This is a genomic window from Streptococcus suis (assembly GCF_002960445.1).
Lineage (GTDB): Bacteria > Bacillota > Bacilli > Lactobacillales > Streptococcaceae > Streptococcus > Streptococcus hyiners.
In genome coordinates, this window is record NZ_POJD01000142.1 from 344,920 (window position 1) to 402,590 (window position 57,671).

At 43.2% G+C, this 57,671-nt stretch carries 58 protein-coding genes and 1 pseudogene (2 of these 59 only partly in view); 9 read left to right on the forward strand and 50 right to left on the reverse strand.

What is annotated here, in order from left to right:
* Positions 1 to 227 carry the 3' end of a hypothetical protein gene (locus C1G53_RS05570; RefSeq protein WP_105117986.1) on the forward strand. Its footprint begins 649 nt before the window's first position, so 227 of the gene's 876 nt are visible here — the last part of the coding sequence; its start codon lies off the left edge, out of view; it ends in the stop codon at positions 225 to 227.
* An 87-nt stretch (positions 228 to 314) separates the two neighbouring features.
* Here C1G53_RS05570 and aguB read toward each other — a convergent pair whose 3' ends face one another.
* The 9 genes from aguB to dnaG all read right to left on the reverse strand — a co-directional run bounded on the left by aguB (position 315) and on the right by dnaG (position 11,457).
* Entirely contained in the window at positions 315 to 1,190 is an 876-nt protein-coding gene (gene aguB / locus C1G53_RS05575) for an N-carbamoylputrescine amidase (RefSeq protein ID WP_105117987.1), read from the reverse strand.
* Between the two features lie 106 nt (positions 1,191 to 1,296).
* Entirely contained in the window at positions 1,297 to 2,400 is a 1,104-nt protein-coding gene (aguA, locus tag C1G53_RS05580; protein ID WP_105117988.1) for an agmatine deiminase, read from the reverse strand.
* Positions 2,397 to 3,524, reverse strand: a complete 1,128-nt coding sequence (nspC, locus tag C1G53_RS05585; protein WP_105117989.1) for a carboxynorspermidine decarboxylase — start codon at positions 3,522 to 3,524, stop codon at positions 2,397 to 2,399. Before nspC ends, aguA begins: the two co-directional genes overlap by 4 nt.
* Entirely contained in the window at positions 3,525 to 4,784 is a 1,260-nt protein-coding gene (locus C1G53_RS05590; RefSeq protein ID WP_105117990.1) for a saccharopine dehydrogenase family protein, read from the reverse strand.
* Positions 4,784 to 5,641, reverse strand: coding sequence for a polyamine aminopropyltransferase (speE, locus tag C1G53_RS05595; protein WP_105117991.1), 858 nt, complete (start codon positions 5,639 to 5,641; stop codon positions 4,784 to 4,786). The genes C1G53_RS05590 and speE overlap by 1 nt, the downstream gene beginning before the upstream one ends.
* 2 nt (positions 5,642 to 5,643) lie before the next feature.
* Positions 5,644 to 7,092 carry an aminotransferase class I/II-fold pyridoxal phosphate-dependent enzyme gene (locus C1G53_RS05600; RefSeq protein WP_105117992.1) on the reverse strand — a complete coding sequence of 483 codons (1,449 nt, stop codon included), beginning with the start codon at positions 7,090 to 7,092 and terminating at the stop codon, positions 5,644 to 5,646.
* A 518-nt stretch (positions 7,093 to 7,610) separates the two neighbouring features.
* Positions 7,611 to 7,934, reverse strand: a complete 324-nt coding sequence (locus tag C1G53_RS05605; protein ID WP_024379411.1) for a metal-sulfur cluster assembly factor — start codon at positions 7,932 to 7,934, stop codon at positions 7,611 to 7,613.
* A gap of 614 nt (positions 7,935 to 8,548) precedes the next feature.
* Positions 8,549 to 9,667, reverse strand: coding sequence for an RNA polymerase sigma factor RpoD (rpoD, locus tag C1G53_RS05610; RefSeq protein ID WP_105117993.1), 1,119 nt, complete (start codon positions 9,665 to 9,667; stop codon positions 8,549 to 8,551).
* 2 nt (positions 9,668 to 9,669) lie between these two features.
* Positions 9,670 to 11,457, reverse strand: a complete 1,788-nt coding sequence (gene dnaG / locus C1G53_RS05615; RefSeq protein WP_105117994.1) for a DNA primase — start codon at positions 11,455 to 11,457, stop codon at positions 9,670 to 9,672.
* Between the two features lie 183 nt (positions 11,458 to 11,640).
* Here dnaG and mscL point away from each other — a divergent pair, with 183 nt between their 5' ends.
* The gene (gene mscL, locus C1G53_RS05620; RefSeq protein ID WP_105108426.1) at positions 11,641 to 12,000 is read left to right on the forward strand and encodes a large conductance mechanosensitive channel protein MscL; all 360 of its coding nucleotides are present in this window, start codon (positions 11,641 to 11,643) and stop codon (positions 11,998 to 12,000) included.
* An 87-nt stretch (positions 12,001 to 12,087) separates the two neighbouring features.
* Here mscL and galE read toward each other — a convergent pair whose 3' ends face one another.
* The 7 genes from galE to hemW form a co-directional block, all read right to left on the reverse strand.
* Positions 12,088 to 13,101, reverse strand: coding sequence for a UDP-glucose 4-epimerase GalE (galE, locus tag C1G53_RS05625; RefSeq protein ID WP_105117995.1), 1,014 nt, complete (start codon positions 13,099 to 13,101; stop codon positions 12,088 to 12,090).
* 99 nt (positions 13,102 to 13,200) lie between these two features.
* Entirely contained in the window at positions 13,201 to 13,377 is a 177-nt protein-coding gene (rpsU, locus tag C1G53_RS05630; protein ID WP_000048054.1) for a 30S ribosomal protein S21, read from the reverse strand.
* Between the two features lie 83 nt (positions 13,378 to 13,460).
* Positions 13,461 to 14,075, reverse strand: coding sequence for a TIGR01906 family membrane protein (locus C1G53_RS05635; RefSeq protein ID WP_105117996.1), 615 nt, complete (start codon positions 14,073 to 14,075; stop codon positions 13,461 to 13,463).
* The gene (locus C1G53_RS05640; protein WP_105117997.1) at positions 14,065 to 14,838 is read right to left on the reverse strand and encodes a TIGR01457 family HAD-type hydrolase; all 774 of its coding nucleotides are present in this window, start codon (positions 14,836 to 14,838) and stop codon (positions 14,065 to 14,067) included. Before C1G53_RS05640 ends, C1G53_RS05635 begins: the two co-directional genes overlap by 11 nt.
* Positions 14,839 to 14,847: 9 nt before the next feature.
* On the reverse strand, positions 14,848 to 15,465 hold the full coding sequence (locus tag C1G53_RS05645) for an NUDIX hydrolase N-terminal domain-containing protein (protein ID WP_105117998.1): 618 nt from the start codon (positions 15,463 to 15,465) through the stop codon (positions 14,848 to 14,850).
* A complete protein-coding gene (locus C1G53_RS05650; protein ID WP_105117999.1) occupies positions 15,452 to 16,192 on the reverse strand; it encodes an acyl-ACP thioesterase domain-containing protein in 741 nt (246 codons plus the stop codon). The genes C1G53_RS05645 and C1G53_RS05650 overlap by 14 nt, the downstream gene beginning before the upstream one ends.
* 12 nt (positions 16,193 to 16,204) lie before the next feature.
* Positions 16,205 to 17,341, reverse strand: a complete 1,137-nt coding sequence (gene hemW, locus C1G53_RS05655) for a radical SAM family heme chaperone HemW (RefSeq protein WP_105118000.1) — start codon at positions 17,339 to 17,341, stop codon at positions 16,205 to 16,207.
* 96 nt (positions 17,342 to 17,437) lie between these two features.
* Between hemW and C1G53_RS05660 the strand changes: the two genes are divergently transcribed.
* Positions 17,438 to 18,016 carry a VanZ family protein gene (locus tag C1G53_RS05660; RefSeq protein WP_105118001.1) on the forward strand — a complete coding sequence of 193 codons (579 nt, stop codon included), beginning with the start codon at positions 17,438 to 17,440 and terminating at the stop codon, positions 18,014 to 18,016.
* Positions 18,017 to 18,046: 30 nt separating this feature from the next.
* Here the strand turns inward: C1G53_RS05660 and C1G53_RS05665 are convergent, their stop codons facing one another.
* The 10 genes and pseudogenes from C1G53_RS05665 to rnc form a co-directional block, all read right to left on the reverse strand.
* Positions 18,047 to 20,314 carry a glycogen/starch/alpha-glucan phosphorylase gene (locus tag C1G53_RS05665; RefSeq protein ID WP_105118002.1) on the reverse strand — a complete coding sequence of 756 codons (2,268 nt, stop codon included), beginning with the start codon at positions 20,312 to 20,314 and terminating at the stop codon, positions 18,047 to 18,049.
* Positions 20,315 to 20,496: 182 nt separating this feature from the next.
* A pseudogene (locus C1G53_RS13320) lies at positions 20,497 to 20,803 on the reverse strand (HIRAN domain-containing protein).
* A gap of 110 nt (positions 20,804 to 20,913) precedes the next feature.
* Positions 20,914 to 21,627 (reverse strand): purine-nucleoside phosphorylase, encoded by a 714-nt coding sequence (gene deoD / locus C1G53_RS05675; RefSeq protein WP_105118003.1) that lies wholly within the window; start codon positions 21,625 to 21,627, stop codon positions 20,914 to 20,916.
* Positions 21,628 to 21,648: 21 nt separating this feature from the next.
* The gene (locus C1G53_RS13080; protein WP_161941379.1) at positions 21,649 to 21,810 is read right to left on the reverse strand and encodes a hypothetical protein; all 162 of its coding nucleotides are present in this window, start codon (positions 21,808 to 21,810) and stop codon (positions 21,649 to 21,651) included.
* A gap of 25 nt (positions 21,811 to 21,835) precedes the next feature.
* A complete protein-coding gene (locus tag C1G53_RS05680; RefSeq protein ID WP_105118004.1) occupies positions 21,836 to 22,645 on the reverse strand; it encodes a purine-nucleoside phosphorylase in 810 nt (269 codons plus the stop codon).
* An 11-nt stretch (positions 22,646 to 22,656) separates the two neighbouring features.
* Positions 22,657 to 23,013 carry an arsenate reductase family protein gene (locus C1G53_RS05685; protein ID WP_105118005.1) on the reverse strand — a complete coding sequence of 119 codons (357 nt, stop codon included), beginning with the start codon at positions 23,011 to 23,013 and terminating at the stop codon, positions 22,657 to 22,659.
* Positions 23,013 to 24,224 carry a phosphopentomutase gene (locus C1G53_RS05690; protein WP_105118006.1) on the reverse strand — a complete coding sequence of 404 codons (1,212 nt, stop codon included), beginning with the start codon at positions 24,222 to 24,224 and terminating at the stop codon, positions 23,013 to 23,015. Before C1G53_RS05690 ends, C1G53_RS05685 begins: the two co-directional genes overlap by 1 nt.
* Before the next feature lie 131 nt (positions 24,225 to 24,355).
* Positions 24,356 to 25,030: a ribose-5-phosphate isomerase RpiA gene (gene rpiA / locus C1G53_RS05695; RefSeq protein ID WP_105118007.1), complete on the reverse strand. Its 675-nt coding sequence runs from the start codon at positions 25,028 to 25,030 to the stop codon at positions 24,356 to 24,358.
* A 98-nt stretch (positions 25,031 to 25,128) separates the two neighbouring features.
* Positions 25,129 to 28,662, reverse strand: coding sequence for a chromosome segregation protein SMC (gene smc / locus C1G53_RS05700; protein ID WP_105118008.1), 3,534 nt, complete (start codon positions 28,660 to 28,662; stop codon positions 25,129 to 25,131).
* 2 nt (positions 28,663 to 28,664) lie between these two features.
* The gene (rnc, locus tag C1G53_RS05705) at positions 28,665 to 29,351 is read right to left on the reverse strand and encodes a ribonuclease III (RefSeq protein WP_105118009.1); all 687 of its coding nucleotides are present in this window, start codon (positions 29,349 to 29,351) and stop codon (positions 28,665 to 28,667) included.
* A 196-nt stretch (positions 29,352 to 29,547) separates the two neighbouring features.
* On the opposite strand from rnc, the gene C1G53_RS05710 reads away from it, so the two are divergent.
* On the forward strand, positions 29,548 to 30,537 hold the full coding sequence (locus C1G53_RS05710; RefSeq protein ID WP_105118010.1) for an acyltransferase family protein: 990 nt from the start codon (positions 29,548 to 29,550) through the stop codon (positions 30,535 to 30,537).
* Positions 30,538 to 30,781: 244 nt separating this feature from the next.
* Here the strand turns inward: C1G53_RS05710 and C1G53_RS05715 are convergent, their stop codons facing one another.
* Entirely contained in the window at positions 30,782 to 31,822 is a 1,041-nt protein-coding gene (locus C1G53_RS05715; protein WP_105118011.1) for an ArsR/SmtB family transcription factor, read from the reverse strand.
* Positions 31,823 to 31,833: 11 nt separating this feature from the next.
* On the reverse strand, positions 31,834 to 33,102 hold the full coding sequence (locus C1G53_RS05720; protein ID WP_105118012.1) for an MFS transporter: 1,269 nt from the start codon (positions 33,100 to 33,102) through the stop codon (positions 31,834 to 31,836).
* Between the two features lie 270 nt (positions 33,103 to 33,372).
* Here C1G53_RS05720 and C1G53_RS05725 point away from each other — a divergent pair, with 270 nt between their 5' ends.
* Entirely contained in the window at positions 33,373 to 34,860 is a 1,488-nt protein-coding gene (locus tag C1G53_RS05725) for a DUF1846 domain-containing protein (RefSeq protein ID WP_105118013.1), read from the forward strand.
* 89 nt (positions 34,861 to 34,949) lie between these two features.
* On the opposite strand, the gene ptsP is transcribed toward C1G53_RS05725, so the two are convergent.
* Positions 34,950 to 36,683 (reverse strand): phosphoenolpyruvate--protein phosphotransferase, encoded by a 1,734-nt coding sequence (gene ptsP, locus C1G53_RS05730; protein ID WP_105118014.1) that lies wholly within the window; start codon positions 36,681 to 36,683, stop codon positions 34,950 to 34,952.
* Between the two features lie 4 nt (positions 36,684 to 36,687).
* On the reverse strand, positions 36,688 to 36,951 hold the full coding sequence (locus C1G53_RS05735; RefSeq protein WP_002936050.1) for a phosphocarrier protein HPr: 264 nt from the start codon (positions 36,949 to 36,951) through the stop codon (positions 36,688 to 36,690).
* A 319-nt stretch (positions 36,952 to 37,270) separates the two neighbouring features.
* On the opposite strand from C1G53_RS05735, the gene nrdH reads away from it, so the two are divergent.
* From nrdH to nrdF, 3 genes are all read left to right on the forward strand, one after another.
* Complete coding sequence (gene nrdH / locus C1G53_RS05740) at positions 37,271 to 37,489, forward strand: glutaredoxin-like protein NrdH (protein WP_105118015.1); 219 nt, start codon at positions 37,271 to 37,273, stop codon at positions 37,487 to 37,489.
* 41 nt (positions 37,490 to 37,530) lie between these two features.
* Positions 37,531 to 39,690, forward strand: a complete 2,160-nt coding sequence (nrdE, locus tag C1G53_RS05745) for a class 1b ribonucleoside-diphosphate reductase subunit alpha (protein ID WP_105118016.1) — start codon at positions 37,531 to 37,533, stop codon at positions 39,688 to 39,690.
* A gap of 697 nt (positions 39,691 to 40,387) precedes the next feature.
* The gene (nrdF, locus tag C1G53_RS05750) at positions 40,388 to 41,347 is read left to right on the forward strand and encodes a class 1b ribonucleoside-diphosphate reductase subunit beta (RefSeq protein ID WP_029188555.1); all 960 of its coding nucleotides are present in this window, start codon (positions 40,388 to 40,390) and stop codon (positions 41,345 to 41,347) included.
* 33 nt (positions 41,348 to 41,380) lie between these two features.
* On the opposite strand, the gene C1G53_RS05755 is transcribed toward nrdF, so the two are convergent.
* From C1G53_RS05755 to C1G53_RS05850, 20 genes are all read right to left on the reverse strand, one after another.
* Positions 41,381 to 42,055, reverse strand: coding sequence for a CPBP family intramembrane glutamic endopeptidase (locus tag C1G53_RS05755; protein WP_105118017.1), 675 nt, complete (start codon positions 42,053 to 42,055; stop codon positions 41,381 to 41,383).
* A gap of 13 nt (positions 42,056 to 42,068) precedes the next feature.
* The gene (locus C1G53_RS13325; RefSeq protein WP_238139109.1) at positions 42,069 to 42,266 is read right to left on the reverse strand and encodes an aspartyl-tRNA synthetase; all 198 of its coding nucleotides are present in this window, start codon (positions 42,264 to 42,266) and stop codon (positions 42,069 to 42,071) included.
* Between the two features lie 138 nt (positions 42,267 to 42,404).
* On the reverse strand, positions 42,405 to 43,094 hold the full coding sequence (locus C1G53_RS05765; RefSeq protein WP_105118124.1) for a CPBP family intramembrane glutamic endopeptidase: 690 nt from the start codon (positions 43,092 to 43,094) through the stop codon (positions 42,405 to 42,407).
* Positions 43,095 to 43,119: 25 nt separating this feature from the next.
* Entirely contained in the window at positions 43,120 to 43,305 is a 186-nt protein-coding gene (locus C1G53_RS05770) for a hypothetical protein (RefSeq protein WP_105118019.1), read from the reverse strand.
* A gap of 19 nt (positions 43,306 to 43,324) precedes the next feature.
* Positions 43,325 to 43,834 carry a DUF3278 domain-containing protein gene (locus C1G53_RS05775; RefSeq protein WP_105118020.1) on the reverse strand — a complete coding sequence of 170 codons (510 nt, stop codon included), beginning with the start codon at positions 43,832 to 43,834 and terminating at the stop codon, positions 43,325 to 43,327.
* Positions 43,835 to 43,865: 31 nt separating this feature from the next.
* Entirely contained in the window at positions 43,866 to 44,603 is a 738-nt protein-coding gene (locus C1G53_RS05780) for a DUF3169 family protein (protein WP_105118021.1), read from the reverse strand.
* Positions 44,600 to 44,815: a helix-turn-helix transcriptional regulator gene (locus C1G53_RS05785; protein ID WP_004299042.1), complete on the reverse strand. Its 216-nt coding sequence runs from the start codon at positions 44,813 to 44,815 to the stop codon at positions 44,600 to 44,602. The genes C1G53_RS05780 and C1G53_RS05785 overlap by 4 nt, the downstream gene beginning before the upstream one ends.
* A 12-nt stretch (positions 44,816 to 44,827) precedes the next feature.
* Positions 44,828 to 45,394 (reverse strand): DUF3267 domain-containing protein, encoded by a 567-nt coding sequence (locus C1G53_RS05790; RefSeq protein WP_105118022.1) that lies wholly within the window; start codon positions 45,392 to 45,394, stop codon positions 44,828 to 44,830.
* Between the two features lie 161 nt (positions 45,395 to 45,555).
* A complete protein-coding gene (locus C1G53_RS05795; protein ID WP_105118023.1) occupies positions 45,556 to 45,750 on the reverse strand; it encodes a hypothetical protein in 195 nt (64 codons plus the stop codon).
* Positions 45,734 to 45,955, reverse strand: a complete 222-nt coding sequence (locus C1G53_RS05800) for a hypothetical protein (protein WP_105118024.1) — start codon at positions 45,953 to 45,955, stop codon at positions 45,734 to 45,736. Before C1G53_RS05800 ends, C1G53_RS05795 begins: the two co-directional genes overlap by 17 nt.
* A 29-nt stretch (positions 45,956 to 45,984) precedes the next feature.
* Positions 45,985 to 46,188 (reverse strand): hypothetical protein, encoded by a 204-nt coding sequence (locus C1G53_RS05805; protein ID WP_044677494.1) that lies wholly within the window; start codon positions 46,186 to 46,188, stop codon positions 45,985 to 45,987.
* A 212-nt stretch (positions 46,189 to 46,400) separates the two neighbouring features.
* Positions 46,401 to 49,019 carry an alanine--tRNA ligase gene (alaS, locus tag C1G53_RS05810; protein WP_105118025.1) on the reverse strand — a complete coding sequence of 873 codons (2,619 nt, stop codon included), beginning with the start codon at positions 49,017 to 49,019 and terminating at the stop codon, positions 46,401 to 46,403.
* A gap of 214 nt (positions 49,020 to 49,233) precedes the next feature.
* Positions 49,234 to 49,719, reverse strand: a complete 486-nt coding sequence (locus C1G53_RS05815; protein WP_105118026.1) for an LURP-one-related/scramblase family protein — start codon at positions 49,717 to 49,719, stop codon at positions 49,234 to 49,236.
* Positions 49,720 to 49,920: 201 nt separating this feature from the next.
* Complete coding sequence (gene prsA / locus C1G53_RS05820) at positions 49,921 to 50,928, reverse strand: peptidylprolyl isomerase PrsA (RefSeq protein ID WP_105118027.1); 1,008 nt, start codon at positions 50,926 to 50,928, stop codon at positions 49,921 to 49,923.
* Between the two features lie 62 nt (positions 50,929 to 50,990).
* Positions 50,991 to 51,710 (reverse strand): O-methyltransferase, encoded by a 720-nt coding sequence (locus C1G53_RS05825; protein WP_105118125.1) that lies wholly within the window; start codon positions 51,708 to 51,710, stop codon positions 50,991 to 50,993.
* Positions 51,711 to 51,785: 75 nt separating this feature from the next.
* Positions 51,786 to 52,334, reverse strand: coding sequence for a DUF6630 family protein (locus C1G53_RS05830; RefSeq protein WP_105118028.1), 549 nt, complete (start codon positions 52,332 to 52,334; stop codon positions 51,786 to 51,788).
* 25 nt (positions 52,335 to 52,359) lie between these two features.
* Entirely contained in the window at positions 52,360 to 52,803 is a 444-nt protein-coding gene (locus C1G53_RS05835; RefSeq protein WP_105118029.1) for a hypothetical protein, read from the reverse strand.
* A gap of 1 nt (position 52,804) precedes the next feature.
* Positions 52,805 to 54,607: an oligoendopeptidase F gene (gene pepF / locus C1G53_RS05840; protein ID WP_105118030.1), complete on the reverse strand. Its 1,803-nt coding sequence runs from the start codon at positions 54,605 to 54,607 to the stop codon at positions 52,805 to 52,807.
* Between the two features lie 72 nt (positions 54,608 to 54,679).
* The gene (locus tag C1G53_RS05845) at positions 54,680 to 55,306 is read right to left on the reverse strand and encodes a hypothetical protein (protein ID WP_153046662.1); all 627 of its coding nucleotides are present in this window, start codon (positions 55,304 to 55,306) and stop codon (positions 54,680 to 54,682) included.
* Between the two features lie 31 nt (positions 55,307 to 55,337).
* Positions 55,338 to 56,294 carry a competence protein CoiA gene (locus C1G53_RS05850; RefSeq protein WP_105118032.1) on the reverse strand — a complete coding sequence of 319 codons (957 nt, stop codon included), beginning with the start codon at positions 56,292 to 56,294 and terminating at the stop codon, positions 55,338 to 55,340.
* Between the two features lie 149 nt (positions 56,295 to 56,443).
* Between C1G53_RS05850 and C1G53_RS05855 the strand changes: the two genes are divergently transcribed.
* Positions 56,444 to 57,671, forward strand: the 5' end (the start) of a protein-coding gene (locus C1G53_RS05855; RefSeq protein WP_105118033.1) for an AAA family ATPase. The gene runs 1,727 nt beyond the window's last position; 1,228 of the gene's 2,955 nt are visible here — the first part of the coding sequence; the start codon lies at positions 56,444 to 56,446; its stop codon lies off the right edge, out of view.

The following is a 57,671-nucleotide window of genomic DNA, read 5'->3' on the forward strand; positions in this document are numbered from 1 at the left end:
ATAACGATATTCTCGATGGCTATCTCAAAATCAAGGAGAATCCCAAAAATTTCTATTCAGCAGAGGAACGCTTGGCTCAATCAAAGCTTGCACTTGAAAAATTCGATGCTGATTTAGATGAAACCTTACGAAAACTCAATGAACGGCAGTTGAATGAATTTGAGATTAGTCTAAGAATGATGGGAAAAGATGCGAACGGGGAAGACCTTTTAGCAGAGAAATACTAATTTAATAGGCAAGACCTGAATAAAAGGTCTTGCCTATTTTTTCTATAAGATTTACCTATAAAGCCCTCTACTAGAACTTTTTGAACACTATTGACAAATAGACCTGTACATGTGCGGTCTACGATCTCTGAAAAGCCCCCAGTCCAAGCGCTCACGCGCACCCTTTTCCAAATCATAAGTAGCTAGCAAGACTGCTTCTTCCTCCCGTCCCGCTTTTTCAATCAATTCACCTGTTTCATCCGTCATAAAAGATGAACCATAAAAACGCAGGCTAGAAGACTGTCCTCCATTTTCTGCAGAAGGCTGTACTTCTTCCAAGCCAATCCGATTGGCTGCAATGACTGGTGTGATGTTGGCAGCCGCATGGCCCTGCATAGTCCGCTGCCAATGTCCTTGGCTATCTGTATCCAAAATCGGCTCCGAACCGATAGCTGTTGGATAAAAGAGCAATTCCGCCCCATTCAAAGCTAGGCAGCGGGCGGTTTCTGGAAACCATTGATCCCAGCATATTCCGATACCAATCTTGGCATAACGAGTTTCCCAGACTTTAAATCCAGTATTGCCCGGTGTGAAGTAAAACTTCTCCTGGTAATAATGGTCGTCAGGAATGTGGGTCTTGCGGTAAACTCCCAAAACTGTCCCATCCGCATCAATAACTGCAATCGAGTTATACAGGCTATTGCCATCCTTTTCATAAAAAGAAACGGGCAAAACCACCTGCAATTCCTTAGCAATTGGAATAAAGTGTTGAACAGCATCATTTTCCTCTACAGACTTGGCGTAGTTGTAATAATCATACTGGCGTTCCTGACAAAAATAAGGACGCTCAAAGAGTTCAGGCAGGAGAATAATCTGCGCGCCCTGCCCAGCAGCCTGTCTGACCAAACGCTCTGCGGTCGCCAGATTTTCCCAAAGGTCCTGACTACACTGCATCTGAACAGCTGCTACAGTAACATTTCTCATATTATTTATCCTTTTCATAAATTCTTTATGGGAGATAGAATGTTCCTGAGATAAGGAAAGACGGTACAGGCTATACTAGAGTATGCCAAACCGACTTGACGCAATATCAGGGACATTTAGCCCCATAAAGAGGAATTTGCTGGGTAATACAATGAACATTCCCACCCCCAAGCAGGATGTCACGGGCGGGTATGCCGACGACTTTTCTGGTAGGAAAAAGCTGCGCGAGGAGCTCAAGTGCCTGCGCATCATGCTCATCAGCAAACTGGGGCACCAGAACCGCACCGTTGCTGACGTAGAAATTCACATAGGAAGCCGCCAAACGTTCGCCAGCTGTCCGTACTTCTTCCCCCGCTTCATAGACATAGCCTGGCAAGTCCTCTTCTGTTATTAGAATAGGATGTTTGGGAATAGGCAGTTTGTGAACGGTCAACTTTCTACCCTTGGCATCCACTTGCTTTTCCAAGTAGTCCAAATCAGCTTTGGACATGGCATATTGGGGATCTGACTCATCATCTGTCCAGGCTAAAACTATCTCGGCTGGACCAACAAAGGCTGCAACATTGTCCACGTGTTCATTGGTTTCATCATTGTAGATACCATAAGGCAGCCAGAGGACCTTTTCAGCTCCAAGAGTATCTAGAAGCACTTGCTCAATCTGATCCTTGGTCAAATGGGGATTACGTCCTGGGCTCAGTAAACAGGATTCGGTCACCAAGATGGTTCCCTCCCCATCGCTATGGATAGCTCCGCCTTCTAGGACAAAGGGATGGGCATCATAGATTGGCAGACCGATGGCCTGACTAAATCGACTAGCCACCTGATCATCTGCCTCATAGTCCTGATAAAGACCATCATAGCTTCCGCCCCAAGCATTAAAAGCCCAATCGACAGACAAAGCTCTGCCATTTTCATGGATCAAAACCGTCGGACCTGTGTCACGCGCCCATGCGTCGTTGGTAGGAATGTCCAGATAGGTTACGTCATCACCCAGCATAGACTGTGCCTCCTCACGGTGTGCCTCATCGACCAAGAGATAGACCTGCTCGCTTTCAGTAATGGTTTTAATGACCTGGCTGAAGGCCTTTTTCGCCCCCTGACCATCAAAGGGCCAGGATCCTGGGCGAGTCGGCCACACCATGAGTGTACCATGATGGGGCTCATACTCAGCTGGCATACGGTAACCCGCTGCTTTTGGACTTTCTATCATGACAACCTCCCTTTGAAATCTTCATAACCAAATTCCTTGATAATACGGCAGTCGCCAGCCTCGTCCATGATGGCTAGGCTAGGTAACCCAATGCCGTTAAAGGTATTGTTTTTAACGAAAGAATAGATGGCCATATCTTCAAAATAGAGCTTGTCACCAATCTCCACAGGCTTTTCAAAGGAATAATCGCCGATGATGTCACCCGTCAGACAGGTATTGGAAGACAGTCTGTATGTATAGACTTTTTCACCTGCCTCAAAGCCATAGCGAAGCGGTGGGCGATAAGGCATTTCTAAGACATCCGGCATATGGCAGGTAGCCGAAGCATCTAACACAAGCGTTTCAATGCCATTTTCAACAATATCCAGAACCTCTGTCACCAGATAGCCTGCATTAAGAGCAATGGCTTCTCCTGGCTCGATATAGACTTCCAGCCCATAAGTTTCCTGCATGTGCTGGATAGAGGAAATCAGCAAATCTACATCATAGTCTTCTCTGGTCACATGATGGCCTCCGCCCATATTGAGCCATTTAATACGGTGGAGGTAAGGGCCAAATTTAGCCTCGACAGCTTCCAAGGTGGTTTTCAAATCATCTGAATTTTGTTCGCAGAGAGTATGGAAATGCAGGCCATCCACCAAGTCTAGCAGGTCTTCTGAAAACTGACTGATACGAACACCAAAGCGAGAGCCTGTTGCACAGGGATCGTAAAGTGCATGCTCGTCTTGTGTGGAGCATTCGGGATTGATCCGCAGACCAATGCTTACTCCTGCTGCTCTGCATTTGTCAGCGTGCTTACGGAGTTGGCGCTTTGAGTTAAAGACGATATGGTCTGCAATTTCCAAAATATCATCCAAATCTGCATCCTTAAAGGCGGGGGCAAAGACATGGACTTCGCCACCAAATTCCTCACGACCAAGTTTAGCTTCATAAAGTCCTGAAGCAGTTGTGCCAGCCAAATATTGGCTAATTAGTGGATAGGTGGCATACATGGAGAAAGCTTTTTGAGCCAAGAGTACCTTACAGCCTGTACGGTCTTGGACAGACTTGAGAATTTCTAAATTGTTGACCAGCTTGGCTTCATCAATGACATAGGCTGGTGTTGGAACTTGTTCAATTCTCATCTAGTCCACCAAAACAGGATTTTCTACTACTTGCCATGGCAAGCCATATTGGTTGAGCAAGTCCATAAATGGATCTGGATCCAATTCCTCCAAGTTGTAAACGCCTGGCTTCTTCCAAGTTCCGTCCATGACAAGCTTGGTTCCAATCATAGCTGGCACGCCAGTTGTGTAGGAAATAGCCTGTGAACCAACTTCCTTATAGCACTCTTGGTGGTCACATACATTGTAGATGTAAATAGTCTTCTCTACACCGTCCTTGATACCTGTGAAAATACAGCCGATGTTGGTTTTCCCAACTGTACGTGGACCAAGGCTGGCTGGGTCTGGTAATAATGCCTTGAGGAATTGGATTGGCACCACTTCTTGTCCGTTGAAATTGATTGGGTCTGTCCGCAAAAGACCAACATTTTCCAAGCACTTCATGTGGGTCAAGTAGGATTGACCGAAAGTCATAAAGAAGCGGATGCGTTTGACACCTGGAATATTCTTAGCCAGCGACTCGATTTCTTCGTGATGGAGGAGGTACATGTCTTTTTGACCCACTTCTGGGAAATCGTACTCTCGCTTGATAGACATAGCTTCCACTTCCACCCATTTGCCATTTTCCCAGTAGGAGCCTGGTGCTGAAACCTCACGCAAGTTGATTTCAGGGTTGAAGTTGGTGGCAAATGGATAGCCATGATCCCCACCGTTACAGTCTAGGATGTCGATGTAATGAATTTCATCGAAATAATGCTTGAGTGCGTAGGCTGAAAATACGCTGGTCACCCCTGGATCAAATCCGGATCCCAAAAGAGCTGTCAGGCCTGCTTTTTCAAAACGCTCCTTATAAGCCCACTGCCATGAGTAGTCAAAGTAGGCTGTGAAGCCCTCTTCTGCACATCGTTTTTCGTAGATAGCCCGCCATTCTGGGTCTTCGGTGTCCTCGCACTCGTAGTTGGCGGTGTCGATGTAGTCCACGCCTGTCGCCAAGCAAGCATCCATGATGGTCAAGTCTTGGTAGGGAAGGGCCACATTCAAGACTGCCTTTGGCTGGTAGCTTTCAATCAAGGTAATCACTTCTTCTACCTTATCCGCATCCACTTGGGCAGTTTCAATTTTTACGGAAGTTTTTCCTTCTAAGGCAGCCTTCAAATCATCACACTTGGACTTGGTACGGCTGGCAATCATGACTTCCTTGAAGGTATCTTCTGCCTGGCAAACCTTGCTGATGGCAACCTGGGCAACTCCGCCACAACCAATCACTAATAAACGACTCATTATTTTTTCTCCTCTTCTTCTAAAATATCTTCGACATAACGGGGCAAGAGAAATGCTCCAATATGCAAGTTTGCGGTATAGTATTCTGTGAAAAGCTGACGCGCCTTCCATTTTTCCTTATCAAAATCTTCAATGGGATGGTATTTTTTAGAGGCAAAGCCAAATAACCAATAACCCGCCGCAGATGTCGGAATATGGGCCTGATAAACACGGCTAATAGGGAAAGACTGGGTCGCCTTTCTATGCATAGAACGAAAGGCAGACTCATCTTCGTCATAGAATGGCGAACCATGTTGGTAAACCATGATCCCATCTTCCTTCAAAGCCCGATAGGCATTACCGTAAAATTCCTTGGTAAAGAGCCCTTCCGTGTGTCCAAATGGATCTGTCGCATCATTGATGATGATATCATATTCGTTTTCACAGTTGCGCAAGAAACGCAGACCATCCTGTAAATAAACCTCGACCCGCTCATCTTCTAAACCCGATGCATAGTCTGGGAAATATTCTCGACAGACCTCAACCAAAAGTTCATCTGGCTCTACAACGTCAATACGTTCAATTTCAGGATACATACTGAGAACTTGAGCAACCCCACCATCTCCACCACCTAAAATCAAGATTTTCTTAGGATTGGGATGGACGGCCATGGGCACATGGACAGCCATCTCATTGTAGACAAAGTCATCTGCATCCGAGAATAAAACACGACCATTAAGGGTTAATATTTTTCCAAAGGCTGGCGAGTCCAACACAGCGATGTCCTGAAATTCACTCTTGCCAGCATAAAGTTGTTGACTGGTGCGAATGGACAATTTTACATCAGGTGTTTGAACTTCTGAAAACCACATTTCCATGACTAGCCCTCCTTAATGACATTGATGTAGTTGACATCTGGATCTTCGGTACCTTGAACAGAACAACCACGCTCCTTGGCAAAGATGATGTAGTCAACAATTTCTTGGGTCACTCGTTCACCTGGAGCTAAAAGCGGGATACCAGGCGGATAGCACATGACAAATTCCCCACAGACCTGACCAACTGCTTCTTGCAGGGAACGGCTTTCGCGCTCTGCATAAAAAGCCTGCTGCGGTGACAATACCAGCTGCGGCTGGATGTATTCTCCCGAAATCAAATCCGAACCATCTCGTGAGTAAAGACGCTTGATGTCAGCCAGTGCCCCTACCAGTCGCTCGATGTCCTGCAGGCGGTCACCGATGGAAATATAGGCCAAGATATTGCCAATATCCCCAAATTCAATCTGGATGTCGTACTCATCCCGCAACAAATCATAGACTTCAATCCCTGTCAGACCAATGCCCTGCGTATAGATGGAGAGCTTGGTGACATCGAAATCATGCACCGTTTTACCATCGATCAATTCCTTGGAATAGGCATAGTAGCCACCGATAGCGTTGATTTCACGGCGAGCATACTCAGACATTTCAATGACCTTTTCAAAAGATTCTTTGCCACGAAGGGCCAGATTTCTCCGTGAAATATCCAAACTAGCCAGCAAGAGATAGGAAGCGGATGTCGACTGGGTCAGATTGATAATCTGGCGGACATACTCCACATTCATATCAGGACCGACCAATAGGAGCGAGCTCTGGGTCAGACTGCCACCTGATTTGTGCATGGAAACAGCTGCCATATCAGCTCCCACATCCATAGCCGCCTCTGGCAATTTTTCCGAAAAATGCAAATGCGCACCATGAGCCTCGTCCACCAAAACTTTCATGCCCGCTGCGTGAGCTTTCTCAGTCAAGGTACGCAGGTCTGAGCAGATACCATAGTAGGTCGGATTGTTGATCAAGACAGCAACCGCGTCAGGATGCTCATAAATCGCCCGTTCAAAAGCTTCATTTTCCAATGCAAGAGCAATACCAATCCGTGGCTCCACACTCATATCCACATAGACTGGTATAGCTCCGCATAGGACCAAAGCATTGAGGGCAGACTTGTGGACATTGCGAGGTAAAATGATTTTATCACCCGCCTTACAGGTCGCCAAAATCATGGTCTGGACAGAAGAGGTTGTCCCTCCAACCATGAGAAAGGCATGGCTGGCACCAAAGGCTTCTGCCGCCAATTCTTCGGCCTCTCGGATAATGGACACAGGATGCCCTAAGTTATCCAAGGGTTTCATGGAATTGACATCAATCCCCACGCATTTTTCTCCTAACAGTTCGACCAACTCTGGATTACCCCGTCCCCGCTTATGTCCAGGCACATCAAAGGGAACAATCCTTTTTCGGCGTAACTGTACCAATCCCTGATAAATAGGGGCTTGGTGTTGATTTTTCATATTGAAAAACTCCTTTGCTTGATGGACTCCTACCCTTTTTTAAAAAAGCAAAAAGAGCAGGGTTCATCCTGCTCTACAATCCAAATTGACGTTTTTTATTCTTCTCTTGAGTTTATGTGCCTACCGTTTCCTACTCTCCAGTGCAAATATATACGTACTTTATTGACCGTTTCACAAGATGACGTGTGCTTTCACCACACTGACAAAATTAGAAATTAGGAAAACCTTCCCAACATCAACTTATAAAATGTAGGCTTTTAACCCTATCAATAATGTGGCTTACGCCACGCTTCGGCATTCGACCCGCCTGTCCGTAGGCTTTGGTTATGATAAATAGCAGAGCTACCCATCCCATATAGGTCTGATATTTGCTAGAATAGGTATAATAACTTTTCCTAGGCTTGTATATTCTAACACGAATATTCCGATTTGACAAGTGGAAAATTGATATTTTTTCAACAAAATCATGAACAATTCTAAAAAAATGACTTCGAATATTCGAAATCATCTTTTTGAAACTATTTAATTCCTAAAGCAATTCGAGCGTAACGGCTCATTTTTTGAACTGTCCAGGCCGGTGACCAAACCAAGCGAACATCTACTTCCGTTACCTCTGGAACATCTTTTAAGACATCATGAATTTGATCGGTAATCAAGTCAGCCAAGGGACAGCCCATAGTTGTCAGAGTCATATCAATCTCGGCCTTACCTTCGATAAAACGAATTTCATAAATGAGCCCCAAATTGATAATATCAATCCCTAGCTCAGGGTCAATCACGTCTTCTAGAGCATGAAAAATACGCTCTTGAATTTCTTTTACCTGTTCTTCTGTATAAGCCATTTTTCTCTCTTTCTTTTTCACTATTGCATTGTCATCTAAAGGAACAAAAATTTCATCCAAATGAGCCATGAACTATTGAAGGTTGGAAATGAAACAAACCAGTTTTGTGTCAAAACCTCCCCAGACTCTCGCTCGTTTCCTGTTTTCAGCGAGCGGCCTGATAAGTGCCACCGAACTTTGTCCGCTTTCGGATTTCTAGGCGGACGTTGAGAAAGCCTATCCGTAGGCTTATGCCACGCTTTCCTATTTCTAGGCTCGGGTTAAAACACCACTGGGTTAGCCTGCGTTCTCAATTCTTAGCAGGTATTGAGTACGCTCGTTTCTTATTTTCAGCGAGCTTCAACAGTCTGGGAGACTGTTGAAGGTGGGAGATGAAACAAACGAAGTTTGTGTCAAAATAAGTCCACCGGACATTACGCTCCCTTTCTAATTTCAAAGAGAGCGGTTAAAAAGGTTCCCCGAACCTTGTCCGCTTTTGTGTTTCTAGGCGGACGTTGTGAACTCGCATTAGATGAGTTGCCTACTTTCATATTTCTGGGCTCGGGTTAAAACACCACTGGCTTAGCCTGCTCTCTTATTTTCAAGCAGGCGTTAAAAACCTCCCCCGGAGGTTTTTAATCCTCCATAAAGTCTCTGAGTGGTTTGCTGCGGGATGGGTGGCGGAGTTTACGAAGGGCTTTGGCTTCGATCTGGCGGATACGTTCACGAGTTACGTTGAAGACTTTACCTACATCTTCAAGAGTTCGCATTTTTCCGTCGTCCAATCCAAAACGGAGGCGGAGAACATTCTCTTCACGGTCTGTCAGCGTATCAAGTACCTCATCCAATTGCTCACGAAGGACAACACGAGTGGTATAGTCAACTGGGTTCTCAATTACTTCATCTTCAATGAAATCTCCCAAATGGCTATCATCTTCTTCACCTATTGGGGTTTCCAAAGACACTGGCTCTTGGGCAATCTTGAGGATTTCACGAACTTTCTCAGGCGTCATATCCATACGCTCAGCGATTTGCTCAGGAGTTGGATCTTGGCCCAATTCCTGCAAGAGATTGCGTTGTTCGCGAACCAATTTGTTAATAGTTTCTACCATATGTACTGGGATACGAATCGTACGAGCCTGATCAGCAATAGCACGGGTAATAGCCTGACGAATCCACCAAGTCGCATAAGTTGAAAATTTGAAACCTTTTGAGTAGTCAAACTTGTCAACAGCCTTCATCAAGCCCATGTTTCCTTCTTGGATAAGATCAAGGAACTGCATACCACGCCCCACATAGCGTTTAGCAATAGAAACAACCAAACGCAAGTTAGCTTCAGCCAAACGTTGTTTTGCTTCAGGATCGCCAGCTTCAACTGCCAAGGCTAATTCTTGCTCTTCTTCATTGGTCAAAAGCGGAACGACTCCGATTTCTTTCAAGTACATGCGGACAGGGTCATTAACCTTTGCGGACGTGCTTCCTAGCAATTCTTCGTCAGATAATTCTGGTTCTTCTTCAACCTGCAAAGCACGTGCAGATGGGTTACCTTCCTTATCCACAATCGAAATTCCTGCATCCTGAATTCGTTGGAGCAAGTCATCAATCCCATCAGCATCAAGTGTAAACGGAATAACCAGCTGGTCATTGATTTCATCATCGGTCGCTGAACCCTGTTTTTTGTGATTACGAATAAATTCAGCAACTTGCACATCAAAGGTCGTTACTTCTGTCTTTTTATCTTTTTTGTTTGTCATATTTACTCCATTTGTTTTCTTTTCTCGAGCAATTTTTGTAACTCATCGAGGGCAATATCAGCATTTCCTACATGGGAATGTTCACGGATTTTCCGTGTTAGGTGTTGATTTTCCTTTCGTAACAATTCCTTGTCACGACGAAATTCCAATTCTTCAATTTCATTTTGCGCCACTTCCTTTGGCAGACGCTCTTCCAAAATCCGATACCAGGCTTGTTGGACGGTATCATCTAACTGGGATAAGCCGAAACTACTAATCTCACCTTGATTTTTCAGTAATTCATATAATACCTGCAATTCCGGTGTCGCAAAATAAAAATCTTCTCGCAAACGAAATTCATTTAAAATATAAGGGTGCTCGACCATACGGTAAAGCAAGTGATTTTCAGTTCGGATAAGACCTGTCAGCCGGGAAATAGCCTGAACAGGCGGTGCATAGACCTGCTCCTTCTGTTGATGATAGGCTTGCTGACTTCGTTCCTGTCGCTGATGTAAGCGAACAGCATTGACAGCCTGCTCCACCTGACCATAATCAAAATCGGATAGGACTTCCGCAACCTTATAAATATAAGAATTTTGCGCTGTAATCGACGAAACCCTTGCGATAATCGGAGCAATCCTATCCACAAATTCTATCTGCATTTGTAGATTATCTGGGTTTTCTGGCTTCAGATAGTGGATTAAAAATTCCACATCACTAATGCGGGATTTTGTCAAAACCTCTCGCAAGGCTTCTTCAGAATTTCTTTGTAAAAATTCATCAGGGTCCATATTGTCAGGCAGACTGACAATATCCACCTGAAAATCTCCTAATTCGTCCAAAGCCTTCATGGTAGCTGCCTGTCCGGCCCTGTCACCATCATAGGTCAGAACGATCTTCTTGCAAAACTTGGCCAGATGACCAACGTGCTCTCTAGTCAGAGCAGTTCCCATAGAAGCAACCGCGTTTTCAATACCAGCACGGTGGGCTGCAATAACATCCAGAAATCCCTCCATTAGATAGACTTCCCGCTGTTTTTTGATGACCGCCTTGGCCTTATCCAAATGATATAGTTCGTAACTTTTGTTGAAAATAGCTGTACTACGAGAATTTTTATACTTGGCTAACTGCTTGTTCTGTAGGTCTTTTTCTGTCCAAATCCGACCTGAAAAGGCAATCACTCGACCATATTCATCGGTTAGCGGAAACATAATCCGTCCTTGAAAAGCATCGAATATCATGTTCTGCTCACTGGGATTGAAAAGACCCGAATGAAGCAGGCTTTCTTCATCGTAATTCTGAGAAAGTTTCTGATAAAGAATATTTTGTCCATCTGGTGCTAAACCTAGTTGAAAATTCTTAATAACTTCATCCGTTAAACCACGCTGATGGAGATATTTTCTAGCTTCCTCGCCCATCTTTGTCGTCATCAACAAGGCATGGTAAAACTTTGTCGCATCTTGATGGATATCATAGAGAGCTTGATGTGGATTTTCCTTCTTAGGCTGAAAATGATTGGTGGATACTTCTACCTGAAACCCAGCTTTTTCTGCCAAAATGGCTACCGCGTCAGTGAAAGAAACACCACGGGTTTCCTCTATAAATTTAAAAACATCTCCAGACTTACCGCAACCAAAACAATGATAGAACTGTTTATCCTCAATGACGTTAAAGGAGGGAGTTTTTTCTCCATGAAAGGGACAAAGACCAAGAAAATTGCGTCCTGCCTTGGTCAAAGCAACTGTTTCACCAATCACATCCACGATATTGAGGGCTTGTTTGATTTCTGTTATTTTATCTTTTGACAGCATATATCCTCCTCAACATCCTATTTGCTAATTGAAAAGTGGACACTCTTCCCTTAGTTTAACATATTCTATTTTATACCAAAACTTGAAAAATGTAAAATTTCTGAAACAAATTGCTTGTAAAATATTTTTTTATGTTTATAATAGATAGAGTAAAATTTTTTTATGAAAGGACATATTTAGGATATGTTGAAAGATTTAAAAGCGTTTTTGTTCCAAGGTAACGTTATTGACCTTGCAGTTGCAGTAATTTTTGGTGCTGCCTTCAAAGCCATCATCGATTCATTCGTTGCTGACTTGATCACACCATTGTTGCTTACACCAGCTTTGAAAGCTGCTGGCGCAGATAAAATTGCTGACTTGAGCTGGAATGGTGTTACTTATGGTAACTTCTTGAGCGCTGTTATCAACTTCTTGATCATCGGTACTGTTTTGTTCTTCATCGTTAAGGCTGCTGAAAAAGCAATGCCTAAGAAAGAAGCAGCTCCTGCTGGTCCAACTCAAGAAGAATTGCTTGCAGAAATCCGCGACTTGTTGAAAAAATAATCAATAAGATAGTGAAACAGGCCCTGTGCCTGTTTTTCTTTTGTACTATGACAAAAATAAGATGTGAGCCAAAACTCACATCTTTTCTTATCCTTCATATCCATTTGGATTTTTAGACTGCCAGTTCCATGTATCTCGACACATATCCTCAATTGTTTTCTCTGTTTTCCAATTAAGTTCTGCCAAAGCTTTATCGGCATTAGCATAGCAGGTCGCTACATCACCCGGACGACGGTCAACGATTTTATAAGGTACCGGTACACCGTTCACTTTTTCAAAAGCCTGAACCAGTTCTAAAACACTGGTTCCTTGACCAGAACCAAGGTTATAGGTATGGACACCTGCTGTCGTTGAGATTTTTTCCAGCGCCTTGATGTGACCAAGAGCCAAGTCAATGACGTGGATATAGTCACGAATACCTGTTCCATCCACTGTATCATAGTCATTACCAAAGACGCTGAGTTCTGGACGTTTGCCAACAGCAACTTGAGCCACAAACGGCATGAGGTTGTTTGGAATACCAGCTGGATCTTCACCGATTAAACCTGATTCATGGGCACCGATTGGGTTGAAATAACGGAGAAGAGCAATGCTCCATTCCTTATCTGCCACTTCTACATCACGCAGGATTTGTTCCAACATGACTTTTGTGTAACCATAAGGGTTAGTTGCGCTAGTTGGCATGGTTTCAACCAAAGGCGATGGATTGTTAAGGCCATAAACCGTTGCGCTGGATGAGAAGACAATCTTCTTGACACCAAACTCTGCCATAACTTCCACCAAAGCCAAAGTAGACATGATATTATTTTCATAATACATGACTGGTTTTTCAACAGATTCACCAACCGCCTTGTAGCCAGCAAAGTGAATTGCTGCCTCAATACTTTCTTTTTCAAAAACCTCACGCAAGGCAACCTTATTTGCTACATCCAATTCATAGAAAGTTGGACGTTTGCCAGTGATGGTTTCGATACGATCCAAAACCAAAATACTTGAGTTGGAGAGATTATCTACGATGACAACGTCTTTTCCCAACTTCAACAACTCCACAACGGTATGACTACCAATATAGCCAGCTCCACCTGTAACCAAGATACTCATATATACTCCTTTTCACTTGGACAATATTTTATATACCTATTATAAGTTAGACAGGTTGAAAAGTAAACAAAAAACAGCCCTCAGGCTGTTCAAATTCAATTAGAATTTTTTACGCTTGCGAGCTGCTTCTGATTTACGTTTGCGTTTTACAGATGGTTTCTCGTAGAATTCGCGTTTGCGTGTTTCTTGAAGAGTACCAGCTTTAGTAACCGCACGTTTGAAACGACGAAGAGCATCATCAAGTGATTCGTTCTTGCGTACTACTGTTTTTGACATTATTTTCACTCCCCTCAATTTCAAAGTCTTACTTATTTTACTGTAAATTCACCACATTGTCAAGAGGTTTTTCTTGGCTAATGTTATTTTTTAACCATCCTGAGCCACAGCAAAGAGAGCACTTCATATAGGATGAAAAAGAGAATAAAGCAATGAAGGAAAAAATCCTGTGGAAGTATATAAATAACCGGATCTTTCAGCGGGTCAAAGAGCCAGGTCGAATCACCTGGAAATAGCAGATGATGAAAAAGAACAAAGAAACTGTCAAAACCGATCAACACGCCCATCACTGCAATCATCACAGGAGTAAGAGCCATCCACATAAATACTTTCTGATAGAGCTTGCCATAGCCTTTTCGCACCACTTCTTTCCAAAAATAGAAAACCGCAGGCAAACTAATCAGGAAAATGCCTTGAGCTAGGTGAAAGAGATGCTTGACATCCGCAAAATGTTTCAGACCATCAGCTGAAGAGGAAAAATTTGGCATGTCTAAAACACTTGCAAATGGATTGGTCAGATAGGTCATCAAGATATTAAAATTATAGGAAATATCTGATGACTTCATGTAAACAACTTTTTCCAACCCCAAAAAAGAAATCTCAAGCGGATAAACTAGCCAAGCTAGATAGATGGTTCCTAGAACTGCTGCCGACAAGACAAATAAAATCGTTCCGATAATCTGTAACTTAGTTCTCATCAAAACTCCATTCATCTAGGCTGTTGAGGACATGGGTCGGAGCAAGGGGTAAGTCTGCTACTTCTTCTGGTTTAGTGAAGCCAGTCAAGACCAATAAGGTTGGGAAACCATTGTCAATCCCTGCACGAATATCCGTCAGGTAGTTATCCCCCACCATAACTGTCTGACTTCTTTCTGTTCCCAAAATCTCCAGAGCCTTGTCCATGATAATGGCTTCGGGCTTGCCAATAAAGATCGGCTCAACACGGGTCGCAGCTTTCAAGAGTGCAATCAATGAACCAGCACCCGGCAGGTGACCTCGCTCCGTCGGAATGTTCAAATCAGGATTAGTACCGATAAAGGTCGCTCCCTTTTGAATAGCCAAGGTGGCAATGGTTAGTTTTTCATAGGTCAACTGAGTATCCAAACCGACAACAACATAGGCTGGATTTCCCGTATCTTCCACATAACCAGCCTCAAAAATGGCAGACTTGAGCCCGTCTTCTCCAATGACATAGACAGTCTTTTCCCGCCCCAAGTCATTCATATAATCTACTGTCGCCAGACTGGCTGTATAGATGGTTTCAAGCGGTGTTTCGATATTAAAATTCTCCGCCAACATAGCCTGCACCATCTCAGGACGACGGGTGGTATTGTTGGTCACAAAGAGATAGGGAATGTTGCGCTCCTGCAAGCCATGAATAAACCGTTCACCAGCTGGAATTCGTTTCTTCCCCTCATAAATAGTTCCGTCTAAATCAATCAAATAGCCTTGATAGGTCATACTTTCTCCTTAATCGAATCGTGTTTCCCAGTGCTCAGATCGACTGGCTTCCAAGCAAAGTGCTAACTGCTCAGCTGTATTTTTCCCAAGCGAGAGCGGCGGTAAATCGTCTAAGCTGAAAAAGCCGCTGGCAACTGTTTCCGAATTGGGCTGAAATTCTCCGCCATGAAGTCGGCATAGAATAAAGACCTTGATCACACGGTGGGCAGACTTGGCAGGATTGTTCTTGTGCTTGTCCAAAATCGCAACGACTCGCAGAGCCTCCACATCCAGCCCCGCTTCTTCCTTGACCTCTTTCACCACATTGTCCTTGACAGACTGGTCCACATCGCACCAACCACCTGGTAAGGACCAGAGCCCATCGTTTTCCTGGACCAGTAGGATTTTATCCTCTTGGAAAATGGCTGCGCGGGTATCCAGCTTGGGTGTCTGATAGCCTGTTTCATTGCAAAACAAGTCTTTCACTACTTCCAAGGGCTGCCCAGACGGTTCTACTAACATCTCCGCCGCAATCTGTCTGATTTCCTCAAATCGTTCCATGTCATAAACATCTTTTCCATAGGCCAAGCCTGTCTGAGCCAAGGCTTGTAAACGTACGGCCCATTCCAACCACTTATCCTGCGACATGACTTTCCCTCCATTTTATGACAGCTTGCGCATGGATATGTCCATCTACCACAATCTCATGCTGGCTGACACCAGCTTTTGTCACCATGCGTGAACTCACCAAGCTAGTCGCCTCTACCTCCTTGAGATACTTGAGTTGGATTTTTTTAGGAACATGGCAGAGCAGAAAATCATAGCCCAGTGCTTCATACATCCATTCCAAATACTTGCCATTATTGACATGACCATTCATGTCCAAGTCAAAATAGCGAACAGGGAATTCTTGGACAGATGGTTTTTCCAAGAGTTGATACCTGGGAGCCCGTGGCAATTTCTTGACCTGCTCAGACTGATAAGGAGCAATCAAGGCTTCTGGAACAGGGGCAACCTTGCGGCTCTCAAAATCAATCAAGACAAAATAGCAGAGAATGTCCAACAAAAGATTGCCTGCTGCATCGTAGATGTAAAACATCCGATGACAGAAAAACTTGTTGTAGGCAACCGCTTCTGTTTTAATGACAATGGTTTCATTGTACTTGGGTAGGGCTTGAATAGTCAGTTCATAATCCGTCACCACCCAAATCAAGCCAAATTCCTGAAAAACATAGAGGTCACTGCGCCCTAGTTCCTCTGACTGTCGGCCAGAAAGCCCCAGACAATAGGAAATCAAGTCAGGCAGTTTGACAGCCTGCTTCACATCACACATATCAAAGGGAATTGTGAAGTTTTCTTGGTAGGTTTGTCCCATTGTGTCCTCTTTCTAATCTTCTATAATGAAACGTTCGGCAACTGTGTCGCCAAGAAACAATCCTTTTTTGGTCATCCGAAGCCAACGGTCTTCTTCTTGTATAAGACCTTCATTTTTCAAGTCTTTGACCACCTGACCATAGCGGTCTTCAAAGGAGATACCAAACTTTTCTTCGAATCGCTCAATGGACACGCCAGTTTTTTTCCGTAGCCCTAAAAACATTTCTTCTTCCATCTGCTCGGTCTGGCTGAGGAATTCTTCGTGTAAGCGAGAATGGCCTTTTTCACGGATGGACTTGAGGTAGTGCTGAATGGGGCCGCGGTTGCGGTAGCGCATGCCGTCGATGTAGCCTGAGGCTCCAGCTCCTAGACCATAGTACTCGGAGTTGTCCCAGTACATGAGGTTGTGACGGCTTTCAAAACCAGGTTTGGTGAAGTTGGAGATTTCGTAGTGCTCAAAGCCGTTTTTCTCCAACTCCTGAAGGATGTAGTCGAACATATCGGACTCCACATCTTCGTTGGGCAGATGGAGGTTGCCCCGGCGTTGGCGGTTCATGAAGACCGTGTGGTTCTCCAAAATCAAGCTATAGAGGCTCATGTGGGGAATGTCCAGCTCCAAGGCCTTGGCAACATTGTCCACCACCTGCTCCATGGTCTGACCAGGCAGGGCATAAATCAGGTCAATGGAAATGTTGTAAAAACCCGCTTCCTTGAGGGCTGCAATGGTTTCATAAATCTGGGCCTGGTTGTGGCTACGACCGATTTTTTTCAACATCCGATCGTCAAAGGTCTGGACACCTAGCGACACCCGATTACACTTGGATTTTTTTAGCACTGCAATCTTGTCCGCCGTCAAGTCACCTGGATTGGCCTCAATAGTGAATTCTTCCACCTTCGACAAGTCCAATAGTTCCTCCAGATTGGTCAAAAGGTAATCCAACTGGTCTGCCGAGAGAGCCGACGGTGTTCCGCCTCCGATGTAGAGGGTCTTAAGGGCTGGCAGGTCGTAAAACTTGACCTCTTCCATGAGGGCAGCCAAATACTCGTCAACTGGCTGATTCTTGATAAAGACCTTGGAAAAGTCACAGTAGTAACAAATCTGGGTACAAAATGGAATGTGGATATAAGCAGATGTCGGTCGTTTTTTCATACCAACTATTATAGCACACTGTCAGTGAAATTATTTTCTAGATACTTTACCCTCCCCCTCAAATAATGATATAATGAAATAAAAAGGAGGCCCTCTATGAGAAAAGAAGCTATCTATGACTGTATTAACCTGATCCTGTCATTTCTGCTCTGTCGCTGGCTCTTCATGACCTTTCTCTTTTACCAGTTCACTGCCATATTCATGACGGTTGATTTTTGGCCGACACTTGCCGCAATCCTGTTAATGACCGGATCTTGCTTTACCCTATTTCGACTTGTCTATAAGCCCCACATTTCGCGACTGACACTTTGGTTTTTCTACGCTTGCTACGGGCTTCTGCTAGTCTATCTTCTCTTTTTCAAAAGCATGGGCGTCAGAGGTGTCAACTGGGATCTCCTTAGCACCTTCTCTCAAGACCTATTTCTCAATCCTGCTATATTGGTCTTTAATCTCTTACTTTTTTTACCACTTGGGTTGCTTTTTTCATTTTCTTGGAAAAAACTTTCTCTCTTTGTAGGGGCTATTTTACTGGTTGAAGCTTGTCAATTCTTCTGTTCACTGGGCTTCTTTGACCTTGGTGACATCTTGCTCAACACCTCTGGTTTTGCCCTTGGAAACTTCTTGGGGCAATCCGCAATGGCTCAAGCTTTCAAAAATAGAATACAGAAAAAATGACCCCGCAAGGTCATTTTTAATTTATATTATTTACTTAGCTTCCAAATGCCAGATATCTTCATTGTACTGTTGGATAGTACGGTCAGATGAGAAGAAGCCTGCTTTGGCGATGTTAACGATGACTTTGTCCAACCAGCTGTCACGGTCTTCGTAGTCTGCCAACATTCTTTCCTTAGTTTCAATGTAGTCTTCCAAGTCTAGCAAGGTCATGAAGTGGTCATTATGCTTGAGGTTGTCCTGCAAGCGCCAGAGGCGTTCATCAATACCTCCAGCATGACGAATGGTATCAGATGTGATGAAGTCGATCAATGGACGGATAGCATCTCGTTCGTAGAATGCATATGGATGGTAAGTTCCATTTGCATAGTGGTCAATAACAGTTTGGCTATCTTGACCGAAAATATAGATATTTTCATCACCGACCAACTCATGAATTTCCACGTTTGCACCGTCGTCTGTACCGATAGTTAAGGCGCCGTTGAGCATGAATTTCATGTTACCAGTACCTGATGCCTCTTTGGATGCAAGAGAAATCTGTTCTGAAATATCTGCCGCTGGGATGATGAAGCTTGCTTCGGTTACATTGTAGTTTTCAATCATAACCAGCTGCAAGTGTGGTGCCACTTCTGGATCATTTTTAATAACCTGTGACAAGACCAAAATCAAGTGAATGATGTCTTGGGCAGTTGTGTAGGCTGGCGCTGCCTTTCCACCGAAGAAGACAGTAAGTGGACGAGTTGGAATATTGCCAGCCTTGATATCCAGATACTTATGGATCACATAGAGGACATTCATCTGTTGACGCTTGTACTCGTGCATACGCTTGATTTGCACATCAAAGATGGACTCTGGATTGACATGTACACCTTGAGTTTTGGTAATATGACGTTGTAGTTTACGCTTGTTGTGCTGCTTGGTTTCTTCCAACCATTTCTTCAATTCTTTACTATCTTTGTGGTCCAAGAGTTTTTCCAACTCGCTAGCATCGTGGTGATATCCATGTCCAAGCAAACCATCCAGGTAGCTAGCTAGGCTTGGGTTAGCATGCATGAGCCAACGGCGGAAGGTAATACCATTTGTCTTGTTGTTAAACTTCTCTGGATAGAGCTCGTAGAAGGCTTTCAACTCTGAAGTTTTCAAAATCTCTGTATGGAGGGCTGCCACACCGTTGATCGAGTATCCATAGTGAATATCCATGTGGGCCATATGGACACGGCCATGTTCATCGATGATATTAACCGCTGGGTCATTTTTCACCTCTTTTGCTCGACGGTCCAATTCCTCGATAAACGGCACCAAGTGTGGCACCACACGATTCAAGAAATCAAGTGGCCATTTTTCAAGGGCTTCAGACAAGATAGTGTGGTTGGTATAGGCAGTCATCTTCTTAACAATTTCGATTGCATCATCAAAGGAAATACCACGAAGTTCCAACAAACGAATCAATTCTGGAATGACAAGGGATGGGTGAGTATCATTGATTTGCACTACTGCATAGTCTGGCAAGTCATGGAGGTTTGAACCTTTGGCTACTGCTTCGTCAATCAAGAGTTGGGCTGCGTTTGACACCATGAAATATTGCTGGAAGATACGGAGAACTTTACCTTCATCCGTTGAATCATCTGGGTAAAGGAAGAGAGTTAAGTTGCGGAAAATATCTTCCTTATCAAATTCAATCCCATCGTAGATGATATTGTCATCAACAGAACCAAGGTCAAACAAGCGCAGACGATTCTTACGCTCTGTCTTATAACCAGGTACATCGATATCGTACAACTTAGACGTCAAAGTAAAGTTAGCGAAAGGTACTTGATAAGAAATTGGTGACTCGGTCAACCAAGAGCGTGGCGTAATCCATTCATTTGGCACTGCCGATTGTTGGTGGTATTCAAACAACTGACGGAAAAGACCGAAGTGGTAGTTAAGACCAACACCATCTCCGTTAAGACCAAGACTAGCAATGGAATCAAGGAAGCAGGCTGCCAAACGACCCAAACCACCGTTACCAAGAGATGGCTCCATCTCCACATCTTCAATGGCAATCAAGTCCTTACCTGCAGCTGCTAACTGGCTTTTCACCTCATCGTAAACACCCAAGTTAATCAAGTTGTTAGACAAGAGTTTACCAATCAAGAATTCCGCAGAAATGTAGTAGACCTTTTTCTTCTGCTCATTGGTGTATTTTGCTTCACTCTGTTGCTTTGTAAATGCGAGCAAAGCATAATAGAGTTCATGGTCGGAACAGTCCTCGATACGCTTGGCATACATGGATTGGACAAAATTTTGTAAGTTAATCACTGCTTATCTCCTTTTGTATATGTTAATGTAATCATTCAGAAACGTTTCTTGTTTTTTTGTAAACGTTTTCTATATGATAATTATACCCTATTTAACGAAAAAAGGCAAGCTATTATACCATCCTGTATATAGTTCGCCTTTTTATTCTATAGCATTCAGAATGGACTGATTAGCCCTGTCCCTTATTTTTTGCGATTATCTTTAAATTTTACAACCACACGAAGTTGACGCTCAGGGTGTTCAGTCAAATCAATCATTTGAACGCGGGCTTCAAGAATGTCACCATGTCCATAGAATAACATACGACTAATCAAGCTATTCTTATGCTTGGGAATGTAGCCTAGCTTTTTCCCTTGATACAGAATTACAACAGCCTCTGAATCATAGGGATTGGTCGGTTCTGCAAGCATTTCTAAGGAAGCGCCCAGCTTCAACTCTTTTAACCATCGCTCCCTTCTCGTTTTCAAGGAGCGAGCTCAGATAGTCCACTGGACTGTCTGACTAGTAAGCAAATCCTGCCAAATGAAAATCTTCAACATGCCGTGTCGGTTCAAAATTTGCAAACGTCATAAGCAGCCTCCATAGTAAAATCGTTCAGCTTATTCTGCAATCAGAGTTTCCAAGCCGACCTTCATCATGTCTGTGAAGGTGTTTTGACGCTCTTCTGCTGTGGTGTCTTCTTCTGGATTGACCAAGCTATCTGAAATGGTCATGATAGCAAGTGTTTCGACACCGAATTTAGCACCCAAGTAGTAGAGGGCTGCTGCTTCCATTTCGACTGCCTTAACACCGATTTGCCCCAGTTCCAAGTTACGACTGAAGAGTTTTGGTGAGTAGAAACTATCTGAAGATAGAACATTGCCCACATGAGTAGTAATATTGAGCTCTTTAGCAATATGATAGGCCTTATCCAAGAGATTAAAGCTAGCAATCTGTGGCAAGTCATATTCTGGCCAATCAATGTTGATCATACGAGAGTTGGTCGCTGCTGCCTGAGCCAAAACCAATTCACGAACATGCACATCCTTGTTTAAAGAACCGGCAGTACCTACACGGATGAGTTTTTTCACACCATAGTCATTGATGAGCTCGTGGGCGTAGATAGAGATAGATGGCATTCCCATACCAGTTCCCATGACTGAGACACGATGACCTTTATAGGTACCTGTGTAGCCGAACATATTGCGGACTTGGTTGAAGCAGACTGCATCTTCAAGGAAGTTTTCAGCGATAAATTTAGCACGAAGTGGATCACCAGGAAGCAAAATCTTATCAGCGATTTCGCCTGGTTTTGCGGAAATATGGATTGACATATAGAGCTTTCCTTTTCTCAATTATTTTTTCTTATTTTTACTTTGAAGCAAGATGAAGAGCAAGGTAGTAGTAGCGATATAAGGGATACTGTGGACAGGTTTGAAAAAGAGGTAGGCGACAGCTACTATCGCCATCAAAAGAATACCAATCAGTATCCATTTATCTGGATTAAAAGGTTTCATACTGTACACACTCTTCTTGACAATCTTACAACTCTGCCAAGATAGCCTTGACCAAGCCTTTGAAGTTGCCCTTGATTTGCTCGGTTACTTCTACGACTTCTTCGTGGTTGAGTTCAGATTGGAAACCAGCCGCAAAGTTTGTGATAGCAGAAATACCCAAGACTTTCATACCTGAGTGAGCTGCCACGATAACTTCTGGTACCGTTGACATACCGACTGCATGGGCACCCATAGTCTTGAAGGCCAAGATTTCTGCAGGTGTTTCATAGGTAGGACCTGTCACGCCGAGGTAGACACCATTGTCCAACTTGATACCCAATTTTTCCGCAACGGCATGAGCTTTTTCACGGTATTCTTTGGTGTAGGCATTGGACATATCTGGGAAACGTGGACCAAATTCTTCCAAGTTTTCGCCAATCAGCGGATTTTGACCAGTCATGTTGATGTGGTCTGTAATGGCCATAAGGGTGCCTGGACCGTAGCCGATACCACCTGCGGCATTGGTTACAATCACGCCTTCACAGCCAAGAGCTTTCATAACACGGACTGGGAAGGTCACGACTTCCATAGGATTGCCTTCGTAGAAATGGAAACGACCTTGAAGAGCTAAGACCTTACGACCTGCCAAATCACCGTAGACCAACTTACCAGCGTGACCTACAACCGTTGACTTGCCCCAGTTTGGAATGTCCGCGTAATCAATCACGATAGCATTTTCTACTTCTTCCGCTAATTCGCCCAAACCTGAGCCCAAGATCAAACCAAATTCTGGTTTAACCAAACCTTTTTCTTCTAAGAAGGTTTTTGTTTCATTGATTTTTGCTAGTAAACTCATAATTTCTCCTTTTATACATAATCCGACCAGTCATATTCTGGCATTTTTTCCTTGATGATGTCGAGGGGACGACAGAGAAAGGCTGTCTTTTCACGCTCGATAATAGGACGGTTGAGAAGAGCAGGCTCTTCCACTAAACGTGCAAAGAGCTCTTCTTCTGACAAACCCGCTCGCTCTTCTTCCGTCAATCGAATGACTGCAGAGGGCTGACTGCACATTTTTTTCAAAAGAGCTGTCAACTCTACCTCTGTTAATGGATGTTCTAGATAATTAACCCATTTGATGTCCAGGTCTTGACTGGGCAATAAAACTTGTAATTTCTTACATTTGCTACAGTTGGGATTGTAATAGACCGTCAGTTGTTCCATTAGACCAGGGCTCCTAAGAAGCTCTCGCCAATCATGGCTTTTTCGACACCGAAGTTTTCAGCGATAGTCGCTGAAATGTCCGCAAAATGTCCGACTGGCAAGACACCACTTCCTGTGAAGGACTTGCTATAAGCCAAGAGTGGCACATACTCACGGGTATGGTCTGTACCTGCATAGGCAGGGTCATTTCCATGGTCAGCCGTAATCAAGAGCAGGTCATCCTCACGCATGTGCTCAATAATTTCTGGAATGCGGGCATCAAATTCCTGCAAGCAATCGCGATAGCCTTCGATGTCACGACGGTGACCATAAACAGCGTCGAAGTCAACCAAGTTGGTAAACGAGAAACCTTTCTCAAAGTCAGCTAACTGCAAGGTTTCAATCAAGACATCTACACCGTGCATATTTGACTTGGTGTGGCCCATGTCGTTAGTAATGCCTGATGCGTTGAAAATGTCGCTGATTTTGCCGACAGAATAAGTTGGCACGCCTGCATCCGCAAGCTTGTTGAGAACAGTTGCTTCAAATGGTGACACGGCATAGTCATGACGGTTGGCAGTCCGTGAGAAATTACCTGGCTCACCAACGTATGGACGGGCGATGATACGACCGAGCAATGCTGGACGTTCAAGGGTGATGGAACGAGCGTATTCGCAGATACGGTACAATTCATCCAGTGGAATAATGTCTTCGTGGGCTGCAATCTGAAGCACAGGGTCTGCGGAAGTATAGACAATTAACTCCCCAGTTTCCATTTGGCGAGGACCAAAGTCATCAATAACAGCTGTACCTGAATAGGGCTTATTTGCCTCGCGGATGATTTTGCGTCCTGAAAATTCTTCGATTTTTACCAAAATTTCTTCTGGGAAACCGTCCCAGAAAGTATCGAATGGCTCTGTGATATTAAGCCCCATGATTTCCCAGTGACCTGTCATGGTGTCTTTTCCAAGTGACACTTCTTCCAACTTGGTCACGTAGCCAGTTGGATGACTTTCAGCAGGAACAGTCGCAAGGGCTGTGTCACGAGGGATGTTTCCAAGACCAATCTTCGCCATGTTTGGCACAGCAAGACCTGCTTTTTCAGAGATGTGGCCGAGGGTGTCAGACTCCGTGTCCGCAATCCCAGCGTTGAAAAACTTGTCTGCATCTGGTGCCGCACCAATTCCGACAGAATCCATAACTACCAGGTGAATGCGTTTAAATTTAGACATAAGAACTCCTTTTTCTAGGAACTTGTATTTATGAGTGAACTACCGAGTTGCACATACAGGTTCCATTGTTCGTCTTTTCATTATACCATAAAAACGCTCCCCATTAAATAAAAATGAGAAGCGTTTTCACTTTATTTCTTTTCAAGAATTTTTGGTCCTTGTGGGGTGCCAACAATGACCTTAGAAATCAAGCCTATGAAAAGCCCATGTTCCACGACACCGACTGTCTTATCCAGTTCGTCAGCCAGAGCATAGCTATCTTCAATCCGTTGCAAATCAAGGTCAATGATGAAATTCTTCATATCTGTCACATGTTTCTGACCATCCTTCATCCGAAAACTTGGGCGATAGCCCTTTTTCTCGAAGTGACGGAAGAGATTTTCAGAACCATATTGCACCACTTCCACTGGCAACTTGAAGGCACCAAGGGTATCAACTACCTTGGATTCATCCACAATCCAGATACTGTCCTTGCTGTTGACCGCAACCACCTTCTCCATGAGCAGGGCGGCTCCCCCACCCTTAATACCATTGAAGGCTCCGTCAACTTCATCAGCTCCATCAACTGTCAAATCTACATAGTCAACTTCATCTATATTCTTTAAAGGAATTCCTAAAGAAGCTGCATGGTCTGCAGTGGCATGAGAGGTCGTTACACCAGTAATCTGCAAGCCTTCTTCCTGCACCCGACGACCGATTTCTTGGACAAAATAGTAGGCCGTTGACCCTGTTCCCAAGCCAACAATCATACCATCCCTCACAAAATCCGCCGCCTCAATTCCAACTTGTTCCTTTAAATTCGTCATGAATTGCTCCTTTCAGCTAAACCGTTTACATTCATTATAGCATGGATAGAAAATTCTGCCTACTGATTTCTACAAGAAGGGGGACAAAACCTGCCCCATCATAATTTCTCCACATCTTTCAGCTTCACGGAAACAATCTTGGACACACCAGATTCCTGCATGGTCACCCCATACATGGCATCCGCTGCCGCCATGGTCCCTTTTCGGTGGGTCACGACGATAAACTGACTATCCTTGTCAAAGCGATTGAGATAGTCCCCGAAACGCTTGACATTGGCCTCGTCCAAGGCCGCCTCCACCTCGTCCAAGATGACAAAAGGAATGGTCTTGACGCGGATAATGGAAAATAGCAGAGCGAGGGCCGAGAGGGCTTTTTCGCCACCTGACATGAGGTTGAGCGATTGGATTTTCTTACCCGGAGGCTGAACTGAAATCTCGACACCCGCAGTCAAAATATCCTGCTCGGTCAATATCAAGTCCGCAGAACCACCGCCAAACATCTGTCTGAAAGTCTGCTTAAAGCTTTCGCGAATGGCTTCAAAGGTGACCTTAAAGCGTTCTTTGACTTCATCATCCATTTCATGAATGGTATTCAAGAGCAAATCACGCGCCGACAAAATATCCGTCCGTTGTTCATTGAGGAAGGTCAGACGGTTATTGACCTCATCATACTGCTCAATGGCGTCCAAGTTGACTGGTCCCAAGGCACGAATAGCCCTCTCCAATTCTTTCAAGGTTTGTTCAGCCAGAGGCAAATTCTCTACTTCGTTTGCCTGGTCCTGAGCCGCTTCAAAGCTCAATTTGAAATGCTCTGTCAAATGACCAAGTAAGGTCCGTAGCCGATCTCCAGCCTGCTCACAATCAGCTTCCAGCTTGGCCTGCTTGCGAATGAGGTCATCATTTTTCAAACGAGCCTGGTCCAAACGACCTTCCAAGTCTTCAAACTGACCGTCAATATCTTCCAGCTCAAATTTCAAGCGGATTTGAATCTGATTGGTTTGGCTTTGCTTATCAGTTGCAGCCTGTAGTTGCTCTTCCAAAACCTCAATACTAGTATCCTCTAAAGCCTCAACTTTCTGGTTAATCAGGTCTTCCAGGATAGAGATTTCCTTTTCAGTAGTCCCTTTTTCTTCCTGTAAACGACCAAGGTCTGTCTGTTCAAAGCGTAGCTGACTAGAAACTTCTGCCTGCTCCAAGGTCAATTGACCTTTCTGACTTTGTAGCTTCTGCAGACTTTCTTGGATGCTGTCGCGATTATCCCTTACCTGATTGATTTGATTGTCTAAGGCTTGTTTTTTCTCTGTCAAGGTTTGAAGACTGATTTCTTCCTTGCTAGCTTCATCTTCTAACTCAGTCAAAATGCTTGGGCTGACCTGACTCATTTGTAAGTCATACTGGGCTGTCACCTGAGCTAGACGATTTTCTGCCTGTTCTTGATGAATCCTTGCACTCTGCTGGCTCAGTCTAGCCTCTTCCCCCTCAGTCTTGATGGTTTCCAGACTTTCTCTGACGTGGTCTAGACTTGTCTTCTTAGTCGCCACCAAGTTTTCTTGCTCTTTCAACTGGCTAGACAGCTCTGCTATTTCTCCTAAAAGAGCATCGAGTTCAGGCTTAATGAAAGTGGTGCTGTTGTTTCGATTGCTACCACCCGCAAAGGCGCCGCCAGGACGGATTTCAGCACCGTCCATGGTCACCATACGAACCTGAAACTTGGTCGCACGCGCCGCCTGATTGGCATGGTCAATGCTATCAAAAATCGCAATAGTACCTAATAAATTTTGGAAAATAGCATCTAGATTTGGTTGATAGGTCACGAGGTCACTGGCCATCCCTAAGAAACCATCTGAGGTTTGAAGTAGGGCAAGTTGCTGACTGGACAATTGACGAGGCTTGATAGTGGTCAAAGGTAAGAAGGTAGCCCGTCCTTGACGTTTTTCCTTCAAGAAAGCAATCGCTCGCTTGGCTGTCGCCTCGTCTTCGACGATAACGTTTTGGCTAGCTCCTCCAAGAGCAATTTCCAAAGCCGTCTGGTAACGAGTATCGAAAGTCAATTGCTCACTGACTGCCCCGATGATGCCACCCAGACTAGACGAAGCCTGCAAGACAGCCTTGACCCCTGCGTAGAAATTAGAGTGATTTTTTAAGATAGCCTCCAAACTTGACTGGCGAGCCTGCTTGCCCTTCAATTGATCAATTAGATCAAACAAGCGATTTTGTTCAGCCTGATAGGCAGCCTGAGCCTGTTCAAGCTCTTCTTTCTTGGTCTGATAGGATGTGAGCAAACCCCGCAAGACTTGGTCAGCCTCTTCTGCGGCTACCTGGCTCTTAGCCAATTCTTCTTGAGCTGTCTGTTTTTCTGTCTGTAAACGTGCTAGGTCAGCAGATTTACTTTCTGATAAGCTGATTTGATTGGCAATATCCTGCTGAATCTTGGTCAAGCGGTTTGATGCTTCAGCCTCTTCCTGCATGAGGGCGACATACTGCTCACGCAGGTGATCCAATACCTGATCCGGATCTTCTGAGAAATAGGAAATCTCCTTATCAACCGAAGCAATTTCCTTTTTCAATTTGGACAAGGAAGCTCCCAACCTTTCCTGACTTTCCTGCTTGAGAACAATTTCCTCTTCCAGTTGTCCTCGCTTCGCAACCAGGGTTTCTAAACGCGACTGAGCTTCTTGTCGACTGGACTCATTCTGACTGCTTTCTAACTTATGAAGGTCAATTTTTCGTTCCAGGTCACTAATTAACTTGGTCAAATCCAGCAAAACAGCCTGTTCACGCTCCATTTGCTCGGATAAGCGATGGCGTTTTTCTTTTAAGGACTGGTTTTCTTGCTCAAGCTCTGAACGTTGTTGGTAGTAGCTTGCTAATTCTGACTTAACTACTTCAAGTTCGCTTTCCTTGCCAGTCAAAGCTTCTTTACCCTTTGTCAACTGAGCAACCAAAACATCCAGATACAGCTCCTTACGTTGGCCATCCAGTTCCAAGAATTGTTTAGCCGTTAGCGCCTGTTTCTCCAAGGGTTTGACCTGATTGTCCAATTCATAGATAATATCGTCTAAACGGTCCAAATTTCCTTGAGCCTGTGCTAGCTTGCTCTCCGTTTCTTTCTTACGGGTCTTGTATTTTAAAACACCAGCAGCCTCTTCGAATATAGCTCTGCGTTCTTCTGGCTTGGAATTAAAAATAGCCTCAACCCGTCCTTGCGAGATGATAGAAAAGGAATCACGCCCCAAACCAGTATCCATGAAGAGATCGTGAATATCCCGCAGACGAACCTTCTGACCATCTATCAAGTATTCGCTATCCCCAGACCGATAAATATGGCGTTCTACCTTGATTTCTTTATTCTTATTAGCAATAAAACCTGTGCTATTATCCAAGGTTACGACAACGGAAGCATAATTAAGAGGCTTACGGCTTTCTGTTCCCGCAAAGATGACATCCGGCATCTTACCTCCACGCAGGCTTTTGGCAGAAGATTCCCCCAAGGCCCAACGCAGACTTTCTGTAATATTGGACTTGCCCGAACCATTCGGTCCTACAACGGCTGTCACCCCACGGTCAAAGACTACCTTAGTCTTATCTGCGAAGGACTTGAAGCCCTGCATTTCAATCGATTTAAGATACATACCTATCCTCTAGCCTCCACAGCATTTTTGGCGGCGGCTTGTTCAGCTAACTTTTTGGAACGACCACGACCACGACCAATCACACGCTGGTCTGCAGATACCTCGACTTCAAAGGTCTTATCGTGGGCAGGACCTGATTCAGCCACCACCTGATAAGAAATTGCAATCTCACCATTTACCTGCAGGATTTCCTGTAAGGCAGTCTTGTAGTCAGTTACTCGCTCAAAATTCCCCTCTTCCAGACGAGGAATCATGACCTTATGAATAAAGTCCTCCACGGTCTTTTCTCCCTTGTCCAATAGCAGAGCTCCTAAGAAAGCCTCGAAAGCATCTCCCAAAATGGTATCACGATTGCGCCCCCCAGACTTCTCTTCTCCTCTACCAAGACGAAGGAAGCTATCAAAGCCACAGGCACGTGAAAAACCAGCCAAGGACTCCTCACGAACAAAGGTCGAACGTAACTTGGACATCTCCCCTTCCGGTCTATCCGGATATTTTTTATAGAGGTACTTGGAAATCATCAATTGGAGAACAGCGTCTCCTAAAAATTCCAAGCGTTCATTATGTGAAATTTTTAGAAGGCGATGCTCATTGGCATAAGAAGTATGGGTAAAGGCCGTTTCCAACAAATTCAAATCCGAAAAATCAATCCCAAAATCCGCCAAAAGTTTTTTATGTAAATCTTTCATCATCTAACTCCTTTCTAAAGAGTAATCCTTACAAAATAGAAGTTTCAAATTCACTTCATCCTAATATTATACCACATTTCCCACGGGACTTCCTTCTGGAACTGAACATTCAACAAATAGCCCTCTTCATCTTTTTGCAAACATTTACATATCCATCCTTTTTCGATAAAATGGAAGAAAAACGAAGGGAGTTAACATGCAAAACAAACCAAAACCACTCAACACCTCGCTCCTCTCCCTCTTTCAATTCGTGGGAGCTGTTCTAGTCATTGCACTCCATTGTCGCAGACTATTTGAAGCAGACCAGCTCCACTTCATCCAAAAATCCATCTTTAGTCGCATGGTCGTTCCCTACTTCATGGTCACCGCCAGCTTCTTCCTCCGACGCAACTACCCTAGCCTCTCCAAACAATACCTGATCCGCTACAGCAAGCAGTACCTGACCTGGTCCGTCCTCTACCTACCCTTCTACCTCTTCTACCTAAACCTCCAAGAAATCCCCCTACTCTACTACCCCCTCGCCCTCCTAGTCGGCCTGACCTACACCGGCACCAGCTACCAACTCTGGTACATGCCCGCTTTCCTGCTAGGTCTTGTCCTCGTCCATCTTTCCTTGGAGAAATGGGGCTGGCGCATCACAGCTTGTCTAGCCTGTCTTCTCTATCTCCTAGGCTCAGTTGAAACCTACTCCTCCTACCTGGCAGAATCGGATTTACTAACCGCATTTGACAGCTACAAAACCTTCTTTTTCACCAGCCGCAACGGCCTCTTCTACGCACCGATTTTTGTCCTGACAGGCTTTTACCTAGCCGACAAACTCAATCAACCTATTTTCCAACACCGACAAAAAACCAAACTACTTGTCTGCATAGCTCTTTTAACTTTTGAGGCTACAATCATCTATCTCAATCAGGGCTACGACAAGAACTTTCTATTTAGCCTAATTCCATTCACTGCCTATCTAGTCGCTTGGACCCTAACCACCGACCTCTTCCGCCAGAAAAAATTCCAATTTCTAAAGGAATATGCCAGTTACTATTATTTTATCCATGTTATCCCAGTCGAAGTCAGCTTTTTCTTCCTAGAAAATCATTCCCTGACCATAATACAGAAAGGTTGGCTGGTCTTCTTTATCACCATCATCACTTGCCAACTGCTCAGCTGGTTAATCATTAATACTCAATGAAAATCAAAAACAGACTAGCTCCAACAGTATGGGAATAGACTGTTAGAGGTCGGAAATTAGACGAACTTGGTTCGTGACCGTAAGATGCAGATAGAACACTGTTCCTTATTATATTTCAAGGGAACAGGCTGAAAAGATCCACTGGACCTTTTCACTCATCAAATCAAATCAACAACGTCTGATTTTGATTTTCGAAGAGTATAAGCACAAAAGAACCTTGTAAGATCTCACTTACAAGGCTTTTTTACAAATCAAAATCCTCTTTCAACTTATCAATCACCTGTTGGAGCAGGTCGCGATTGACACTGTATTTGACATTGCTGTTTTTTGTATTGAAGAGAAGTAAGTCACCGTTAATCAGCTTTTGAGTGTGGAAGGATACGGCTGCCCCTGTGATAGCCAGTCGTTCTGCAATGTCCTTGCTCTTGGCATGAGGCTTGGTCAGTTCCACCAAGACCTGGTAACGCGTGCTATCGCTGATGACTTTAAGAGCCGTTGTCAAATCATCCAGATCCAGCTCGTCATTTGACAGCATCATCTGATCAATTCGACAGGATGCTAAAAGAGCGACTTTCATATAGTCAAATTGTTCATTGCCATAATAAGCAAACCAATAATTCCAGGGACTGAGAACGAAGAATTGAGCATTTTCAACACCCAGAGTATCTAAGCTGGTCATGGCTAACTGCTTGGATTCTCTGTAGAGTTTTTCAATGTCAAAATCTCTAGCAAAGGCTTCCCGCTCTGCTCTTGCCTCTTCAAAGTAAGGCTGATAGATTGGGAGTAGCTTGTTCAGGAGATGGACAGACCGCTGAACTGTTTCTAAAGGATTGCGAATAGCCAGCGACCAGTACCACTTATCTGCCGGCTTTTTATCCGTTTTTTCCAAAAGTTCCATGAGGCTGAGGGTCTTCTCACGGTGACCGTCATTTTCAGACGCCAACATGGTTCGCATGGCATCTTCTATTTCTTCTTGAGATAGCTTTAAAATCAATTGACAAGCTTCCTCAACTGTCTTTGGATCCTGCCCATCATTCAAGAGATAGAAATAAAGACTATGCAAAATGTTAAAAATATGTCCCCAGACAAAGACTTGATTGACTTCCTGACGAAAATCTGCCAACTTTTCTTCAATCTCATCACGAATGTCCAAGGCATCTTTGAGAATGTCTTTTTCTTTCTGTGAAAAATCCGCCTCAATCGGTTCCTCACGTTCTCTAACAATTAAAGGAATAAAGAATTTTTCGACAATTTCGCTTCTATAATCTCGGTAATCTAATTTCATACGCATACTTTCTAAGCTTGAACTACTTGGTTATTTGATTTACGACCTGTAAGAATAGTATAGCTTACTAGTCCCACAGAAAGCAAGAGGAAGATGAGGGAAATATTTGTCGCAGAAAGCACCGTCACCATAAGGGCAACCAAGGCTTGACCACCTACCATACCAATCTGACAGAAACTGTCAATCCCACCACCGACAGTCGCCAATTTATCTTCTGGCAATTCATTGACAACCAAGGCATTCATTTTGGGATTGAAAATGCCCAAAGTAACTGCCGTTACAAAGATCACTGCCAGTACCACATAGATGTTGTGAAGAAAGAAACCTGAGAAAAGTAAAACAGGCATCAATGTAGAGAACTTGAGGAGGTTTATTAGACTGACATTTTTAAAGAATGCCATACCCAGACTAGAGCCCAAAATGCTACCGACTGAGAAGAGAATAGAAACCAAAGCAACGGTTGTTCCTGCATTGACAATCACAAAGTCTGAGAACTCCTTCATATTTAGAATAACTAATGGTGAAAGTGCGGTAAAAATGGCATTCAGGCTGGCAATAGTAATAATTGACGCTTTGAGAACAGGAATATTCTGCACGGCTTGGTAGGAATCTTTGATACTCTGTCCAATTCCTTTGACAATACCAGCTTCAGTTTCCACTTGCTCAGCTTGCTGGATAGGATTTTCCTTCAGTAGCTTGGCAAGAGCTGGACGGAGGGTTGCCATGATGGCAAGGCTGACCAAGAAGGTTCCTGCATTGAAGAAGGCGAGATTCTGGTAAGACATAAAGCCGATGAGAATGGCACCGCTAGCTTGGAAGGCGATTTGCAGAAGTGATCTCACTGTCATCTTGAAGGCCATTGCGGTTTCGCGGTCTTCCGCTGCCACAACCCGCAAGCTGACTGGCATATAAAGCCCATTTTCGTATTGACCAGCCAAGTCTGATAGGAAATTGATGACGCAGACCACCGCTACAACCCAGAGGGCAGGTGCAAATCCCATCAAGCAGCCAACAAAGGCATAGAGAATGACACGAACCAGCAGGGTTGCCAGAATGGTATCCAATTTGTTTCTGGTCTTGTCTGCCCAAATCCCGATAAAGAGGCCAGCCAAAATCGGCAAGGTTTCAGATGAGGTAATCATAGCCAAGGCAAACTTGGTATCTGGTAGAAGCAAGACATAGTTCATCAGGGCTAGGTAGTAGAGTGTGTCACCAAAGTTGGAAATCAAATCCGCTACAAAGCTGGATAGAAATAATTTATTGTTGACTAGTTTTTTCATAAACATCCCCTTAAAAAGATATTAAATATTTGTTTAATATTATTATACACTTTATTTTAATAAAGTCAATGCTTAATTTTATAAAAATTAAATATTTTTTAAACAATTATTTAATTTTTCTTCTATCTGGCTTTTTCTTGACAAGATAAGCACAGTTTGTTATAGTATTGTTCGGGCACCTCTTTTGAGAGGTCGGAGAAAAGGCTCCCTAGTTTTAGGGAGCTATTTTTTGTTTTCCCAGAGATTAATACACATTTGGAGGACATATTTATGAAAAAAATCGCATTTGATTCAACTAAATACTTGAATTTGCAACGTGATCACATTTTAGAGCGTATTGCCCAATTTGAAGGCAAGCTCTATATGGAATTTGGCGGAAAAATGCTGGAAGACTTCCATGCAGCTCGTGTTTTGCCTGGCTATGAACCTGATAATAAAATCAAACTCCTCCAAGAGTTGAAAGACCAAGTAGAGATTGTCATCGCCATCAATGCCAGCAATATCGAACACTCTAAGGCACGCGGCGACCTAGGCATTTCTTACGACCAAGAAGTCTTCCGCTTGATTGACACATTTAATGATATTGATATTTATGTTGGTTCTGTGGTTATTACCCAGTACCGCAATCAACCAGCAGCAGATGCCTTCCGCAAGCAGTTGGAAAAACACGGCATCAAGTCCTATCTCCACTACCCAATCAAGGGTTATCCTTCTGATATCGACCACATCATTTCACCAGAAGGTATGGGCAAAAATGACTACATTGAAACTAGTCGCAACCTCGTCGTTGTCACCGCACCTGGACCTGGTTCAGGTAAATTGGCGACCTGTATCTCCCAGCTCTACCATGACCAGCTAAATGGGGTAACTTCTGGCTATGCTAAGTTTGAAACCTTCCCAGTTTGGAACTTGCCACTCCACCACCCAGTAAACTTGGCCTATGAAGCAGCAACTGCCGACCTGGACGACCTCAACATGATTGACCCCTTCCACCTGCAAACTTACGGCAAAACTGCGGTCAACTACAACCGTGACATCGAGGTCTTCCCTGTCCTCAACCGTACCTTTGAACGCATTTTGAATAAATCCCCCTATGCTTCACCAACTGACATGGGGGTCAACATGGTGGGCTACTCCATCGTGGATGAAGAAGCTGCTATCGAGGCTTCCAAGCAGGAAATCATCCGCCGCTACTATCAGACACTCGTTGATTTCAAAGCGGAGCGGGTGAGCGAGCAAGCAGTTAAAAAGATTGAGCTCCTCATGAACGAGGTAGGCGTGACACCTGCTGACCGTAAGGTTGTTATCGCTGCGCGCGAAAAAGCAGAGCTGACAACTAGCCCTGCCCTTGCTATTCAGTTGCCAACTGGAGAGATGGTAACAGGTAAGACGTCCGACCTCCTCAAGCCAACTGCAACTGTCCTTCTCAACGCCATCAAGCAAATTGCTAACATCGATGATGAAACACTTCTCATCGAACCAAACTACATCCGTCCAATTCAAAAATTGAAGGCAGATTATTTGGATAAAAATAATACTCGTTTGGATGCCAGCGAAATCCTAAACGCCCTTGCCATTACTGCACAAGACAGCCTTCTTGCTGCACGTGCCATGAAAGAATTGGGCCAATTAAATGGTAGCGAAGCCCACTCAACCGTTATCCTATCCGATGAAGACAAGAGCGTTCTCCGCAAATTAGGCATCAATTTAACCTTCGATCCTATCTATCAGCACAATAAGTTTTATCAGAAGAACTAAAGACTAAAATAGACTTGCCCCGGCAAGTCTATTTTTTGTTATAGAAAAAAAACAAGGATATTTCTAGCCTTGTTTTTCCATTTTATCTATTAGTTGAAATCAACATACTCTTTTTGAAGTTCAAGAACTTCTTCTGCCGTTGCACATTCTGTCAAGGCACGGTGAGCATACTCTTCCATCTTAGCTGTGTCAAGTGTCTTCATGAGGCTACGTGTACGAAGGACAGAAGTTGCACTCATAGAGAACTCATCCAAGCCCATTCCGACAAGAAGTGGAACAGCTTGTTGGTCACCAGCCATCTCACCACACATACCAGCCCATTTGCCTTCTGCGTGTGCAGCCTTGATAACGTTGTTGATCAAGCGAAGGATAGATGGGTTGTAAGGTTGGTAGAGGTATGAAACTTGTTCGTTCATACGGTCTGCTGCCATTGTGTACTGGATAAGGTCGTTTGTACCAATTGAGAAGAAGTCAACTTCTTTAGCAAATTGGTCTGCAATCATCGCTGCAGCAGGGATTTCGATCATGATACCCACTTGGATATCGTCTGCAACTGCAACACCTTCAGCCAACAAGTTCGCTTTTTCTTCTTCAAGGATTGCTTTTGCTGCACGGAATTCTGTCAACAAGGCAACCATTGGGAACATGATACGAAGTTTACCATGTACTGATGAACGAAGAAGGGCACGCAACTGCGTACGGAACATTTGGTTACCAGTCTCAGAGATAGAGATACGTAGGGCACGGAAACCAAGGAATGGGTTCATTTCATGTGGAAGATCGAAGTAAGGAAGTTCCTTATCACCACCGATATCCATAGTACGAACCACAACTGGCTTACCATTCATACCTTCAAGAACAGCCTTATAAGCTTCGTATTGCTCATCTTCAGTTGGGAAGTCTTGTGAGTCCATGTACAAGAACTCTGTACGGTAAAGACCAACAGCTTCTGCACCGTTATCATTTACACCTTCAACGTCTTTTGGTGTACCGATGTTAGCTGCCAATTCGAAATGTTTGCCGTCAGCTGTCACTGTTTGAGCATCTTTCAAGAGTGCCCACTCAGCTTTTTGTTTAGCATAGGCTTCGCCAGCTGCCTTAAATTCTGCAATCACTTCTTCAGATGGGTTGATAACAACTTCACCAGTGATACCGTTAACAGCGAGGACATCGCCATCTTTCACGATTTCAGTAATATTATTTGTACCCAATACAGCTGCAATCTCAAGTGTACGAGCCATGATAGCTGAGTGGCTTGTACGTCCACCGATGTTTGTTACAAAAGCTTTAACAAACTGTTTGTTCAATTGCGCTGTATCAGATGGTGTCAAGTCGTGTGCAATAACGATAGACTCTTCATCAATTGTCGCTGGGTTTGGCAAACGAACGCCAAGCAAGTGAGCAAGGACACGTTTTGCAACGTCGCGGATGTCTGCTGCACGCTCTTGCATGTATGGGTTATCTTCCATACCTTCAAAGATAGCGATGAACATATCCGTTACTTCTTTCAAACCAGTTTCAGCATTTGTTTTCTTAGCACGGATAGTTTCCTTAATCTGACCAATCATTTCTGGGTCAGCAAGAACCATCAAGTGTGCATCAAATACGGCTGCGGCTTCTTCACCAAGGCTAGCTACTGCGTTCTCACGAATAACAGAAAGCTCGTTTTGAGAGGCTGCAAGAGCAGCATCCAAACGAGCCTCTTCTGCATTTGTATCTTCAACTGTAACAGTTTCGAAGGACAAATCTGGCTGAACGAGTAGATATGCCTTAGCAACGGCAACACCATCAGATGCTGCAATTCCTTTAAGCATTTCTGTCATCTTCTTATGCCAATCCTTCTTTTTCCATTGTTTCAGTGATAGCTGCGATTGCATCGTCAGCATCAGCACCTTCAGCAGAGATTGTTACATCAGCGCCTTGACCAACACCAAGACTCATAACACCCATGATAGATTTAAGGTTAACTGATTTTTCTTTGTAGTTCAACGTGATGTCTGAAGCGAATTTGCTAGCAGTTTGAACAAGCAAAGTTGCTGGACGTGCGTGAATACCTGTTTCTGCCACGATGTGGAAGTCTTTTGAAGCCATAGTTGGATTCTCCTTTGTTTTTACAAAATTTTGAGTTATTTTTGATAACCCTTACAAAAAGCATTATATCACTTTTTGAAATCATTTTCAAGAATTTTTTGCGTTTCTTTCAGTAAAACTATTTTTTATGAGATTATAAAAGTCCTGAAAACATCTTGAAAGCTTAGTTTCAAAGGATTTATGCTATTTACACAAGATATGGTGTTTGTTCGTTTTTTGTCATACTATATTTTGTGATAGTTCTGGACTTCCTTCTTGACTTTGCTCCCAAAATCTTGTATGCTAGATTGGTATATTTATTTTAAAAAGGAGAAATTGAATGGTTACCATCTATTCAAAAAATAATTGTGTTCAATGTAAAATGAGTAAAAAATTTCTTGATGAGCACAATGTGGCCTACAAAGAAATCAATCTAGACGAGCAACCTGAATTTATCGAACATGTTAAAAACCTTGGTTTCTCAGCAGCGCCAGTTATTGAAACTGAAAATGAAGTTTTCTCTGGTTTCCAACCAACAAAATTGAAAGCCTTGGTATAAACTATACCAAGTTACCCCTAGTATAGAAAGAGATCGCGATTATGAGTTTGAAAGAGTTAGGCGATGTGTCCTACTTCCGTTTAAATAACGAAATCAACCGTCCAGTCAATGGACAAATTCCTCTCCACAAGGATCTAGAAGCAGTTAAAGCTTTCTTTAATGAAAATGTCCTTCCAAATACTAAGCAATTTGATAGCATTTTAGACAAGATTGCCTACTTAGTAGAAGAAAACTATCTTGAAAAAAAATTTTTGGATCAGTATAGTCCAGAATTTATCATTAAAATCCATCAATTTTTACAGGACCAGAACTTCCGCTTCAAGTCTTTCATGGCAGCCTACAAGTTCTATAACCAGTATGCCCTTAAAACCAACGACGGTGCCTACTACTTGGAGAGCATGGAAGACCGTGTTCTCTTCAACGCCTTGTATTTTGCAGAGGGCAATGAAGAATTGGCCTTGAATTTGGCCAACGAAATGATCCATTTGCGTTATCAACCAGCCACTCCTTCATTCTTGAATGCTGGTCGTGCTCGTCGTGGTGAGTTGGTGTCTTGTTTCCTCATCCAGGTCACAGACGACATGAACTCTATTGGACGTTCTATCAACTCTGCTCTGCAATTGTCCCGTATCGGTGGTGGCGTCGGCATCTCCCTCAGCAACTTGCGTGAGGCAGGCGCACCAATCAAGGGCTACGAGGGAGCAGCTTCTGGAGTTGTCCCAGTCATGAAGCTCTTTGAGGACAGCTTCTCCTACTCTAACCAACTTGGGCAACGCCAGGGTGCTGGAGTTGTTTACCTAGATGTTTTCCACCCAGACATTGTCGCTTTCCTTTCAACTAAGAAGGAAAATGCCGATGAGAAGGTTCGCGTGAAGACCTTATCACTAGGTATCACTGTTCCGGATAAGTTCTACGAATTGGCTCGTAAAAATGAAGATATGTGCCTCTTCAGCCCTTACTCAGTTGAGTTGGAATACGGTGTGCCTTACAGCTACCTTGATATTACTGAAAAGTACGATGAGTTGGTAGCAAACCCACGCATTCGCAAGACAAAAATCAAGGCTCGTGATTTAGAAACTGAAATTTCTAAACTCCAACAAGAGTCTGGCTACCCTTACATTATCAACATCGACACTGCCAACCGTAGCAATCCTGTTGACGGTAAGATTATCATGTCCAATCTCTGTTCAGAAATTCTTCAAGTACAAACTCCAAGCGTCATTAATGATTCTCAGGAATACTTGACAATGGGGACAGATGTATCATGTAACCTTGGTTCAACCAACATTGTCAATTTGATGAAGTCACCTGATTTTGGACTTTCTGTCCGCACCATGACACGTGCTCTGACCTATGTAACAGACCATTCGCACATTTCTGCTGTACCTTCAATCGAGGCTGGCAATGAACGTGCTCATTCTATCGGGCTTGGTGCAATGGGACTTCACTCATACTTGGCACAAAACTTGATTGACTACGGATCAAAAACAGCCGTAGAATTTACCAACATCTACTTCATGCTCCTCAACTACTGGACCTTGGTAGAATCAAATAACATTGCCCGCGAACGCAAGGCTACTTTCCATAACTTTGAAAAATCAAAATACGCAGACGGTAGCTATTTCGACAAGTATGTGACAAGTGACTACCAACCGCAATCTGACCGTGTTAAAGAACTCTTTGAAGGCATTTTCATTCCAAGCGGACAAGATTGGGCTGACCTCCGCGAAAAAGTCATGGCAGATGGTCTTTATCATCAAAACCGCCTAGCTGTTGCTCCAAACGGTTCTATCAGCTACATCAACGATGTTTCTGCTTCTATTCACCCAATTACCCAACGGATTGAAGAACGCCAAGAGAAGAAAATCGGTAAAATCTACTATCCAGCAGCAGGTTTGGCAACCGAGACCATTCCATTCTACAAGTCTGCCTATGATATGGATATGCGCAAGGTCATCGATGTCTATGCTGCCGCAACAGAACATGTTGACCAAGGTTTGTCTCTCACCCTCTTCCTTCGCAGCGAGCTTCCAAAAGAACTCTACGAATGGAAAAAAGAGAACAAACAAACCACCCGTGACCTCTCTATCCTCCGTAACTACGCCTTCAACAAAGGTATCAAGTCAATCTACTACATCCGTACCTTTACCGATGACGGTGAAGAAGTCGGTGCAAACCAATGTGAAAGTTGTGTAATCTAACGTAGCAAGATTAGCTGTTGGCAAGCCAACTATCTAATCTACGCCAACCGCTATGAGCGGATTGGCTAGCTACCTTACTAACTTCGAAACTGAAGAAATATCGTCCTCAGTTTCTACGTGTCGTAAGATGTGAGGGCGTTTCAACAGTCTGGGGGACTGTTGAAAGTTGGAAATGAGAAAATAGGAAATACCGCAGAGATGTCTTGCATCTCAAAGGGATTTATCTTTTTTGCCAAGTCCTTAGCCCGAACTCGATTTCAAGACACTAACATTCATTGATGCTAAAGCATCTAATGAATGAACGGTACTGACCAAATTGTCAGTACCTAAGTGGCTTACTACCTCGAAAAGTCGTTATTATCGAACGACTTTTCTCAGGTCGTAACTTTCACAAGTTTAGCTGTTGGCAAGCCAACTACCTAATCTACGCCAACCGCTATGAGCGGATTGGCTAGCTACCTCACTAACTTCGAAACTGAAGAAATATCGTCTTCAGTTTCTGCGTGTCGTAAGACACTTATGCTAAAGTAACCAATGAATAAACAGTACTAACTATTTGGTCGGTACCTAAGTGGCGCTTACTAGGCAGGAAAAATTGTGACATTCACAAACCAATCTAAAGAACGTCCTTGGGGCGTTTTTTAGCAGAAAATATGATACAATAGTATAGATATTTCGATAAAAGAAAGTGATAACTATGGAAACCTACTACAAAGCCATAAACTGGAACGCTATTGAAGATGTAATTGACAAGTCCACTTGGGAAAAGTTGACTGAGCAATTCTGGCTCGATACGCGTATCCCCTTATCAAACGACTTGGATGACTGGCGGAAACTGACTGCCCAAGAAAAAGACTTGGTTGGTAAGGTCTTCGGTGGATTGACCCTCTTGGATACGCTTCAGTCTGAAACAGGGGTCCAAGCCCTCCGCAATGACATTCGTACACCTCATGAAGAAGCTGTTTACAACAACATTCAATTCATGGAGTCAGTCCATGCTAAGTCTTACTCTTCTATCTTCTCAACCTTGAACACCAAGTCTGAGATTGAAGACATCTTTGAATGGACCAACAGTAACGAATACTTGCAACGCAAGGCAAAGATTATCAACGAAATCTACGAAACTGGTACCCCACTTGAAAAGAAAGTTGCCAGCGTATTCCTAGAAACCTTCCTCTTCTACTCTGGTTTCTTCACGCCACTCTACTACCTTGGTAACAACAAACTGGCCAACGTTGCAGAAATCATCAAGCTGATTATCCGTGACGAATCTGTTCACGGTACCTACATTGGCTACAAGTTCCAGCTTGGTTTCAATGAATTGTCCGAGGAAGAGCAGGACAAACTTCGTGACTGGATGTATGACCTTCTCTACCAACTTTACGAAAATGAAGAAGGCTACACGCGCTCCCTCTATGACGCAGTCGGCTGGACTGAGGAAGTTTTGACCTTCCTTCGTTACAACGCCAACAAGGCCCTCATGAACTTGGGACAAGACCCACTCTTCCCTGACTCAGCGGATGATGTCAACCCAATCATCATGAACGGTATTTCAACTGGTACATCTAACCACGACTTCTTCTCACAAGTTGGTAACGGATATCTACTCGGTGAAGTTGAAGCCATGCAGGACGATGATTACTTGTACGGATTATAATCAAGAAAAGCAGTTCATTGAGCTGCTTTCTTTTTATACTAAAAATACAATCATCAAATAAGAAATACCGTTGTTAAGCATGTGTAGGGCCATTGGATAGCGGATATCTTGCTTTACCAAGTAAATCCATGCAAAGATTACTCCCATTGTGAAATAAATCAAAAATTGTGGAAGGGTTGCTGGACCATGCACAAAACTAAACAAGGTTCCTGAAACCAGGCCGTAGAGCAAGACAGATTTTACATCGGATAATTTAGGGAAGAAATAGGTCGCCAAGAAACCACGGAAAATCAATTCTTCAAAGATACCTGCAAAAATGACCACCAGGAAAAAGGAGTGAATAGGTGCAGACTGGATAAAGGCAACTGCGTTTTTCTGATTATCTGATTCAGGAACTGGTAGGAGAAATTGGAGAATGAAGTATGCAAGATAGGCCAGTAAGGGATAGGAAATCTGTTTTAGCCAAGGCTTATCTAGCGTCAGCTGCATTGTTTTTCTTGGGTACAGGACTTTCCAGAGAAGGTAGGAAAAACCAATTAACAAGGGTAGACCCACAATCAGTCCAAACCAATATAAACCTTCTGCAGCACTAGCTGGAATACCCTCTACCTGCTCAGTAGCCCATGGTAACTGGAGGAACTGGGATCCGAATTGATAGGCAATGTAATAGGCTAATAATAAACCAGTATGTTTAAAAAATTTCTTCATGATGTATTCCTCCTTATTCTAAAACAGTCACATCAACAATATTCTCGACCCGAACCAACTTGGTTTCCATCTCTCCTGTCGCTAATTCACGAGAAATTTTGACCCAATCCTCATCCACAGCTAAAATGCTGTATTCGTAAATGGTCATAAATTCCTCATCGAAACGGATTTTGGCTTTACTTCCGACTAATTCTTTCAATAAAAGTGACATCTGATTTTCTCCTTTTAGACCTTTTTGTAGTTTGTTTACCTTGCTTTGTAACTGTTTCACCTTTTTCCTATCTGACAGGTAGCTGAATAATAGATAAGCAAAGGCTATCCATTGAAAAATCTCCATCTCATTTCCTTTCTAAATGAAACCTATACTCTGCAAAAGTAACATGAGCAAGACACTCAGGAAATTATTGACCATGTGAAGAATAAGGGCGTTGGTATATTTGCCAGAAATGCGATAAGCAAGTCCTAGTACTAGCCCCATGCCTCCATAGACAACCCAAGATCCGATATTGGTCGGATTGTGAATGAGTCCAAATAGAAAACTTGATAGCAACAATCCAACATTCGAATCCTTACCAAAGACTTTCCCCATGAGAATGCCACGGAAAATCAATTCTTCAAGAACTGGAGCAAAAAGTACAGCAAAGAGAAACAAGAGCAAGGCTGGCAGACCAGAGTTATTGATGACTTCCTGATTAGCAGTCGTTTGACCATATCCCTCTTCAAGCATAATCAATTGTCCACCGATTATTTTCAGACCAAACATGACGATAAAAGCAAGGACAACAAAACCAATATTCTTTAACATTCCCCACTTCTGCTCGCTCTTCCATAGACCAATTTTACTGGTCAAAACAAGACCGACTACCACGGCAAACAATAAGAGGGCTGCAGCAATCAGTAGATTATTACCGTCAAAATTTGGTAGGGCAGACATGGCCATCTGGGTCAATACATTTAGTGCAACAACTGCCAGTCCCACTAAGAGAAATTTCCAGTTTTTTACCACATTCCAATCTTTGACATTTCCAATTCTATTCATAGCAATCTCCTTCACATACACTAAGTCAGTTTTCATTACTTTCTTTTTCGATCAATAGCAGAGCAGGCAAGCCCAAAACCATCGGCAGAAGGATATTCAGATTTGACAAATCAATCTGCCCAGTAGCCAGCCATTCTCCGAAAACATAGCCAACTGCGTACAGACCAAGACCGATTAATAGGACAAGATAAATTTTCTTAAAGAATTTCATGAGTTGACCTCCATCTAAACTAAATAAGTTTGATTTTCTTACGATTAACAATATAGTAACTAATGAATCCCACCAGGGTCAGAAGAACAACTGTCATGGGAGTAACAAACTGGAAATACTCTGCTGCAGATGTTCCACTTTCCTGTGGAATTTGTGACTGCCAGAGGCAGATACTAACTAGCAGACTGTAGACAGCAATCTGTAAGGTTTGATACAGAGTTCGTTTCATCATTTTCTTCCGAGCCATTTTTACATCAGCCTTGGCAACCACCAATTTATCCAGACCCAACTGTTTGATAATGGCATCCTGTTTAAATTGAGAATAGACAAGTGTCAAAAAGAGGCTGATTCCCATGACATCTTCTCCCAGCGCAAAGCTAACTAGGAAGCTCAGCAGTGTCACTGTTATAAAGAGCATATACATATTGTTGCCGAAATTGGTCAAGGCCGCATAAGACAGCTCGTCTAACTCACCAACAATATCATAGAAATAACGAATTGCTCGAATGTGTAGATTTTCCTTTTTCATAGCTATTACCTAAAAACTTTTCATAACATTCTTATTTGAAGTAACGACGGATCATTGGCAACTTAGCCAGGTTAATATACAAGTGCAGAAATGCCACAATTCCCAAAGCTAAGAGTTGCTGTGTCTGAGTAATGGTTGAAACCATTGCAACCAAAACGTACAAGAGAGGAAATACCCATTGATTTAAATTAAAGAGAATGAGGAAACTTTGTTCAAAGTTCGCTTGTTTTTCGCCTTCATCCAAGGCGTACATATAATCTCTCACTTCATTTGGAGTTGCAAAAGCTGACAGTTTGTACTGACGAATAACCTGAGTTACCTTTAAAGTTGCGATTTGAGCTGGCAAGAGAACTAAAAAATTCGCTACATCAAATGTAGATAAATTATAACCAGCATCCATTACAGAAGTTCCCAAAACTATATTAAATACAGTTAAACTAGAAACGATGTTAAACACCAACGTAGCATATTCCAAACTTCTAAATGTTGTCTTATATAAGCTATCTACAATCTCATCATCTTCTGTTCCTTCGCTAGTCTGATAAGCTTTATATGAAGTGAAACTTTTATGAAGTAGATAAAACAATAAACCAAATCCTAGCGATGCTGTCATACGCGTTACGAACAGAAGAGTTTCTTCATTTAATCCTGCAGCTTCAAAATAGCCCATGAAGAAGCCTGCTACAAATAAAGCTACTTCTAGCACTAAACTAACTAAGATGAAAAAGATAATTCGCTTGCCTGTCGTTAATTGTTTCCCCTGTTTCATTCCTCTACCTCCACTAATTGAAAGACATTTTCCACATTTTCATTAAAAATTTGAGCAATTCGCATGGCAATGACCACCGAGGGCGTATATTCCCCACGCTCTATCAGACTAATGGTCTGCCGTGATACTTCTGCTAATTTTGCCAACTCAGTTTGGTTGAGGCTATCCCGTGCCCGCAACTCCTTGAGCCGATTTTTTAAGACATATTCCATGATGTTTCCTTTCTAGGCTTGGTAGATAATCAAACCTGTTTCTGTGTCTTCGACAGCTATATTCCCCTTAGCAAACTTGACCAATAAGAGATAGGCATAGTAGAAATCGCCTGCACAAGCAGCCGCATGCATGGTAGCTACCATCAGATAAAGAGATACGTCTATTCCCCCTAAGCTCGCTAGTATTGTCAAGCCTAGACTAATCACGACAAAGGGAGCCAGGGAGATTACCAACATTTGCATCCGATTGTAGAGGGAACCTGGACTAGTCGCATAGGCCATGCCCGATTTCCATTTAAACCCGTATTTGACAGGATTTTCAGGACAAAATAGCTTGAAGAAGATGCCGTGGATAGCCTCATGCACAACTATCAAAAGAGGAAATAGAACCATTCCTATCCATAACTCTGGTAAGGTAAGTGGCAAATTTTGTTCTACATTAGCCAACAAGGAAAAGGCTAACTTACCGAATAGAAGAGCAAATGGGAAAATTAGAACAGTCGAAAGAATGTTCAATCCCCAGACAAACTTCTTATTTTCCATGATATTGACTTCATATAATTTCTTTTTATTTTCCATTTTACTTCTCCTCATTTGCCTACAAGCTAGACTAAACTATATAGTCCTAGAGCAACTCCCATCAATAATCCGAAAATAGATGCTCCTGTAATCATAATCGCTGCCATATCAGCTGAAATGTGTCGTTTCATAAGATTTCTCCTATCTTTTCCTAGCTTTTGTCACTTTTTCTTGGGTTTAACATGTTTTAAATAGAGCAAAAGTGTCGCCATCAATGGTGGAATTAAATAACTCTCTTCGTTCAAACTAAGGTCAAATCCCAGCAAGGCTAGAACTTTAAACACCAAAATATTTATCCAGAAGAGTGCCAAAAACAATAGGACTACTTTCATTCCATTTTTAATTGTCTTGCTCATTTTTCTTCTTTTCCTCGCTGAGAGTGACTTCTAAAAGAAGGAGAGAATTCATCATCATCAAGAGTATCATGGTATCTATCTCCCGACCAAATACGATGTTTTTAACTAAACTATAAATCAAATATAGTGCAACTAGAACCTGCACTCCTCGCACAACGCTTGTTCCTGTAATCAAAATTCCTTTTTTATTGTTATTGTTTTTCATAACTTTCCACCACTTACTCTCGACTAATTTTAATCTTCTTCCTTCTGCTCTTTTCTGCCAGCTAGTTTCCACAAGCGCTCATCTGTCACTGCGATAGTGCAAATGGCAAGAACGACATGGGTATTATCCAACTGCTGCCACTTCATAATGTCAGCCAGTAGGACAAAAACTAGATAGATGATCGCCATAAGTTGTACAAAACGTGTGATGTCACTATTGTTTATCTTTTTCATATTTATTTCCTACTTTCTGTTTATTTATCTGATGAATTCGTTTTCATCTCTTTATCTTGATATCATTGTAACACTTCCTTTTCTTTTTGACAAGTATCTTTGTCAAAAAAATAATAATTTTTGTCAAAAAGTTTATGAATGTTGTCAAAATGACTAGAATAGCATACAAAAAAACTCCTTCATCCAGAGGATAAAAGAGTTTTTGGGATAGATTACAAGTTTTCCGCCACACTGTTCAAGAGGTTTTGGATAGCAGAGGCATCGCTACCTCCTGCCATAGCCATGTCTGGCTTACCGCCACCACGACCTGCTACGATTGGAGCAAGGACTTTGATGAGGTTTCCTGCATGGACATCGCTTGACTTGCTTGCCACAAGGACATTGACCTTGTCACCGATTGCCGCAACCAACACCAAGACATCCGAGTAGTCTTTCTGCTTCCAATTGTCAGCGAAGGTACGGAGAGCACCTGCATCTGAAACTTGGACCTGGCTAGCAATGTAGCGGACACCATTTGCCTCTTTAACATCTTTGAAGACATCTCCAGCAGCTGCTGCCGCTGCTTTTTCTTTCAGACTAGCATTTTCTTTTTGCAAATCGCGGAGCTCCGCAGCCAGTGCCTCCACTTTTGTCGGCACTTGGTCGATTTGTGGCACTTTAAGGGTCTGCGCAACAGCTTTGAGAGCATCCTCGCGGTCACGAAGAGCTAGGAAAGCTTCCTTGCCTGTCACCGCTAAAATACGGCGGGTACCTGAACCGATTCCCTCTTCTTTGACAATCTTGAAGAGGCCGATTTCAGCTGTATTGCCAACGTGGGTACCACCACAAAGCTCGATAGAATAGTCACCGATTGTAACCACACGGACCACTTTGCCATACTTCTCACCAAAGAGGGCCATGGCACCCATTTCTTTAGCCGTATCAACATCCGTTTCAACTGTGACAATATCCAAGGCTTCCCAGATTTTTTCATTGACTTCATTTTCAATACGACGAAGTTCATCAGCAGTCACCGCTTCAAAGTGTGTGAAGTCAAAGCGGAGGAAGCCTTCCTCGTTCAAGGAACCAGCCTGGGTTGCATGCTCGCCGATGACATGGTGAAGGGCAGCATGGAGCAAGTGAGTTGCCGTGTGGTTTTTCTCAACGCCACGACGACGGTTTGTGTCGATTTCAAGTGTGTAGGTTTGACCTAGTGAAATGCTGGCAGAGAGTTCTACGGTGTGCAATGGCTGACCATTCGGTGCTTTCTGCACATCCACAACTGTTGCAAGGACATCACCTGAAGCATTTTTAATGACACCTCGGTCGGCAACCTGACCACCCATTTCAGCGTAGAATGGTGTTTGGTCAAAGACAAGAAGGGCTTGACCTTCTGACACAGCTTCTGTCCGCTCATTGTCCACGATAATCACTGCCAATTTGGCATCTAGGCTATTTTGTCCATAGACAAAGGTTGAACTTTCGGTAATACCTGCCAGGGTTTCATTTTGCATACCCATTGAACCACCCTTGACAACAGCTGCACGCGCACGGTCCTGCTGTTCCTTCATGGCAGCCTTGAAGCCTTCGTGGTCAATCTTATAACCCGCATCTTCTGCCAATTCCTCGGTCAATTCCACAGGGAAACCATAGGTATCATAGAGCTTGAAGATGTCCTTACCTTCAAGAGTGTCCTTGCAAGCTACTTTCAAGTCAGCCAACAATTGATCCAAGTGACCGCTCCCAGCATCAATGGTGCGAGCAAAGGTTTCCTCCTCACGCTTAACGATTTTCTCGATAAAGTCACGTTTTTCAAGCACTTCTGGGTAGTAGCTTTCCATGATAGCACCAACTGTTTCCACCAACTTGTACAAAAATGGCTCGGTGATACCCAAACGGCGACCGTGCATAACCGCACGACGGAGCAGACGACGGAGGACATAACCACGGCCTTCGTTACCTGGAAGGGCACCATCACCGATAGCAAATGACAAAGCACGGATATGGTCTGCAATGACCTTGAAGCTCATGTTGTCGCCATCTTGGTCATAAGTTTTACCCGAAATCTTTTCTACTTCACGAATGATTGGCAAGAAAAGGTCGGTTTCAAAGTTGGTCTTAGCCCCTTGGAAAATGGCAGCCAAACGCTCCAAACCTGCACCCGTATCGATGTTTTTGTTTGGCAATTCCTTGTACTCAGAGCGAGGAACAGCAGGATCAGCGTTGAATTGTGACAATACGATGTTCCAAATCTCGATATAACGGTCGTTTTCAATGTCTTCTTCTAGCAAACGAATACCGATGTTTTCAGGGTCAAAATCTGTGCCACGGTCAAAGAAAATTTCCGTATCTGGACCAGAAGGACCTGCACCAATTTCCCAGAAATTATCTTCAAGCGGAATGAGATGGCTTGGCTCAACCCCAAGAGCAATCCAGCGGTTGTAAGAATCCACATCGTCTGGATAATAGGTCATGTAAAGCTTGTCTTTTGGAAAGGCAAACCATTCTGGGCTGGTCAAGAGCTCAAAGCCCCACTCGATTGCTTCATCACGGAAGTAATCTCCGATAGAGAAGTTCCCAAGCATTTCAAACATGGTGTGGTGACGGGCTGTCTTACCAACGTTTTCAATATCGTTGGTACGAATTGATTTTTGAGCGTTTGTAATCCGTGGGTTTTCAGGAATAACAGATCCATCAAAATATTTTTTAAGAGTTGCCACACCTGAGTTGATCCAAAGAAGTGTCGGATCGTTGACAGGTACAAGGTTTGCGGAAGGCTCAACAGAGTGGCCTTTTGATTTCCAGAAATCCAACCACATCTGGCGGATTTGTGCTGATGATAATTGTTTCATAAATTAAGATATTAAGGGCGGTTAGCGGACACCGTCAAAACAGGAAACCTGACGAAGACGCTGGCGTCTAGGAAGTGTTTCTCTTTTTGACAAAGTCCCTAGCCCGAGTTCATTTCACAATAAACTCGATGCCCTTTCCTTTCGTTTTTTATTTGAATGGTTCAATTTAGCAAGCTAGCCAACTAAACCATTTTTAAAAAATTTTATGTTAGGGTTAACTCGATGCATCTTCCATCATTTCGACATAGTCGATTGCGACCACTAGAGAAATGACCAAGTCTGCATAGTCATCCTCTAAAACCGTTACCGAGTAACGAGAAGTCAGATGAAAGAGTTCTTTGGAGATTTCAGCTACTAGCTGACCATCAGGTTTTTTCAGTCGAAAATCCAGGTCCCAGATATTGCCTTCTAGGACCAAGCCTAGATTTTCCACGCTATAGCGGTCCTTGAAAAAGGTCCATTCCTTTTGCAAGTAGAAAGAATGCCCGTCCGCCATATCAATGGTAAATTGGGGTAGGAAGGTCAAAAATTTCTTGGTAATCCGACAAACTTCTCCACCTCTGGCATTGGTCACCGTAAACCGCTTGGGAATTTCAAAGAAGGTGCCCTCTACCTGATAAGCAAGCTGTCCATGACTATCATGAATATCAAATTTTTCACCACCCAAGATAAAACGTTGTTTGACCTGAAATTGCTTCATGATTTCCTCCAAAAAAATGACAAGAAACCAAACGAAGGGCGAAAAACCGCGGTACCACCTTCATTCAATGACTTGTCATTCTCATTTCATATTCAATGATGTATTCCATTAAGTAGCAAAATACTCGGCTTAGATGGCTCGCAGCAACCGCCAATTTTCTGGACTAAGGGATCGAGTATTTATTCTTAATAGTTTTGGTCCTTATTGACCTGAAGAGCTTGATGACTCTGTAGTTGATGAGCTTTCGCTTGTAGTGCTTTCTGTTGTTGAGCTTTCTGACGTTGAAGAGCTGCTATCCTCTGTGGTCACGTATTGTGAAAGAAGGTTTTGGAAGGCAGGATCTTTAATCTTAACATTAGCTTTTGATAGGGCATCTTTCAAGACATTTGCTACCAAGGTTGGATCGTTTTGTTTTTGAGTTAAAATGATTTCCTTAAGCTTATCCTTGTAATCTTCCCAGTTAGCTGATTTTTCAGTCTTAGCTTCTAGTTTAATAACGTAGTAACTTGGTGCAAAAGTCGACTGATCTGTCACGGCAACAACAGAGGCACCTACTTGGCCAGGATTTAAAGCAAAGATCGCAGATTGAAGTTCCAATGGAACGGTTGTTGAGGTAGAATCAAACTTGATTTCCCCACCATTTTCCTTGGTTGCAGTATCTGTTGAATTATCCTTAGCCAACTGAGCGAAGTCAGCACCTTCAGCCTGAGCAGCTGCCAATACTTCCGTAGCTTTTGTCTCATCATCAAGTTTAATGATACGGGCAGTCACTTCCGGAGTGTAGGCATCATAAGCAGCCTTATAGTTCTCGTCTGTCAATTCCGCTTCGGCAGCTTGCTTGACAGCATATTCTACCAATTTGTTGGTACGGATCTGCTCTTTGTAGCTTTCAGTAGTCATACCTGCTGAAGCAAGTGCTGTCGCAAATGAATCACCATATTGAGCAGCCATTGTGTCATAGGCTTCATTCACTTCTGCATCTGTTACTTTATCACCATATTGCTCTTCAAAGACATGACCAATAACCATTGAAAGCAAGACTTGTTGAGCGCTAGCATTCGTCTTCACTTTCTCATAGAATTCAGATACTGAAATCGTGTTACCTTTCATGGTGATAATATCTTTGTCAGCTGTACTTGAACATGCTGCAAGTGTCACTGCCGCAAGGAGCGTCACTGCACCTGTAAGAATTTTTTTAGATTTCATCATTTAGAAAATTTCTCCTTTTCTTCATTAACCCTCTCATTATACCATAAATTCTTAAAAAGGGCTTAATTTTCTGCAAGCTTTAGGTCAACATTCTCTACATTTTTTCGTAGCATGAGCAGACCATCACTCATAGAAATCAGACTAGCTGTCAGGTCCGGATTGTCCAAGGTCGCATCAAATAAACGTTGCAAGCCACGATAGATGGTCCGCTGGCCACGACGAACTTCCATGATATCTTTGGCAATATCCCCCCCTTGGAAAATATCATCCAAAATAATTAAGCCTCCAACTTTTACTTTTTTGAGAACTTCTGGAAGAAATACAATGTATTTTGACTTAGCGGAATCCATAAAAACAAAGTCATAGCTATCATCAGGCAGATCCGGCAGTAAATCCATCGCCTCACCTTCTAACAATTCAATTTGCTTGCGACTATCGAACTTGGCAAAGTTTTCCTTGGCAAAGCCAATCATCTCTTCATTGCGGTCGATGGTAGTAATCTGCGAATGCGGACTATTCTCGGCCATCAAAAGAGCAGAAAATCCAATAGCAGTCCCGATTTCTAAAATACGAGCGGGCTGCAAGGTCTGCATGAGCAAGCGGAAATAGGCCACTGTTTCATGAGGAATAATGGGAATATTTTCCTGACGGGCAAAGTCCTCTAATTCCTTTAAAAATCCTGTATTTTGCGCCTGACGTGTTCGCATAAAGTCCACAATTTCTTCCTTGACAACAGGACGGCGCATATTGTGATTTGCGTTTTTAGAATATGATTCAACCATAGGAACAATTATAACATAAGTCACCAACAATTTCTTCTCTTATATACTAAAAGACAGGATTTCTCCTGCCTTTACTTACATATTTTTTGCATAGTCTAGATGATGGCCTAGATTAGCAAAGAGTTTCTGTACACGTTTAATGGTAGCTACTTTACCGAATAACAGATGGTACTGGTCTGCATTCATCTCGACAGCAGCCAAACAAAATTGTTCACTAGCATATTTTTCATCAACTACCGCAGCCCAGTCTGGCACATTGCCTGTTTCCTCCAAGCCAGCCGCATCTAATTTTAACAAGATCCCAGCATTACGGACTGCTTGTAGGCGATCAAAAGCCGCTATAAAATCGGCTAATAAATCCTTGCGCGGTCGAACACAGATGTACTGGTTATGCGCTAGAAGGACTGACAGGATAAGCATTAGGTTATCCTTTTCTACCTCGCCCACACAATCTAAGAATGCATCGAACGCTTCAGGTGATAAAATACCTTCAAGCAAATCTAAAATATGATTGGGATCGCTAGCAAAGACACATTCTTTTAATTGGATAAATAATTCCCTATCACCATTTGATAGTAGGTCTGCAATCTCAAAAATATCCTGTAAATTTTCTTCTGTCAGCATACTGCCTCCTATTCATCTTTATTTTTTATTTTGGAAATTCCCACATGATATGGGGTGCAATCGGGCTGAGGTATTGATAAATGTCATTGAAATCAGCTCCCGAAAGATTATCAATTTTCACCTCAGCTAAAAAAGTTCCTGTTCTTCCTACAATACGCATCCGTTTTGAGTAAATATCCCGGTAAATGTAGACAATCTCATAGTGAATTTTCCCAATTTCTGCAACTGGAATGCTTATTCTATCTCCCCAAAGTTTGTTTTTATACTCTAAACACTGCTGATTGAGGACAAAGACTTGCCCTTGTTTCCGCCACAAAAAAGCATAGAAGGCAGACGGAAGAGCTAGCAGCATGTAGCACAATCCTGATAGAATAGCAGGTTCTGGCTTAAAAATTAAGCCCATCCCAATCAAGATAAATACCGTGCTAATAACCATAGGTATTACAATCGAGCGTTTGTAGGAAATCATATTAGAGATGCACTCCTTTCTCAACAAGAGCTTCCAACTCTGTCAAGCGGGCTTCAAAGACCTTGAAGGCGTCGTTAAGATAGTCTTCCTTGGTCATATCCACACCAGCTTTTGCGATGACATTGAGTGGATAATCAGAGCTACCAGCCTTGAGGTAGTTGAGGTAGTTTTCCTTGTCCTCTGGGCTACCATTGACAATCTTGTCTGCCAAAGCAGATGCTGCCGCAAAGCCAGTTGCATATTGGTAAACATAGAAATTGTAATAGAAATGTGGAATACGAGCCCACTCATACTGAATGTGTGGATTTTCTTCCGCAGACAAGCCGTAATACTTCTCGTTAAGTTCCCCGTAAAGTTGGTTGAGGAAGTCTGCTGTCAAGACCTGACCTTCTTGGTCTGCTTTGTAAATAGCCTGCTCAAACTCTGCAAACTGGGTTTGACGGAAGACAGTTCCACGGAAGCCGTCTAGGTAGTGGTTGAGAATGGCAAAGCGGGCCTTGGCGTCTTCTACTTCTGCCAAGAGTTTCTCGGTCAAGAGATTTTCGTTGGTAGTCGAAGCAATCTCAGCCAAGAAGATAGAATAGTGTCCATAGACATAAGGTTGGTTCTGACGAGTCAACATAGAATGAAGCGAGTGCCCTGTTTCATGAATGAGGGTGTACATATTGTCCAAATTGTCCTGCCAGTTGAGGAGCATGAAGGCGTTGGTGTCATAGGCACCACCTGAATAAGCTCCTGAACGCTTGCCTTCGTTGACATGGACATCAATCCAGCGGTTTTCAAAGGCTTCTTTGACAATAGCCGCGTACTCATCACCAAAGATATTCAAGGTATCGGCACAAGTAGCCAAGGCTTCTTCATAGGTGACTTTTGTGTCTCTGCTAGAAAGCGGTGTGTACATATCGTACATCTTGAGGTCATCAATACCCAAGAGTTTCTTACGCAAATTGATGTAGCGGTGCAAGAGCGGAAGGTGCTTGTTGACTGCTGACACTAATGTATCGTATACGGACTCCGGGATGAAGTTGGCTGAAAGGGCTGCGTGGCGGGCAGAGTCGTACTTGCGTAAACGAGCTTTCAGGTTATTGACCTTAACGTTAGACTGAAGGGTCTTGGCGTAAGTATGCTGGAACTGCTCGTATGTTTCGTACAGAGCCTCATAGGCTTCTTGACGCACTTCACGGTTCTGTGATTCCATAAAGTGGATGTAGTTGCCGTGAGAAAGTGGTACCAAGTGACCGTCTTCATCAGCGATTTCTGGGAAACGCAGGCTGGCATTATCCAAAACAGAGAAAGTTTCAGACGGTGCTTCAAAAATCTCGCTGGTTGCCGCAAGGACTTCTTCGACCTCTTGGGACAAGACATGATCCTTGGCTGACAAGAGTTTTTCAAACTGGTGGCTGTACTGAACAAGGGCTGGTTCTTCTGCTTTAAAGGCTTCCAACTGCTCTTCGGTAATGGCCATAAATTCTGGCTCATAGAAGGCAAAAGTCTGAGAAAAAACTGAGTAAATGCTCAGTGCTTTAGCTTGAAATTCCTGGTACTTCCCTTCACGAGTGTCTTGGTCATTTTTCATGGACGCATAGACATAGAGCTTTTCAAGTCGACGCATAAGTCCAAGCTGGGTTTCGCTAATCTCCAAGAGGCTCTTAGCTGAGTCCAGCAAGTGACCTGCAAAGGCCTTGGCTTTTTCTGTTTCTACCTGGATAGCCTCCAACTCAGCTTCCCAAGCCTCATCTGTTGGGAAAATTGTGGTCAAATCCCACTGGTATTTTTCTTCGATTTCATAACGTTGTTTAGACATAATGTATCCTCCGTAGCTCATATTCTACCATAAAAAAGCCCCTCTTTCCAACGGAAAGTGGAGGCCTACACTTTACTCACTACCAGTAAAGTAGGTTTTGGCATCGGCTACTGCTTCCTTGACAAAGCTATCATAGAATGCAAGATTGGGGATACCATATTTATTTAACAAACCGTCAACGTAACTGCTTCCTTCAGCCTCTTTGATACTTCCTTTTATCTCCTGATTATTAGCCTGATGGACAAAATTTCCTTGTAGGTCAATCGTTAAATCTCCATCATTTGCAAAAGCGATAGAGTAGCCACTAGCTACAAAATACTGTCCAATCTGTCCAGTAGCCTCACTTGCCTTCTCTTCGCCTTCATATTCGTCAGTCGCTACTGTATAGTCACCGCTTTCGACGAAATAGGTTACCTTACAACCACTTTGGTAGGAAAGCATATAATATTCATCAGTGTAAAGATATTCCGTACCATCTTCAAAGACTATGAGTGTTCCTCCGTCATCTCCTACTTCTTTAGATGCTACTTTCTGACTATGCTGGGTTGTAAACTTTTGAGCCTCTTTCTCATTGATTGTTTGCACTTGCTGACTGGAGGCTGTGGTGGTTTGCCCCTCCTCATGCCTTACAGCACAGGCTGATAGGCATGCCAATAAGAGTAAAGAAGCACCTATTATAGTTACTCGACTCCGTTTCATCACAAGACCCCCTTGTAAACCTTTTCTTTTATTATATCATTATTAACATATATCGTCTATAAATTATAGGTGGATACAAGACTTGTTTTCTCTGATTTTCCACTTTGTCGTAAAACTGGTCAAATGCCTGGTAAATCGGTGTCAGGTCTTGCTTGATCTGGGCAAAGCCAATGGCCGAGCGGGGCAGTCGGATTTGGGGATAGAAGTCTAATGCTGTCTTGGTCAGTAGATTTTCTCCACGTCCATAAGCCTCTGCTTGCAGGGCAAGCCATTTAGGGGATTTGTAATAAAGCTGTTGAGCAATGTAGCGAGGCAAATCCTCATCCATTGGACAAGTCATGCTAGATAGGGTTTGCTTGGCAAATGGTAATCGTAATATATCCAGTAATTTTCCCTGACCAAAAGGAAAGACTTTCGTTAGACAGTGGATCTTGCCACGCAGGTCTTCATGAATGAGGTAGCGAAGTCGTAACTCCTTCTTCTCGTCATCCAATTCCCAGAGATGAAACCCCATATTCATACTAAAGGAGAGAAACTGCTTATGCAATTTGGTCAACCTATCCTTGAGCCACAAATCCTTGCCTAACAACCAGAGAACCTGGTAACCAGCATTACAATAGGCTTGCGTCCGTTCCTGCAAACGAGAAATCGGCAGACTGGAACATTGGACTTCTAAGGCTAGACTATTATTGACCAATAAATCTGCTAGTTGGTTAATCTCTGGTAGGTATTTTTCCAACTCAACCGGCTCCTTTTCCACCAGCCAGCTGTAAAGCTCTGATTTGAGGGAGAGGTGCTGGGCAGATTCATTCTCCGTAAAAAATGGGCACTCTTTACGACTAACATGGGCAAAGTGTGGTCGCAGGATTTTACCAGAACGGTAGCGGACTGGACTAGAACACTGGGGACAATAAAAGTCTTCATCTCTCAAATCCTGAAGTTCTAGGAGATTGAACAAGTGATTGGTTTTATTTTTTACGATAAACATATTTCCTCCTCATCCTATGTATTCGTAAAAGCAGTCAAGATGCTCATTCTATTTCAGTAGAAATCATTTCTAAACATTATAATATATCATTTGTTTCCCTTATATTTTTTTGTTATAGTAGATACAAGAACGAATGGAGGCGCTTACTTATGACGCGTTTATCTTGTTTGCTATTTGGAACTCCGACTATCTTAGTCAATCAGGCGGAAATCACACCATCCTACGCAAAGATCAGTGCCCTGATCTATTATCTTATGTTAAAAGGTGAAGCTAGTCGTGAAGAGGTAGCTACACTCTTGTGGGGGGATAAGAATTCCGAGAAGGCTAGAAAAAACTTACGAAATACTATTTATCAGACCAACAGAGAGCTAGGATGTGAGGCTATTGTCAGTCCCAGCAGGTCCATGCTAGCTATAAATCCTGATATAGATATTTCCTGTGATGTGCAGCTATTTTTGTCAGACCCTGTTCACCAGCTCCATCTCTTCAAGGGTGTGTTTCTGGAAAATTTTTATATCAAGAATTGCCAGGAGTTTGACTTTTGGATAGAAAAAATCAAGTCCCAACTGGAAAAGACCTATCTGACAGCCTGTCAGCAGTTGCTGGAAAAACAAGAGCACTTGTCTGACCTAGAGGGAGCTGAGCACCTCATCCTTCGGATGATTAGCATGGATGAATTTAATGAAGAGCATTATCTTAGCTTGATGAAACTCTATTTGGAGGAAGGACAGACACGAAAGATTATTGAAACCTATCATCGCTTGGCACAACTATTGGATAAGGAGCTCGGAATCGGACCTGGTGAATCGATAAAAAACCTCTATTATCAAGTAGTCAGGGATCATGCAGAGAAAAAAGACTCCCAGCTAGCTCCCAAAACCGACTATTTTTTTGGAAGAATTGAAGAAATTCATGCTCTCGAACATTTCCTAGTCTCTGTCTTAGAAACTGGTAGTCGTGCCTTTTTCCTCCACGGTGAGGTTGGTTCGGGAAAACGAAGCCTGGTCCGTCAGGTCTTGGCTAACCAGGGGCAACGGTTTTCTATCATTCAGATCAACTGTTTACCAGAGGACCTCTACAAACCATACTCCATTTGGCGAAAGATAAGTCATAACTATCAATGGATTTTCCAAGAGACATTGGATACAAGACTGTCTTTGGAAGAAACTAGGAACCGTGAAGACTTGATTGATGGTTTGGAAAAGACTTGTCAGAAACAAGCTCTACTGTTCTTGATTGAGGATGCCCATTGGATGGATAAAGAGAGTTTACAAGTAGTGCTGGACTGTATTCATGCTCTTAGCCGTGCTCCTCTAGCATTTCTATTCACCAGAAACTTACGGCAAAATAAGGAAATAGATTATCTTGAGCATTACC

Coding starts and splice junctions, on each gene's coding strand:
- rnc (WP_105118009.1), bottom strand. CDS start 29,351: ATGAAAGATTTACATAAAAAACTTTTGGCGGATTTTGGGATTGATTTT.
- C1G53_RS05725 (WP_105118013.1), top strand. CDS start 33,373: ATGAAAAAAATCGCATTTGATTCAACTAAATACTTGAATTTGCAACGT.
- smc (WP_105118008.1), bottom strand. CDS start 28,662: ATGTATCTTAAATCGATTGAAATGCAGGGCTTCAAGTCCTTCGCAGAT.
- C1G53_RS05825 (WP_105118125.1), bottom strand. CDS start 51,710: ATGGTTGAATCATATTCTAAAAACGCAAATCACAATATGCGCCGTCCT.
- pepF (WP_105118030.1), bottom strand. CDS start 54,607: ATGTCTAAACAACGTTATGAAATCGAAGAAAAATACCAGTGGGATTTG.
- C1G53_RS05660 (WP_105118001.1), top strand. CDS start 17,438: ATGAGAAAAGAAGCTATCTATGACTGTATTAACCTGATCCTGTCATTT.
- C1G53_RS05685 (WP_105118005.1), bottom strand. CDS start 23,013: ATGGAACAACTGACGGTCTATTACAATCCCAACTGTAGCAAATGTAAG.
- speE (WP_105117991.1), bottom strand. CDS start 5,641: ATGGAAATGTGGTTTTCAGAAGTTCAAACACCTGATGTAAAATTGTCC.
- rpiA (WP_105118007.1), bottom strand. CDS start 25,030: ATGACGAATTTAAAGGAACAAGTTGGAATTGAGGCGGCGGATTTTGTG.
- C1G53_RS13080 (WP_161941379.1), bottom strand. CDS start 21,810: ATGAAACCTTTTAATCCAGATAAATGGATACTGATTGGTATTCTTTTG.
- C1G53_RS05715 (WP_105118011.1), bottom strand. CDS start 31,822: ATGAAATTAGATTACCGAGATTATAGAAGCGAAATTGTCGAAAAATTC.
- C1G53_RS05600 (WP_105117992.1), bottom strand. CDS start 7,092: ATGAAAAATCAACACCAAGCCCCTATTTATCAGGGATTGGTACAGTTA.
- aguB (WP_105117987.1), bottom strand. CDS start 1,190: ATGAGAAATGTTACTGTAGCAGCTGTTCAGATGCAGTGTAGTCAGGAC.
- C1G53_RS05815 (WP_105118026.1), bottom strand. CDS start 49,719: ATGAAGCAATTTCAGGTCAAACAACGTTTTATCTTGGGTGGTGAAAAA.
- C1G53_RS05765 (WP_105118124.1), bottom strand. CDS start 43,094: ATGAATAGAATTGGAAATGTCAAAGATTGGAATGTGGTAAAAAACTGG.
- alaS (WP_105118025.1), bottom strand. CDS start 49,019: ATGAAACAATTATCATCAGCACAAATCCGCCAGATGTGGTTGGATTTC.
- mscL (WP_105108426.1), top strand. CDS start 11,641: ATGTTGAAAGATTTAAAAGCGTTTTTGTTCCAAGGTAACGTTATTGAC.
- C1G53_RS05830 (WP_105118028.1), bottom strand. CDS start 52,334: ATGCTGACAGAAGAAAATTTACAGGATATTTTTGAGATTGCAGACCTA.
- C1G53_RS05775 (WP_105118020.1), bottom strand. CDS start 43,834: ATGAAAAAGGAAAATCTACACATTCGAGCAATTCGTTATTTCTATGAT.
- C1G53_RS05850 (WP_105118032.1), bottom strand. CDS start 56,294: ATGTTTATCGTAAAAAATAAAACCAATCACTTGTTCAATCTCCTAGAA.
- C1G53_RS05800 (WP_105118024.1), bottom strand. CDS start 45,955: ATGAAAAACAATAACAATAAAAAAGGAATTTTGATTACAGGAACAAGC.
- C1G53_RS05640 (WP_105117997.1), bottom strand. CDS start 14,838: ATGACCTATCAAGGCTATTTGATTGATTTAGACGGAACTATTTATGAG.
- nspC (WP_105117989.1), bottom strand. CDS start 3,524: ATGAGAATTGAACAAGTTCCAACACCAGCCTATGTCATTGATGAAGCC.
- C1G53_RS05795 (WP_105118023.1), bottom strand. CDS start 45,750: ATGAGCAAGACAATTAAAAATGGAATGAAAGTAGTCCTATTGTTTTTG.
- C1G53_RS05785 (WP_004299042.1), bottom strand. CDS start 44,815: ATGGAATATGTCTTAAAAAATCGGCTCAAGGAGTTGCGGGCACGGGAT.
- galE (WP_105117995.1), bottom strand. CDS start 13,101: ATGAGTATCTTGGTTACAGGTGGAGCTGGCTATATTGGTAGTCATACC.
- C1G53_RS05605 (WP_024379411.1), bottom strand. CDS start 7,934: ATGGCTTATACAGAAGAACAGGTAAAAGAAATTCAAGAGCGTATTTTT.
- C1G53_RS05590 (WP_105117990.1), bottom strand. CDS start 4,784: ATGAGTCGTTTATTAGTGATTGGTTGTGGCGGAGTTGCCCAGGTTGCC.
- hemW (WP_105118000.1), bottom strand. CDS start 17,341: ATGAAAAAACGACCGACATCTGCTTATATCCACATTCCATTTTGTACC.
- C1G53_RS05835 (WP_105118029.1), bottom strand. CDS start 52,803: ATGATTTCCTACAAACGCTCGATTGTAATACCTATGGTTATTAGCACG.
- rpsU (WP_000048054.1), bottom strand. CDS start 13,377: ATGTCAAAAACAGTAGTACGCAAGAACGAATCACTTGATGATGCTCTT.
- C1G53_RS05735 (WP_002936050.1), bottom strand. CDS start 36,951: ATGGCTTCAAAAGACTTCCACATCGTGGCAGAAACAGGTATTCACGCA.
- C1G53_RS05790 (WP_105118022.1), bottom strand. CDS start 45,394: ATGGAAAATAAAAAGAAATTATATGAAGTCAATATCATGGAAAATAAG.
- C1G53_RS05720 (WP_105118012.1), bottom strand. CDS start 33,102: ATGAAAAAACTAGTCAACAATAAATTATTTCTATCCAGCTTTGTAGCG.
- nrdH (WP_105118015.1), top strand. CDS start 37,271: ATGGTTACCATCTATTCAAAAAATAATTGTGTTCAATGTAAAATGAGT.
- C1G53_RS05805 (WP_044677494.1), bottom strand. CDS start 46,188: ATGAAAAAGATAAACAATAGTGACATCACACGTTTTGTACAACTTATG.
- C1G53_RS13325 (WP_238139109.1), bottom strand. CDS start 42,266: ATGTCACTTTTATTGAAAGAATTAGTCGGAAGTAAAGCCAAAATCCGT.
- C1G53_RS05770 (WP_105118019.1), bottom strand. CDS start 43,305: ATGAAATTCTTTAAGAAAATTTATCTTGTCCTATTAATCGGTCTTGGT.
- nrdE (WP_105118016.1), top strand. CDS start 37,531: ATGAGTTTGAAAGAGTTAGGCGATGTGTCCTACTTCCGTTTAAATAAC.
- C1G53_RS05710 (WP_105118010.1), top strand. CDS start 29,548: ATGCAAAACAAACCAAAACCACTCAACACCTCGCTCCTCTCCCTCTTT.
- C1G53_RS05635 (WP_105117996.1), bottom strand. CDS start 14,075: ATGAGAACTAAGTTACAGATTATCGGAACGATTTTATTTGTCTTGTCG.
- C1G53_RS05690 (WP_105118006.1), bottom strand. CDS start 24,224: ATGTCTAAATTTAAACGCATTCACCTGGTAGTTATGGATTCTGTCGGA.
- C1G53_RS05755 (WP_105118017.1), bottom strand. CDS start 42,055: ATGAAGAAATTTTTTAAACATACTGGTTTATTATTAGCCTATTACATT.
- C1G53_RS05645 (WP_105117998.1), bottom strand. CDS start 15,465: ATGTCGCAGGATAAGTGGTTGGAATGGGCCGTACGTTTACAAGCCTTG.
- deoD (WP_105118003.1), bottom strand. CDS start 21,627: ATGTCAATCCATATTTCCGCAAAACCAGGCGAAATCGCTGATAAGATT.
- C1G53_RS05780 (WP_105118021.1), bottom strand. CDS start 44,603: ATGAAACAGGGGAAACAATTAACGACAGGCAAGCGAATTATCTTTTTC.
- rpoD (WP_105117993.1), bottom strand. CDS start 9,667: ATGACAAACAAAAAAGATAAAAAGACAGAAGTAACGACCTTTGATGTG.
- dnaG (WP_105117994.1), bottom strand. CDS start 11,457: ATGCTGTCAAAAGATAAAATAACAGAAATCAAACAAGCCCTCAATATC.
- C1G53_RS05680 (WP_105118004.1), bottom strand. CDS start 22,645: ATGAGTTTACTAGCAAAAATCAATGAAACAAAAACCTTCTTAGAAGAA.
- C1G53_RS05650 (WP_105117999.1), bottom strand. CDS start 16,192: ATGGGACAAACCTACCAAGAAAACTTCACAATTCCCTTTGATATGTGT.
- nrdF (WP_029188555.1), top strand. CDS start 40,388: ATGGAAACCTACTACAAAGCCATAAACTGGAACGCTATTGAAGATGTA.
- C1G53_RS05845 (WP_153046662.1), bottom strand. CDS start 55,306: ATGAAACGGAGTCGAGTAACTATAATAGGTGCTTCTTTACTCTTATTG.
- aguA (WP_105117988.1), bottom strand. CDS start 2,400: ATGATAGAAAGTCCAAAAGCAGCGGGTTACCGTATGCCAGCTGAGTAT.
- prsA (WP_105118027.1), bottom strand. CDS start 50,928: ATGATGAAATCTAAAAAAATTCTTACAGGTGCAGTGACGCTCCTTGCG.
- ptsP (WP_105118014.1), bottom strand. CDS start 36,683: ATGACAGAAATGCTTAAAGGAATTGCAGCATCTGATGGTGTTGCCGTT.